This is a genomic window from Atopobiaceae bacterium, from assembly GCA_022483015.1.
GTDB lineage: Bacteria > Actinomycetota > Coriobacteriia > Coriobacteriales > Atopobiaceae > JALCUE01.
Window position 1 is genome coordinate 2,071,030 of sequence record JAKVOB010000001.1, and the last position, 57,671, is coordinate 2,128,700.

The 57,671-nt window shown below is 61.8% G+C and carries 42 protein-coding genes and 1 pseudogene (2 of these 43 only partly in view); 13 read left to right on the forward strand and 30 right to left on the reverse strand.

Annotation, left to right across the window (positions count from 1 at the left end):
• The 10 genes from uvrB to rpsA all read right to left on the reverse strand — a co-directional run.
• A protein-coding gene (gene uvrB, locus LKE50_08950) for an excinuclease ABC subunit UvrB (protein ID MCH3968715.1) crosses the window boundary here: on the reverse strand, window positions 1–1,852 show its 5' portion. The gene continues 284 nt to the left of window position 1, outside the view; only the first 1,852 of its 2,136 coding nucleotides appear in the window; it begins with the start codon at window positions 1,850–1,852; its stop codon lies off the left edge, out of view.
• 202 nt (window positions 1,853–2,054) lie between these two features.
• Window positions 2,055–2,651, reverse strand: a complete 597-nt coding sequence (locus LKE50_08955) for a lytic transglycosylase domain-containing protein (GenBank protein MCH3968716.1) — start codon at window positions 2,649–2,651, stop codon at window positions 2,055–2,057.
• Window positions 2,648–3,286: a dephospho-CoA kinase gene (gene coaE, locus LKE50_08960; protein ID MCH3968717.1), complete on the reverse strand. Its 639-nt coding sequence runs from the start codon at window positions 3,284–3,286 to the stop codon at window positions 2,648–2,650. Before coaE ends, LKE50_08955 begins: the two co-directional genes overlap by 4 nt.
• 209 nt (window positions 3,287–3,495) lie before the next feature.
• On the reverse strand, window positions 3,496–4,821 hold the full coding sequence (gene celB, locus LKE50_08965) for a PTS cellobiose transporter subunit IIC (protein ID MCH3968718.1): 1,326 nt from the start codon (window positions 4,819–4,821) through the stop codon (window positions 3,496–3,498).
• A gap of 40 nt (window positions 4,822–4,861) precedes the next feature.
• On the reverse strand, window positions 4,862–5,389 hold the full coding sequence (locus LKE50_08970) for a hypothetical protein (GenBank protein ID MCH3968719.1): 528 nt from the start codon (window positions 5,387–5,389) through the stop codon (window positions 4,862–4,864).
• Window positions 5,390–5,418: 29 nt separating this feature from the next.
• Window positions 5,419–5,718 (reverse strand): PTS sugar transporter subunit IIB, encoded by a 300-nt coding sequence (locus LKE50_08975; GenBank protein MCH3968720.1) that lies wholly within the window; start codon window positions 5,716–5,718, stop codon window positions 5,419–5,421.
• A 71-nt stretch (window positions 5,719–5,789) separates the two neighbouring features.
• Window positions 5,790–6,134 carry a PTS lactose/cellobiose transporter subunit IIA gene (locus LKE50_08980; protein ID MCH3968721.1) on the reverse strand — a complete coding sequence of 115 codons (345 nt, stop codon included), beginning with the start codon at window positions 6,132–6,134 and terminating at the stop codon, window positions 5,790–5,792.
• A gap of 5 nt (window positions 6,135–6,139) precedes the next feature.
• Complete coding sequence (locus LKE50_08985; protein ID MCH3968722.1) at window positions 6,140–8,128, reverse strand: BglG family transcription antiterminator; 1,989 nt, start codon at window positions 8,126–8,128, stop codon at window positions 6,140–6,142.
• 298 nt (window positions 8,129–8,426) lie between these two features.
• The gene (locus LKE50_08990) at window positions 8,427–8,837 is read right to left on the reverse strand and encodes a transcription elongation factor 1 family protein (protein ID MCH3968723.1); all 411 of its coding nucleotides are present in this window, start codon (window positions 8,835–8,837) and stop codon (window positions 8,427–8,429) included.
• A 156-nt stretch (window positions 8,838–8,993) separates the two neighbouring features.
• Entirely contained in the window at window positions 8,994–10,238 is a 1,245-nt protein-coding gene (gene rpsA / locus LKE50_08995; protein MCH3968724.1) for a 30S ribosomal protein S1, read from the reverse strand.
• Between the two features lie 299 nt (window positions 10,239–10,537).
• On the opposite strand from rpsA, the gene LKE50_09000 reads away from it, so the two are divergent.
• Window positions 10,538–11,278, forward strand: coding sequence for an HAD family hydrolase (locus tag LKE50_09000; protein MCH3968725.1), 741 nt, complete (start codon window positions 10,538–10,540; stop codon window positions 11,276–11,278).
• A 4-nt stretch (window positions 11,279–11,282) separates the two neighbouring features.
• On the opposite strand, the gene rnhA is transcribed toward LKE50_09000, so the two are convergent.
• From rnhA to LKE50_09025, 5 genes are all read right to left on the reverse strand, one after another.
• Window positions 11,283–11,774, reverse strand: coding sequence for a ribonuclease HI (rnhA, locus tag LKE50_09005; protein MCH3968726.1), 492 nt, complete (start codon window positions 11,772–11,774; stop codon window positions 11,283–11,285).
• Between the two features lie 12 nt (window positions 11,775–11,786).
• On the reverse strand, window positions 11,787–14,444 hold the full coding sequence (polA, locus tag LKE50_09010; GenBank protein MCH3968727.1) for a DNA polymerase I: 2,658 nt from the start codon (window positions 14,442–14,444) through the stop codon (window positions 11,787–11,789).
• A gap of 118 nt (window positions 14,445–14,562) precedes the next feature.
• Entirely contained in the window at window positions 14,563–15,975 is a 1,413-nt protein-coding gene (locus tag LKE50_09015) for an MFS transporter (protein MCH3968728.1), read from the reverse strand.
• Between the two features lie 200 nt (window positions 15,976–16,175).
• Window positions 16,176–16,496, reverse strand: a complete 321-nt coding sequence (locus LKE50_09020) for a barstar family protein (protein ID MCH3968729.1) — start codon at window positions 16,494–16,496, stop codon at window positions 16,176–16,178.
• Between the two features lie 11 nt (window positions 16,497–16,507).
• Entirely contained in the window at window positions 16,508–16,939 is a 432-nt protein-coding gene (locus LKE50_09025) for a hypothetical protein (GenBank protein MCH3968730.1), read from the reverse strand.
• Between the two features lie 255 nt (window positions 16,940–17,194).
• On the opposite strand from LKE50_09025, the gene LKE50_09030 reads away from it, so the two are divergent.
• Window positions 17,195–19,285, forward strand: a complete 2,091-nt coding sequence (locus LKE50_09030) for a glutamine synthetase III (GenBank protein MCH3968731.1) — start codon at window positions 17,195–17,197, stop codon at window positions 19,283–19,285.
• Window positions 19,286–19,396: 111 nt separating this feature from the next.
• On the opposite strand, the gene LKE50_09035 is transcribed toward LKE50_09030, so the two are convergent.
• Entirely contained in the window at window positions 19,397–19,948 is a 552-nt protein-coding gene (locus tag LKE50_09035; protein MCH3968732.1) for a DUF308 domain-containing protein, read from the reverse strand.
• Window positions 19,949–20,249: 301 nt separating this feature from the next.
• Between LKE50_09035 and LKE50_09040 the strand changes: the two genes are divergently transcribed.
• From LKE50_09040 to LKE50_09050, 3 genes are all read left to right on the forward strand, one after another.
• The gene (locus tag LKE50_09040; protein MCH3968733.1) at window positions 20,250–24,458 is read left to right on the forward strand and encodes an isopeptide-forming domain-containing fimbrial protein; all 4,209 of its coding nucleotides are present in this window, start codon (window positions 20,250–20,252) and stop codon (window positions 24,456–24,458) included.
• A complete protein-coding gene (locus LKE50_09045) occupies window positions 24,455–25,264 on the forward strand; it encodes a hypothetical protein (protein MCH3968734.1) in 810 nt (269 codons plus the stop codon). Before LKE50_09040 ends, LKE50_09045 begins: the two co-directional genes overlap by 4 nt.
• Before the next feature lie 172 nt (window positions 25,265–25,436).
• Window positions 25,437–26,978, forward strand: coding sequence for an L-lactate permease (locus LKE50_09050; protein ID MCH3968735.1), 1,542 nt, complete (start codon window positions 25,437–25,439; stop codon window positions 26,976–26,978).
• 212 nt (window positions 26,979–27,190) lie between these two features.
• Here the strand turns inward: LKE50_09050 and LKE50_09055 are convergent, their stop codons facing one another.
• Complete coding sequence (locus LKE50_09055; GenBank protein ID MCH3968736.1) at window positions 27,191–27,763, reverse strand: manganese efflux pump MntP family protein; 573 nt, start codon at window positions 27,761–27,763, stop codon at window positions 27,191–27,193.
• A gap of 160 nt (window positions 27,764–27,923) precedes the next feature.
• Between LKE50_09055 and LKE50_09060 the strand changes: the two genes are divergently transcribed.
• From LKE50_09060 to LKE50_09070, 3 genes are all read left to right on the forward strand, one after another.
• Window positions 27,924–28,871, forward strand: a complete 948-nt coding sequence (locus LKE50_09060; protein ID MCH3968737.1) for a zinc dependent phospholipase C family protein — start codon at window positions 27,924–27,926, stop codon at window positions 28,869–28,871.
• 140 nt (window positions 28,872–29,011) lie between these two features.
• Window positions 29,012–31,300, forward strand: coding sequence for a bifunctional 23S rRNA (guanine(2069)-N(7))-methyltransferase RlmK/23S rRNA (guanine(2445)-N(2))-methyltransferase RlmL (gene rlmKL / locus LKE50_09065; protein ID MCH3968738.1), 2,289 nt, complete (start codon window positions 29,012–29,014; stop codon window positions 31,298–31,300).
• Window positions 31,301–31,491: 191 nt separating this feature from the next.
• Window positions 31,492–33,639, forward strand: a complete 2,148-nt coding sequence (locus LKE50_09070) for a KUP/HAK/KT family potassium transporter (GenBank protein ID MCH3968739.1) — start codon at window positions 31,492–31,494, stop codon at window positions 33,637–33,639.
• A gap of 172 nt (window positions 33,640–33,811) precedes the next feature.
• On the opposite strand, the gene LKE50_09075 is transcribed toward LKE50_09070, so the two are convergent.
• The 7 genes from LKE50_09075 to LKE50_09105 form a co-directional block, all read right to left on the reverse strand.
• Window positions 33,812–35,707, reverse strand: coding sequence for a DUF4012 domain-containing protein (locus LKE50_09075; protein ID MCH3968740.1), 1,896 nt, complete (start codon window positions 35,705–35,707; stop codon window positions 33,812–33,814).
• 71 nt (window positions 35,708–35,778) lie between these two features.
• Window positions 35,779–36,537, reverse strand: a complete 759-nt coding sequence (locus tag LKE50_09080; protein MCH3968741.1) for a phosphoesterase — start codon at window positions 36,535–36,537, stop codon at window positions 35,779–35,781.
• An 8-nt stretch (window positions 36,538–36,545) separates the two neighbouring features.
• Complete coding sequence (locus LKE50_09085; GenBank protein MCH3968742.1) at window positions 36,546–37,529, reverse strand: CpsD/CapB family tyrosine-protein kinase; 984 nt, start codon at window positions 37,527–37,529, stop codon at window positions 36,546–36,548.
• A gap of 2 nt (window positions 37,530–37,531) precedes the next feature.
• A complete protein-coding gene (locus LKE50_09090) occupies window positions 37,532–38,191 on the reverse strand; it encodes a Wzz/FepE/Etk N-terminal domain-containing protein (protein ID MCH3968743.1) in 660 nt (219 codons plus the stop codon).
• 162 nt (window positions 38,192–38,353) lie between these two features.
• A complete protein-coding gene (locus tag LKE50_09095) occupies window positions 38,354–39,628 on the reverse strand; it encodes a hypothetical protein (GenBank protein MCH3968744.1) in 1,275 nt (424 codons plus the stop codon).
• Window positions 39,629–39,911: 283 nt separating this feature from the next.
• Entirely contained in the window at window positions 39,912–40,901 is a 990-nt protein-coding gene (locus tag LKE50_09100) for a glycosyltransferase family 4 protein (protein ID MCH3968745.1), read from the reverse strand.
• A 374-nt stretch (window positions 40,902–41,275) separates the two neighbouring features.
• Window positions 41,276–42,073 carry a WecB/TagA/CpsF family glycosyltransferase gene (locus tag LKE50_09105; GenBank protein MCH3968746.1) on the reverse strand — a complete coding sequence of 266 codons (798 nt, stop codon included), beginning with the start codon at window positions 42,071–42,073 and terminating at the stop codon, window positions 41,276–41,278.
• Window positions 42,074–42,211: 138 nt separating this feature from the next.
• Between LKE50_09105 and LKE50_09110 the strand changes: the two genes are divergently transcribed.
• On the forward strand, window positions 42,212–43,648 hold the full coding sequence (locus LKE50_09110; GenBank protein MCH3968747.1) for a sugar transferase: 1,437 nt from the start codon (window positions 42,212–42,214) through the stop codon (window positions 43,646–43,648).
• Window positions 43,649–44,339: 691 nt separating this feature from the next.
• The gene (gene wecB / locus LKE50_09115; GenBank protein MCH3968748.1) at window positions 44,340–45,434 is read left to right on the forward strand and encodes a UDP-N-acetylglucosamine 2-epimerase (non-hydrolyzing); all 1,095 of its coding nucleotides are present in this window, start codon (window positions 44,340–44,342) and stop codon (window positions 45,432–45,434) included.
• A 551-nt stretch (window positions 45,435–45,985) separates the two neighbouring features.
• Here the strand turns inward: wecB and LKE50_09120 are convergent.
• Window positions 45,986–47,191, reverse strand: coding sequence for an oligosaccharide flippase family protein (locus LKE50_09120; GenBank protein MCH3968749.1), 1,206 nt, complete (start codon window positions 47,189–47,191; stop codon window positions 45,986–45,988).
• 246 nt (window positions 47,192–47,437) lie between these two features.
• On the opposite strand from LKE50_09120, the gene LKE50_09125 reads away from it, so the two are divergent.
• Window positions 47,438–48,238 (forward strand): LicD family protein, encoded by an 801-nt coding sequence (locus tag LKE50_09125; protein MCH3968750.1) that lies wholly within the window; start codon window positions 47,438–47,440, stop codon window positions 48,236–48,238.
• Here LKE50_09125 and LKE50_09130 read toward each other — a convergent pair whose 3' ends face one another.
• Window positions 48,239–49,897 (reverse strand): phosphotransferase, encoded by a 1,659-nt coding sequence (locus tag LKE50_09130; GenBank protein ID MCH3968751.1) that lies wholly within the window; start codon window positions 49,895–49,897, stop codon window positions 48,239–48,241.
• Complete coding sequence (locus LKE50_09135; protein MCH3968752.1) at window positions 49,866–50,585, reverse strand: 2-C-methyl-D-erythritol 4-phosphate cytidylyltransferase; 720 nt, start codon at window positions 50,583–50,585, stop codon at window positions 49,866–49,868. Before LKE50_09135 ends, LKE50_09130 begins: the two co-directional genes overlap by 32 nt.
• 308 nt (window positions 50,586–50,893) lie before the next feature.
• Between LKE50_09135 and LKE50_09140 the strand changes: the two are divergent.
• A pseudogene (locus LKE50_09140) lies at window positions 50,894–53,060 on the forward strand (EAL domain-containing protein).
• Between the two features lie 262 nt (window positions 53,061–53,322).
• Here LKE50_09140 and LKE50_09145 read toward each other — a convergent pair.
• The 3 genes from LKE50_09145 to LKE50_09155 form a co-directional block, all read right to left on the reverse strand.
• Complete coding sequence (locus tag LKE50_09145) at window positions 53,323–54,525, reverse strand: ATP-binding protein (GenBank protein MCH3968753.1); 1,203 nt, start codon at window positions 54,523–54,525, stop codon at window positions 53,323–53,325.
• Window positions 54,526–54,888: 363 nt separating this feature from the next.
• Entirely contained in the window at window positions 54,889–55,563 is a 675-nt protein-coding gene (locus LKE50_09150; GenBank protein ID MCH3968754.1) for an RloB family protein, read from the reverse strand.
• The gene (locus tag LKE50_09155) at window positions 55,556–57,010 is read right to left on the reverse strand and encodes an AAA family ATPase (protein ID MCH3968755.1); all 1,455 of its coding nucleotides are present in this window, start codon (window positions 57,008–57,010) and stop codon (window positions 55,556–55,558) included. The genes LKE50_09150 and LKE50_09155 overlap by 8 nt, the downstream gene beginning before the upstream one ends.
• Before the next feature lie 224 nt (window positions 57,011–57,234).
• Here LKE50_09155 and LKE50_09160 point away from each other — a divergent pair, with 224 nt between their 5' ends.
• On the forward strand, window positions 57,235–57,671 hold the 5' portion of the coding sequence (locus LKE50_09160) for a hypothetical protein (protein ID MCH3968756.1). Its footprint extends 634 nt past the window's final position; 437 of the gene's 1,071 nt are visible here — the first part of the coding sequence; the start codon lies at window positions 57,235–57,237; its stop codon lies off the right edge, out of view.

Here is a 57,671-nt window from a genome sequence, read left to right on the forward strand (position 1 = left end):
ACTCGCCGTTCACGCGGTCGCGCTTGTCCACGTTGGCCGACGCCTCCGAGATGAACCCCGAGATGTCGTTGATCGCCTTGCGCACCGTGCGCGGCTCTATGCCGTGCTCGGTGTTGTAGGCCTCCTGGATCGCGCGTCGACGACGGGTCTCGTCGATGGCGACGCGCATGGAGTCCGTGACGTCATCCGCATACATGATGACCTCGCCCGAGACGTTACGCGCGGCGCGTCCCATCGTCTGGATGAGGCTCCGCCGGTTGCGCAGGAACCCCTCCTTGTCGGCATCGAGGATCGCCACGAGCGAGACCTCGGGGATGTCGAGGCCCTCGCGCAGCAGGTTGATGCCCACCAGGCAGTCGATCTTCCCCTGGCGCAGGTCCCTGATGATGTCCACGCGGTCGAGGGTCTTGGTGTCGGAGTGCATGTAGTTGACCTTGATGCCCTCGTCGAGCAGGTGGTCGGTGAGGTCCTCGGCCATCCGCTTGGTGAGCGTGGTCACGAGCACGCGCTCGTGCCGGGCAGCGCGGGCCCGGATCTCGTCCACGAGGTCGTCGACCTGCCCGCGAACGGGGCGCACGTCGATCCTTGGGTCGAGGAGCCCCGTGGGACGGATGAGCTGCTCGACCGTCTGCTGGCTCACGGACTCCTCGTAGTCGCCGGGCGTGGCCGAGACATAGAGGAACTGGGGGATGCGGCTCTCGAACTCATCGAAGCGCAGGGGCCTGTTGTCGAGCGCCGAGGGAAGCCTGAACCCGTGTTCCACGAGCGTGACCTTGCGCGAGCGGTCGCCCTCGTGCATGCCACGGATCTGCGGGATCGTGACGTGGCTCTCGTCGATGATGCAGAGCATGTCCTTGGGGAAGTAGTCGATGAGGGTGTATGGGGGCTCGCCGGGCTTCCTGCCGTCGAGGTGGCGCGAGTAGTTCTCGATGCCGTTGCAGTAGCCCATGTTCTCGAGCATCTCGAGGTCGTAGGCGGTGCGTTCCTTCAGACGCTGGGCCTCGAGCAGCTTGCCCTCGCCCTTGAGCTGTGCCAGGCGGCTAGTGAGCTCGTCGTTGATGGTCTCCAGGGCATGGTTCACCTTGGGTCGCTCGGTCACGTAGTGCGAGGCAGGCCAGATGGGGATGGCGTCGTACTCGCGCAGGACCTCACCCGTGACCTCGTCGACGTCGGCGATGAGCTCGACCTCGTCGCCGAAGAACGAGACGCGCAGGGGATGCTCCGCATAGGGAGGGAAGACGTCGATGACGTCCCCGCGCACGCGGAAGGTCCCGCGCGAGAGGTCGAAGTCGTTGCGGTCGTACTGGATGTCGATGAGGTTGCGGATGAGCTCGTCGCGCTCGAGCGGGACCTCCTTGTCGACGTTTGGGGCGAGCCCCGCGTAGTCCTGGGGGCTGCCGATGCCATAGATGCACGAGACGGAGGCCACGCACACCACGTCGCGCCGCGAGAGCAGGCTCGAGGTGGCCTGGTGCCTGAGCTTCTCGACCTCCTCGTTGATGGAGGCGTCCTTCTCGATGTAGGTGTCCGACTGCGGGACGTAGGCCTCGGGCTGGTAGTAGTCGTAGTACGAGACGAAGTAGACCACGGCGTTGTGGGGGAACAGGTCGCGCATCTCGCCGGCCACCTGGGCGGCGAGCGTCTTGTTGGGCTCGATGATGAGCGTGGGCTTGTTCACGGCCTCGATGGTCTTCGCCATCGAGAAGGTCTTGCCGCTGCCCGTGACCCCCATGAGGGTCTGGTAGCGCAGGCCGTCGTCTACGCCCCTTGCCAGCTTGGCGATGGCCTGCGGCTGGTCGCCGGAGGGCTCGTAGGGAGCCACCACCTCGAGGGGTACGCCCCCCTGCTCCATCCCGAAGCGCTTGAGCTCGCCGCCGAAGCGCTCCGGCGCGGCAGACGTGCCGCTCGCACCAGGATGTGCCAGCGAGAGGTCACGCGCGATGTCCTCGTCTTCCGTGCTGTCCATGGCCCCTCCCCTGCCCGACTCGTGGCTCCAGTGTAGCGTGTCATGGCAGGGGCGTACAGACGTTCGGTGCCGTCCGCCCCGGGACGACCTAGGCCGCGAGAAGCCCGTCCGGATAGCAGCGCCGGTAGGATGCGTACGCATCGTTCACCCGCGTGAGGTAGGCACGGGTCTCGGCATAGGTGATGGAGCCTGCGAAGTCGCTCCCCTGGGACCTCCAGACCGACACGTTGCCCAGGCCGGCGTTGTACGCCGCGACGACCTCGTCGGAGGTGTCGAGGTTGTCTTGCAGGTATCCGAGGTACGCACACCCGTACTCGATGTTCGTGGCCGGGTCGGTGAGGTCGGCCGGATCGTAGGCGTTCCCGTCCACCAGGCCCATGTCGGCGACCTCCTGGGCCGTCTCGGGCATGAGCTGCATGAGGCCGACGGCGCCGGCAGCCGAGGAGGCGTCGTCGTCCCAGCCTGACTCGCACTTGATGATGGCGCAGGCGAAGAGCGGGTCGATGCCGTGCCTGGTCGCGGACTCCTCCACGAGGTCGGCATGGCTCACCGGGCAGAGCACCTGACGCGTGAGGCCGATGGGACCGTAGGTGAGCCCCACCGAGACAACGGCGAGCACGAGCATGGCCACGAGGGGGACCGTTCGGAACCAACGCCAGAAGCGTGGCTTGGAATGCCTGCTCATGACAACATGCCCCCTGGGACGGACTTCCAGCCACCCTTGGCGCGGGACCGCCACCATGCGTCCACCGCCAAGACGAGCGCCGACTCGGTACCCGTGTTGTCGATGATGGTATCGGCGTGCTCGCAGAGGTAGGCGTCGCTCGGCTGGGCCGACACGCGCCGGTCGAAGTCGGCCGCGTCCATGCCGCGCCCCTGCGCACGGACGCGCCTCGCGCGGAGCGGGCAGGTCACGGCCATGACCTCGTCAGCCAGGGGAATCAGGTCGATGACGCGGTCGAGCAGGGGTATCTCGACCACGCAGACGTCAGGTCTGGTGGCACAGCACGGCACGTCGGTGAGCTGGCGGGTCAGCTCGGCCTTGATGGCCGGCATCTCGATCCCCTCGAGGAGGCGTCGCGAGTCATCGCTCACGAAGGCGCGTGCGGCGAGAAGGGCACGGTCGAGCTCGCCCGTCTCGGGGTCGACGAGGTCGTCGCCGAAGGCCTCGGCAAGGTCTCCCTCGATGTCTCCCCCAGGTCGGCAGACGTCGCGCGAGACCTGGTCGAGGTCGATCCTCATGGCACCGTGGCCCTCGATGAGGCGGGCGACGGTCGACTTGCCTGAGGCGATCCCCCCGGCAAGGAAGACGGTATACACGGGTGAGACCTCCTCGGGTGCGTTTTGGGTGTGGGCCCATCATGACACGTGAGGCCCACGGGTGGTGCCTCGTCAGCAATCCCCCGTCATTCTACGCAACGCCCAATCGGGCAACCACCCGGTCCCGACCCCTCCAGAACGGAGGGTGCCCTCCCCGGTCGGGAAGGGCACCCTATGATGCGGAGCATGGGTGGAGAAGGAATCGTTGCCTATGCCGCGGCAGGGGCAGCCTCGATCCCCTCCTCCTTCTCGTCCTCCTGGACCTTGAGCTTCTTGTCGTAGGCCTTGAAGAACGGGAAGTAGATGGCACTGGCCACGACGAAGTTCACGAGGGCCAGCGCAGCGCCGCGCCAGTCGGCTCCCACGGCAAGGAAGCCGCCGATGCCAATGGGGGTAGGCCACGGCTGTTGGACGATGATGGGAGGGACGATGCCCAGGGCGATTGCCCAATAGGCAATGGAGGCGCAGGCCATGGGGGCAAGGATGAACGGGATGGCCATGTTGGGGTTGTACACGATGGGCAGACCGAAGATGATCGGCTCGTTGATGTTGAACAAGCCTGGTACGATGGCGGCGCGTCCCAGATACTTGAGCTGGTCGGACTTGGCCAGGAAGCACATCATGAGACAGAGGCCCAAGGTGGAGCCAGAGCCGCCCATGAACACGAAGGCATTGTAGAACTCGCCTGCGAACGGGATGGACGTGGTGCCAGCGACGTTGGTGGCAAGGTTGGCGAGCGCAATCGGAGAGATGAGCGATGACACGATCGTGGCGCCATGGATACCCACGAGCCACAGGGCCGAGATGAGGAAGAAGATGACCAGGATGCCGCCCCAGGAGTTGGTCAGGTTGGTGACGAAGCCGAAGGGGATGGAGATGAGCTTGTAGATGTCCGTGCCCGCGAGGGCAAGCAGACCCTCGACGACCATGGCACCTAGGGCGAGGAACGCCGCGGGGATGAGAGCCGTGAACGAACGGGCGACGCCATCGGGAACGCTGTCAGGCATGCTGACGACGATATGCTTGGTGACGCAGAACACGTAGCACCGCACGGTGAGGTACGAGGCGATGATGGCTGTGAAGATTCCCGTGGCAGCCAGACGCGAGACGCCGGTGCTTGCCATCGTGAACCCGTAGTAGGTGATCGACGAGTCGGTGGTGGCATTGGCAAGCGAAAGCTTGCCGTCGGCGCACACGAACTCCGGGATGAGCATGAAGAGGAGGAAGCAGGCCATGAGGACCGCGTTCAGCGGGTTGATGTCGACGTCATCCTCCTCGGCGATGATCTTGGCGTACTCATAGGTGGTGGCCACCAGGAAGTAGACCGAGATGATGCCCATCGAGGCGTTGTAGGCCACGAGGTAGAGGTCCTTGAAGTTGTCGAACGAAGCCGCCCAGACACCCGCGAGCACAGGGAACGCCTGAGGGATGACACTGATGACCAGGAACATGGAGCCCACGATCGTGAAGGAGATCGACGCCATGCCCGCAGCCGTGATGGCACGGACCATGCGGAACTGGGAGATCTTGGTCATCGGCCCCATGAGATACTTCTGCAAGAATTCAAACATGTACCTATCTCACCATCCTGTCGTTGTTGAGGAGAGCTTGGTAGCGGTCGAATCCCCTATCGAGGTGATCGTGGATTCGGCCGATCTTGAAGATGATTGCCGCCTTGACGACCAGGGCCACGGCGAGCGCCGCGCATGCCGGGCCCACGGAGGAGAAGAATGGGAAGAGCAGGCTCGTCCCAGCAGAGAGGGTCACCACGAGGGTGACGCCTGAGAGGAACGACGAGCCGACCATGAGGTCCCTCGTCAGCGGCAGGTCCTCTCGCGCCGAGACCAGGACCGCATAGTGCTCCCACATGCAGATGCCGCAGATGGTCATCCCCACGGTCGGGAGTACAGCGGCAATGCCCAGGTGTCCCGTGAACCCCAGGAGCAGCACCCAATAGAAGTCGAGGAAGAAGAGGACGGCCACGCCATAGCGAACCAAGGCATAGCGGCTGTTCTTCGCACTTCTCAGCTGCGTCCTGCGTGCGGTCTCGTCATAGCCCTGGTCATGGACGACCGCCCTCCCGGCATGTCCCTTCCTTGCCATGTGCCACTCCCCTTCCGTGAGGTCCGGTGTTACCTGCCAGCCAGCGTCGAGTCGATGAGGGCAAAGATGTGCTCACAGTTGCCCAGTCCGTAGTCCTGCATCTCGATGACGGCCATCGGCTTGTCGCCGATCTTCTTGCGCACGGCGTCCTTCTGGTAGCTGATCTGGGGTCCTAGAAGCACGACGTCATAGGCAGAGACGTCGCGGAGCTGGCCCACGCCCAGAGCGGCGACCTCGAGGTCGATTCCCTTCGAATCGGCATACTTCTCCATCTTCTTCATGAGGACGGAGGTGGACATTCCACCTGCGCAAACAAGTAATACTTTCATAGTTGATTCACCTTCCGACAGATTCATCCTCTTCGGTTGAGACTAGATCTTTCAGTGGATGCTAGCCGATTCTAACTTCGAGGCTCGGCAAGCCTCTTGTAGAGCCCCACCATCTCGGTGACGAGCTCACGTGCCAACATCGCGCACATCAGGTGGTCCTGGGCATGGACGAGCATCACGTCGACGGGCGTATGGTCCCCGTTCGCTTCTTTCACGAGCAGCTGCGTCTGTGCGTCGTGCGCCTGGAGATCTGACTTCTCCGCCTCCCCGAGGAGCTCGTCGGCCTTGTCGAAGTCCCCCTCCTTCGCAGCGGCAAGCGCTGCATAGGACTTGCTGCGTGCATCACCAGCCGCAGCGATGATGCCGAAGGAGGTCATCTGGCTCTCTTCGAGGGCCTCCTGCTCCTCCTTGGTCATGGTTGTCATTTTCTATCACCCCCCTTGCGACAGGTCGGCGCGCCGTTCGTATCTGAATCGCCCGTTCCGCCATAGAGGCCGATGAGCTTCGTCATGGTTGTCCAGTCCTGTGCACAGGTCAGCTCTTGGATGGAATCGGAGCTGCTCAACAGGTTTGCGAGACGGTCGAAGAAGGGCTGCTGACCCTCGTCGACGTCAGAGATGGAGACGAGGAAGACCGCGCTCACGGCATTGCCGCCCCAATCGATGGGGCGGTCGAGCAGCCCTACGCACACGAAGGCCCTCTCACTCGTGGCCTCGAGCGGATGCGGCATGGCGATGTCGTTTCCGAAGGAGGTAGGGACGCTGAGCTCACGCTTCCAGACGAGCTCCGAGAAGTCCTCTCGCACCAGGCGTTCGTGTGACACCTGTTCGCAAAGGTAGTTGAGAACATCATGCTTCGTCGAGAAGGACAGGTGCGGGAAGAAGAGGGCCTGGTCGAAGCGTGTCGAGAAGTCACAGGCCTCCGAGCGGTCACGAAAGAACTTCCGGGTGTCCTCGACATCGCTCGACTCGAGGAAGAGCTTGACCTCGCGAACGGGAACGGGCAGCTCATGCGCGAGCGGTACCGTAGTGAAGACGTAGTCAATTCCCGAGAAGTCGTAATCGTCCACATGGTTCACGTCGCACATGAAGATGTCGCCGATGTAGTCACCAAACTCGCGCCTGTAGATATGCTCGAGGAGGCGGGCGCTGCCCATCCCCGTGGCGCAGACCATGAGGATGCTCTTCTTGGGAAGGGACGTCCTCTGACGCTCGAGGGCCAACGCGAAGGCGAGGGCGATGTAGCCGGTCTCCCCCGCCGACAGGGGAGCCCCGTAGTGCTCCACGAGTAGGGAGCCTGAGTCCTGGGCCATCGAGTAGGCCAAGGGGAAGCGTGAGCGGATGTCTGGGAGGAGTGGGTTCTCGACCCGCATGTTGTAGCGAAGCCGATAGGACAGCGGCACGACATGCCGCGCCAGGTTCATATGGAGCTCGAGGTCTCCCCTGAAGTCATAGTGGAAGGTCTTCCAGACGAGCTCGAGCATGGATGAGACGAGGTCCCAGACCTCATCGGAGATGACGATGCCCCGTTCGTCGTCCTCGTCGGCAAACGTCTGGAGCGTCTCCTTGCCGGCAAGGTGGATGGCGACGTAGCCAACCTCGTCCACGGGGAACCTCATGTCAAACTCATGCTCGATGGACTGCGCGATCTTCTCGGCCACCGCATACTCAGGCGTGCCCGAGAGCCGCTTGAGCCCATCTTGGTCGAGGGCGATCGAGAAGCCTTGGTCACACCTCATGTAGGCGACCATGATGTGCACGACGAGGTTGCGGAAGACGAGCGAGTTGACGTGCAGAGTCTTGTCATCCGCCATGACCCCCTGCACGCAGGCCTCGATACGAGAGAAGGTCCTGCGTTGCTCGTCAGGCGACATGCTCGGAGCGGTCAGGCCCTCGGCGCAGCCGTCTGCCGTCGCAATGGAGTTTGCGAGGCAGATCCTACGGGCGAACTCGCCGCCCTTGACCCGGATGCCGTAGCACGGGCGCCGTTCGATGACGAGCCCATACTCCTCGAATCGCGCCTCGACGACCTTGAGGTCGTTCGAGACGGTCGCCCGCGAGATGCAGAGCATCCCAGCGAGTTCATCAAGGGTCACCCATTCCTGACGCGTGAGGAGGTTGTCAAGGATGAAACGGGAACGATCTGCCGGGGTGGTCGGGAGACGACGCTCACAGACGGGCTCCTCGGACGAGAGGAGCGAGGCGAGCGTCTCCTCGTTCGTGACGAGGAAGGAATACCCCTTGCCACGATGAAGCGTCACCGACGCGCAGCCGTCGAGGGCCGTGTTGGTCTGCTTGACGCGATTGCGGAGCGTACGCTCGGACACGCCGAGACGGCTCGAGAGCTCCTCGGGCGTGATCCCAGAGTTACCCCGCACGCACGCTATGATCTCTCGGCTGTTCGCATCCATGCAAGGCCTCCTCTCCGGCTACAAAGAGGGTACCTTGGATGTACCAGGCGCTCCACGAAATGTTGTTCCGAGCCAAGCGGAAGCCAACTTAACAAGACTGCCTAACATGCATTTACATCATTGTTCCTGTAAATCTTCTAATCTGGTTCAGGTGTGTGCCAGCAAATGGCGCCTCCATGTCATACCACTCACGAAAGAACCCCGACCGTTCGCATATGATGCGGGACGGGCAGGAGACCCTTGGGAGTGGACGCCAAGGAGCATCGGCAAGAGCCATCGATACCTCCGCGCAGGCGCCCTAGGCCTTGCCCTCGAAGGAGGTGCCGCACTTGGAGCAGGTGATGCGGACCTTGCCCTTGCCACGAGGCACGCGCACCTTCTGATGGCAGTTGGGGCACTTGAAGTGCTTGTAGGCACGGGCCTCCGTGAAGGCGGCCTTGGGGGTCGCGACCCACGGACGCAGGGGGCCGAGGGCCTCCATGAAGCGCTCGCTCTCGCGGGCACGGGCGGCGACGTTCTTCGAGAGCATCCGCCAGTCGCTGTAGACGATGAGCGCCAGCGCGACCCAGGTCGCCCAGAGCCATCCCGAGAAGAGCGCCACGATGACGAGGATGACGGCCAGCGTGCTGGTCACCCTTGCCAGGTCGTCCGCGCCGTTACGGCCCTGCATCCACGCCGCGAAGCTGCGTGTGAAATCACCCTTTGCCATACCATCCTGCTTTCCATCGTTGACGTGAGCTCTTCGTACCCGTTTGGTGGGCCGAGTTCCCCACACCCGTGCACGTGCACATGGTCTACGCACGCAATCATAAGAAAGGGGGGCCGTCCACAGGGACGACCCCCCTCGTCAGATCGGAGGAACGGACTACTCGGCGGCGGGCTCGTCAGCCTTCTCGGGCTCGGCTGCGGGCTCTGCGGCCTCGGGAGCGGTCTCAGGCTCGGCGTCCTTCTCGGGCTCGGAGGCATCCTCGGGCTCGTCCATGGGGGCGACCTCGACCTCGAAGCCGAGGGTCTCTGCCGCGGCCTTCATCGAGAGGGAGATACGACGACGATCCAGGTCGATCTCCATGACCTTGACCTGCACCTTGTCGCCGACCTTGCAGACCTGCGCGGGGGCGTCGACATGGCTCTTGGCCATCTCGGAGATATGGACCAGGCCCTCGATGCCGTCGCCGAGGTCGACGAAGGCGCCGAACGGGACGAGCTTGGTGACGGTGCCCTCGACGATGGCGCTGACGGGGTACTTCTTGACGAGCGTGCGCCAAGGATCCTCGGTGGTCTGCTTGAGGCCCAGCGAGATGCGCTCGCGGTTGAGGTCGACGTCGAGCACCTCGACCTCGATCTCCTGGCCGACCTTGACGACCTCGGAGGGGTGGTTGACGTGGTTCCAGGAGAGCTCGGAGATGTGGACCAGGCCGTCGATGCCGCCGAGGTCGACGAAGGCGCCGAAGTCGACGATCGAGGACACGGTGCCCTTGAGGCGCATGCCCTTCTTGAGCTTGGAGAGGATCTCGGAGCGCTCGGCCTTGCGAGCCTCCTCGAGGACGACACGACGGGAGAGGACGACGTTGTTGCGGTTGCGGTCCATCTCGATGACGCGGGCCTCGATGCGGGTGCCCATGTAGGCGTTGAGGTCCTTCACGCGGCGAAGGTCGACGAGCGAGGCGGGAAGGAAGCCGCGAAGGCCGATGTCGAGGATGAGGCCGCCCTTGACGACCTCGATGACCTCGCCCTCGACGTTCTCGCCGGCGTTGAACTTCTCCTCGATGCGGTTCCAGGAGCGCTCGTACTCGGCACGCTTCTTGGACAGGATGAGTCGACCGTCCTTGTCCTCCTTCTGGAGCACGAGGGCCTCGATGGTGTCACCGATGGAGACGATGTCCTCGGGATTGGCATCCTTGCGGATGGAGAGCTCGCGAAGGGGAATGACACCCTCGGACTTGAAGCCGATGTCGAGAAGGACCTCGTCGTGCTCGATCTTGACGATCTTGCCAGTAACCAGGTCTCCCTCATCGAAATCGGTGATGGTGCCGTCGATGAGCTTGTTCATCTCTTCGTCTGAGACGGAATCATCTAGCGAGAAGACGGACGTGTTCTGAATCTCACTCAAAGGTGGACCCCTTTCAAAGCGGGGCCCCGACCATCATGATCATCGCCTGCAGCGCCCGGGACATGACACCCGCGCGCCGACCTGGAATACACATGCTCGGGGGCCGACAGATACGTGTGTGTAGGCATCTTGCCCACACGATGGATAGAGTACCGAAACCACACGGTCAATTTCAAGCTTGAAGAGCAAATAATACGTGACCGGACCGATTCTTCTCGTTCTGGTGACAAATATGGGAGGCGAGCCTCCCATGAACAACGTTAGAATGGGGCTTCGGCTTTCCCTCGGAAGGACTCTCTATGATCAAGGCCGTCCTGTTCGACATGGACGACACGCTCCTGAGCATCAACCTCACCGCGTTCGTGGCGGTCCATGCCGCGAAGCTCACCAGCATGCTCTCACGCATCTCCCGCACGTCGGCGGCACCCCTGGGGATCGCCTATACCAGAGCCTACCTCGCCATCTCCGCAGAGGGCCGCACGGACTCGCTCACCAACGACGAGCTGTTCTGCCAGACCTTCCAGAGGCTCACCCACATCCCCTTGGACGACCCGGCCATCGCCGACGCCCTCGACACCTTCGAGCGCACGGTCACGCCGCGGCTCTCGGGCGGACCCGTGCAGGCACGGCCTCGACCTGGCGCACGCAAGGCCGTGACCTCGGCACTTGACCTCGGCCTCGACGTGGCCCTCGCCACCAACCCGAGCTTCTCGGCATCCTGCGTGCGCACGCGCATGGAGTGGGCGGACGTCGCCGACATCGACTTCGTCCGCGTCTCCTCCATGGAGAACTCCACCCGCGTGAAGCCCTTCGCCCGCTACTACCAGGAGTTCGCAGGCGCCATGGGACTCACCTGCGACGAGTGCCTCATGGTGGGCAACGACGCCTCGCGCGACTTCCCCCGCCCCGACTGCGGCCTCGCCACCGCCTATGTGGGACATGGCTGGCCCAAGCGCGCGGTCTGGAGGGGCGACCCCGAGCGGCTCGCCCGGGACCTCCCCTTCCTGGTCGATGACCTCAACCGGAGGGCCGACGCCTAGGGTGTCAGCCCTCGAACCCCTCGTCCTTGATGAGGGCACCCCCGTCGGCCGCGCTCGTGGCAAGCTCGTCGCACCGCTCGTTGAGGTCGTGGCCGGCATGGCCCTTGACCCAGACGTAGGTCATCTCGTGCGATGACGTCGCCTTCACGAGGCGCTTCCAGAGGTCGGGGTTCTTGACCGGCTTCTTGGCTGCCGTCTTCCAGCCGTTGCGCTGCCAGCCGAGGACCCAGCGCTTGTTGAAGGCGTCTATCACGTAGCGGGAGTCGGAGTGGAGCTCGACGGCGCAGGGCCTCGTGAGCGCCTCGAGCGCGGCTATGGGCCCCATGAGCTCCATGCGGTTGTTGGTCGTGCGGGCATAGCCCTGCGACAGCTCACGGACGTGCGGCGTGCCGGCGGAGTCCACGAAGCGCATGACCGCCCCGTAGCCCCCATGACCGGGGTTGCCGCGGCTCGAGCCGTCCGTGTAGATGACGACCTTGGGAAGGGTGCTCGTCACTGGTCTCTCCCCCTACTTCGCGTCGGCCCAGGTCTCGCCATACGAGACCTCGGCGAGGAGAGGGACCTTGAGCTCGGTGACGCCTTCCATGGTCGAGCGTACGAGCTCCGAGACCTCCTCGATCTCTGCCTGGGGGACCTCGAGGTCCAACTCGTCGTGGATCTGGAGGATGAGACGGCTCGAGAGCCCCTCGTCGTCGAGGGCTCGCTCGACCTCGGCCATGGCGACCTTGATGATGTCTGCTGCCGTGCCCTGCATGGGATGGTTCATGGCGGTGCGCTCGCCGAAGGAGCGCACGGCGGCGTTCCTCGCATGGATGTCAGGCACGTGGCGCTTGCGCCCGTACATGGTGGTCGCATAGCCGGTCGCCTTGGCGTCGGCGACCGTGCGGTCCAGGTACGTGCGGACGCCGGGATAGGCCTCGAAGTAGCGGTCGATCATCTGCTGGGCCTCGCCCATCGGGATGTGGAGCGACTGCGAGAGCCCATAGGCCTGCTGGCCATAGACGATGCCGAAGTTCACGGCCTTCGCCCGGCTGCGGAGGGCCGGGGTGACCTCGGCCACCGGGATCCCGAAGACGCGGGCGGCCGTCGCCGCATGGAAGTCCGCCCCCTCGCAGAAGGCCGCGATGAGATGCTCGTCCCCCGACAGGTGCGCGAGAAGCCTGAGCTCGATCTGGGAGTAGTCGCAGGCCAGGAAGACGCAGCCGTCGGGCACCGTGAAGGCGGCACGCACGCGACGACCGAGGTCGCTCCTCACGGGAATGTTCTGCAGATTGGGGTTCGAGCTCGAGAGCCTGCCGGTGGCGGCGACCGTCTGGTTGAACGAGGTGTGGACCCGACCGTCGGCGGCGATGAGGTTGGGCAGGGCGTCGAGGTAGGTCGACTTGATCTTGGTCTTCTCGCGGTAGTCGAGCACGGACGCGACGACGGGGCTCGTCTGCGCGAGCTCCGAGAGGACCTTGGCATTGGTCGAGTAGAAGCCCTTCTTGGTCTTCTTGAGGCCAGCCGTGGGCAGGCCCAGCACGTCGAAGAGGACGTGCGAGAGCTGCTGGGGCGAGTCGATGTTGAAGTCCTCGCCCGCCGCCTCGTGGATGGCCGCGGCGCTCGTGGCGACGTCTGCCCCCAGCTCGGCAGACTGCGACGCGAGGATGGATGGGTCCACGTACATGCCCAGGCGCTCCATCCGTGCGAGCACGGGAACGAGGGGCATCTCGATGTCGCGGAAGCAGGCGAGCGAGCCGTCAGAGTCGAGCAGCCCGGCAAGCTGGGCACGGACCAGGCGCGCGCAGGCCGCCGAGAGCGCAGCGGCCGGGAGCTCGTCGGACGCGGCGGGGAGAAGGGCCCCGTAGCGCTCGGCCACGGCCTCGGCCGTGTAGTCGCCGTTGGACGAGTCGAGCAGGTAGGCCGCCACCGCCACGTCGAACAGGCGCTCGGGGGCGACGTCAGCCAGGTCAAGGGCGGCGTCGACGGCGGAGTCGACGGGGTAGACCGCATGGATCAGGGCCTTCGCGTCGACCGCGGCGACGTTGCCATGGGCAAGCAGGTCGACGAGGGCCTTGTCGGCGTCATCGCCCGACAGGTGCGCGAGGCCTCCCTCGCAGGAGACCCAGAGCTCGTGGCCCAGGCCGAAGAGGGTGCCGGCCTCGGCCCCGTCGTCCGCCGCGCAGCCCACCCACTCGCCTTCCGAGACCGCCTTCGCGACCATCGTGGCCGCCGCCTCGCCCACGAGCGGATCGCCGAGGTCGACGGTCGCGGCCGCCACGGCAGCCCCCGCCCCCTCGCCGCCCGCGAGCGCGAGCACGCGTGCCGTGAGCGAGGTGAAGCCCAGGTCCGAGAAGGCCGCGCGGACCGTGTCGGCGTCGAACGTGGGGAACTCCGCGGTCGCGAGGTCCACGTCGATGGGGGCGTCGCACCTGATGGTCGCGACCTTGCGCGAGAGCAGCGCGTCGTCCACATGGGCACGGAGGTTCTCGCCCATCTTGCCCTTGACCTCGTCGGCATGGGCGATCACCTCGTCGAGGCTTCCGTACTCGCCGATGAGCGCGGCCGCCTTCTTGGGACCGATGCCCGGCACGCCGGGGATGTTGTCGGACGAGTCGCCCTTGAGGCCGTAGAAGTCGGGGACCAGGGCGGGCGTGATGCCGTGATAGAGGTCCTCCACGCTCGCCGGGTCCATGACGGCGACGTCGGAGAGGCCCTTGCGGGTGCCGATGACCTTGACGTGGTCGGTCGAGAGCTGGTACATGTCGCGGTCGCCCGTCACGAGGAGCATGTCATAGCCCGCCTCCTCGCCCTGCCGGGCGAGCGTGCCCAGGAGGTCGTCGCCCTCCCATCCCTCGAGCTCGACCACGGGCACGTCCATGGCCCGGAGCAGGTCCTTCACCATGGGGAACTGCTCGTGCAGCACCGGGTCCATGGGAGGGCGCTGGGCCTTGTACTGGGGAAGCATCTCCATGCGCACCCGGGGCTTGCCCTTGTCGAAGCAGCAGATCACGCCGTCGGGCGAGAGGCTCTCGACCATCTTGACGAACATCGACGTGAACCCGAACAGGGCGTTGGTGGCGCGACCGTCAGGTGCCGTCATGGTGGGCGGGATGGCATGGAAGGCGCGGTGCATGAGGGAGTTGCCGTCCACGATGGCGATGGTTCTCTGCGGGGCTTGGGCCATGGAGAAATGCCTCTCGTTGTGGTGTGGTGCGTCTGCCCCATTGTAGCGATGGCGCCGCCTGCGCCCGAAGGCGGAGGCGGCGCCATCGAAGAAGCGCGAGGCGAAGGTGGACCGAAGGCTATGCGTCGTCCACGACGACCCTCGAGGCCTCGACCTGCCGCTTCGAGATGAGGCCGTAGGCGAACGCGAGGACCATGCCGCACGCACCGATGACCGCAGCCACGATGATCGCCGACGTGAAGCCGCTCGCCTCGGCAGAGGCGGCACCCATGCCCGTCGCCGCCGCCGTCGCGGCCGAGGCCGACAGCACGCCGACGAACAGCGAGGGCCCGATGGAGGCCGACACCTGGATGAACGTCGCCTGGATGCTGACCCCGAACGAGTTGAGCTCCTTGGAGAGCGCGCTCAGCCCCGAGGTCTGGACGGTGCTCATGGACAGCCCGACGCCGAAGTAGCACACGAGGGCGCCCACCTCGACGAGGACGAGGGAGAGGAGCGACGAGACCGACGCACATACGCACAGCCCCACGAAGATCACCGCGAAGCCGATCGGGATGAGCGGCCAGTCACCATGCGCATCGAACGTGCGCCCGCCGATGAGGGCACCGACGGCCTGGCCGAGCACCGGCACGAGCACGAGCACGCCTGCCATGAGGACGCTGGTACCAAGCGCGACCTCGAAGTAGAGGGGCAGCAGGACGCTCATCGAGAACGTCATCATCATGCAGACGGCCGTGAGCAGGCAGGAGGCCGAGAAGCGACGGCTGCGCATCGGCTCGAGGTTCATCACCGGGTTGGCGACACGGCCCTGCCGGACGACGAACACGGCACCGATCGCGACGCCGACGACCATGAGGACGATGCCAGGCACGGTCGCCGTCGAGACCTCGGAGACGCCGTAGCAGAACGCCGTGAGCGCGAGGGCCGAGAGCACCAGGCTCGCGACGTCGAAGCTCGCCTTGGCCTGCGTGCCGATATCCTTCACGAAGAAGGCACCGAAAATCGCGATGATGACCATGGCCACCAGCGGTACCACGAACATGCCGCGCCATCCCAGGAACGTGATCATGAGACCGGAGACGACCGGGCCGAACGCCGGACCGAACGTGATGCAGCAGCTTGCGATCGACATGTAGGTGCCGACCTTCTCACGCGGTGCCACGACCAAGACGGTGTTGAGCACCGTCGGCACGAAGATACCCGTGCCGATGGCCTGGAGCAGGCGGAAGCAGAGCAAGATGGGGAACGTCGGGGCCAGGATGGCACCGGCGGAACCCACGATCAGCACGGCCGCGCCCGCAAAGAAGATCTGTCGGAGCCTGAAGCGCTTGAGGAGGAACCCGACGATGGTGACGACGACGGCGGAGACGATCATGTAGCCCGTGACGAGCCAGTTCGCCGTCACCGTGCTGATCGAGAATCCCTCCGCGACGGACGAGAGGCCGACGTTGATGATGTTCTCGTTGAGCGCCGAGACGAACGCGACGCAGAACAGGACCATCAGCATCGGTGTGCTGCTTTTCTTACCCATATGGAATTGACCCTTCCTGATGATGACGACGCGACGTTGTCATGGAGGGGCCAGATGGCCAGGCCGCCTCCCGCAACACGAGGTAGGTCCCCCGCGCCCGTCCGCCGTCCGTACGAACTCCCTTGGGGAGGTCGCACAAGGGATCATTCTATGCGAAAGCCAGACATATGGGCACGACACATTAGAAGAACGGATATGGGTCAGAGGGAGCTGCCCCCGCGACGTCCCGGGGAGCGGACGACCCTTACCGAGAGGAACGGGTTCTCGCGTGCCGCCCGCCTCATGACCGGCACCATCCGCTCGAGCGCCTCGGCTGCGGCACCTGCCGTGGGCCCCGTGAGGTCGACCACGAGGCACGTCGGGACACAGACGTCTCCCAGGCAGTCGGCGAGCGCCGCCAGGTTGTGCCCATAGTAGCTGGGGAATCCCAGCTCTCGGGCAAGGTGGTCATGGACGTCGCGCGCACCGGTGAGCCCGGCAGCAACGAGACGTACCTCTCGCACGCCCTTGTCCCGCCCCATGACGCCTCCCCTCAGTAGAGCTGCTCGAACGTCTGGTAGTGGTCGTCGGTGTAGAAGACAAGCCCGTCGTTGGAGAAGATCTCGCGCTCGGAGCCCCGATAGCCCCCGTGGTAGTCGATGTCGCACTCCGTCCACGTGCGCCCATCGGCGTCGGGCAGGTCCCCGTCATCGTCGTAGTAGGTGCTGCCGCCGATGCTCCTGCCTGGCAGGACCTCGTCGAGGTTGCCCTCCGACGAGACCCAGCCGGCCGCCCGGGCCTTGGTCTTCGAGACGAAGTTGGACGGGAGGTGGCCATAGGTATGTATGTAGAGGGCGACCTCGTCCTTGCTCGTATAGGTGCCGTCCTCGGTGACGCCTGCCTGCGAGGCCGCGGCGGACGTCGTGGGCGTGGCCGACGCGGCCCCTGCACCCGAGGCCGAGCAGCCGAGGAGGCCCGGTGCCACTGCCAGCACCAGTGCGAGCCCGAGGGCAACCATGCGTTCGATATGTGAACGTCGACATCCCATGCGTCCACTATAGCGACCGGAAGGCCGCTGGTGAGGGCATGCAAGACCGCCGAATGCGCAACGTGTGCACATCGAGAGGGCAACCAACCAGTAATGCCCGCGAAACAGAAGCTCGGTAGAGTGTTCAACTGTTTACGGGCCCATGGGGCCAAGGCAAGAGGCACGGACATCTCGAAGAGAAAGCGAGCCAGCATGCCGAACAAGGTCAGGGAGGAATACGGGAGCCTCGTATTCAACGACGCCGTGATGCAGGAGCGGCTCCCCAAGCCCACCTATAAGGAACTCTCCCATGTCATCAAGGAGGGCAAGGCCCTCGACCTCGACATCGCCAACGAGGTCGCACACGCGATGAAGGAGTGGGCCCTCGAGAAGGGTGCCACGCACTTCACGCACTGGTTCCAGCCCCTCACCGGCATCACGTCCGAGAAGCACGACGGCTTCATCACCCCCAAGACAGACGGCACCACGCTCCTGACCTTCTCGGGCAAGGAGCTCATCCAGGGCGAGCCCGACGCGTCGAGCTTCCCCTCGGGCGGCCTACGTCCCACCTTCGAGGCCCGTGGCTACACCGCCTGGGACCCCACGAGCCCGGCCTTCATCAAGGATGAGGTCCTCTGCATCCCCACGGCCTTCATCTCGTACAACGGCGAGGCGCTCGACAAGAAGACGCCGCTGCTGCGCTCCATGGTGGCCCTCGAGAAGCAGACCAAGCGCGTGCTCGCGCTCTTCGGCAAGACCGACATCACCAAGGTCACCTGCACCATCGGCCCCGAGCAGGAGTACTTCCTCATCAAGGAGGAGGACTTCGCGGCACGCCCCGACCTCATCCTCTCGGGCCGCACCCTCTTCGGCTGCGAGCCCGCCAAGGGCCAGGAGCTCGAGGAGCACTACTTCGGCGCCATCAGGCCCACGGTCAACGAGTTCATGAAGGAGCTCGACGACGAGCTCTGGAAGCTCGGCGTGCCCGCCAAGACCAAGCACAACGAGGTCGCCCCCTGCCAGCACGAGCTCGCCCCCATCTATGAGCCGGCCTCGGTCGCCATCGACAACAACCTCCTCACCATGGAGAAGATGAAGCTCATCGCGAGCCACCACGGCCTCACCTGCCTCGAGCACGAGAAGCCCTTCGACTACGTCAACGGCTCGGGCAAGCATGACAACTGGTCCATCTCGGCAGACGGCAAGAACCTGCTCGACCCGTCCGACACCCCCGAGGAGAACCTCCAGTTCCTGGTCTTCCTCACCTGCGTCATCGCCGCGGTCGACAACCACCAGGACCTCATGAGGGCGAGCGTCGCCTCCGCCGGCAACGACCACCGTCTGGGTGCCAACGAGGCCCCTCCCGCGATCATCTCGATCTTCCTCGGCGACGACCTGGCCGGCGTGGTGGATGCCCTCATCAACGACCGTCCGTATGCCAGCCACGCGCGCGAGGTCATGGACCTCGGCGTCCCCCAGCTTGCCGACGTCCGCAAGGACAGCACCGACCGCAACCGCACGAGCCCCTTCGCCTTCACGGGCAACAAGTTCGAGTTCCGCATGTGCGGCAGCCAGCAGAACCTGTCCGACCCCAACACGGTGCTGAACGTCGCCGTGTCCGAGATGCTCGACGAGTTCTCCACCAAGATGGAGACCGTCTCCGAGGCCGACTTCGTGGCGGAGTCCCTCGCCTGGATCAAGGCCACCCTGACCGCCCACCAGCGCATCATCTTCAACGGCAACGGCTACTCGGAGGAGTGGCCGGAAGAGGCCGAGAAGCGTGGCCTGCTCAACATGCGCACCACGCCTGACTGCCTCCCCTGCATCGTGAAGAACTCCAACATCGCGCTCTTCGCGAAGTATGGGGTCCTCTCGGAGCCCGAGGTCCGCGCCCGCTACGTCTCGAAGGCCGAGCAGTACGCCAAGCTCCTGAACATCGAGGCCGGCACCATGGTCTACATGACGCACCACATGTACCTGCCGGCCCTGTTCGAGTACTCGGGTGACATCGCCACGACCGTGGCGACCAAGGCCGAGCTCGGCATCGAGGCCAAGTCCGAGAAGGCCCTCGTCGAGAGGCTCACGGCCGGCATCGACACCATCTCCGCCGCCGTGGCCGACCTCGAGGCCAAGAACGACGAGGCGAAGGCCATCACCGACTGCAAGGAGCAGGACGACACCTACCGCGACTCCGTCATCCCGGCCATGGACCACCTCCGTGAGGCCGTCGACGCCATGGAGAAGGTCTGCGGCCACGACTACTGGCCCGTGCCCTCCTACAACAAGATGCTCTTCTACGTGTAGGGACGCATCCAAGCAAGGAACGAGGACCCCCGCCGCTCGATACGAGCCGCGGGGGTCCTTCCTTTGGTCGTGCATGCTGGATGGAGACGTCCAGGGAAGCTCGTCCCGGCCCTAGACGAGGTCCTTGGGCATGCGGATGCCCACGATGACGTCGGTCACGCCGTCGAAGATGAGCGAGATGCCCGTCACGACCATGACCGCCCAGGCCATGGTGAAGGGGGCCACGATGACGAAGAGGCCGAGGACGATGGTGATGATGGCGAAGGCGAGCGTCCATCCCCAGCTCATGCCCATCCCCCAGGTGGTGTTGGCGCGCTTCTCGGCGAAGGCCAGGCTCACGTCCTCGAAGCCCGAGACGAGGATGAGGATGCCCAGCAGCGTGTAGACGAAGGCCACGAAGACGCCGGGCCACACGAGGACGCAGATGCCGAAGATGATGGCGATGATCGAGATCAGGAAGTCCCCCTGGCCCATCACCGGCAGCGGGGAGCGGATGCAGCCGACGAGTGCCACCACGCCCACGATGATGAGCAGCCACGCGAGCATGAGCGTGAGGAGCTCGAGCGAGGTCCCCGGGCTCACGAGGAACGCGATGCCGAGGACGGCGAGCGCGATGCCCGCGAGGATGACCGACCACTTGGTGTGCTTCATGAACCGTTCCATAGGGTCCCCCTTAGGATCGACGGCCTGATGCCGCTTTGGGTCTTGATACCCAACGCACGCACGTCCAACGCCCCGAGGCACGCAGAAATCGGCACAAGGGCCCCCTGGGCGGTTGATGTGCTTCCTGTGGAGGCATCGCGGACCCCGCCGATGCGGTTCCGACCCGAATGGGCCCTCCGACCCCGTCGCTGACAGCTCCTGTCAGCTCCTTGCCAGCCAAGACCGATTCCCTGTCAGGTCCCGTCCCTAGGATGGGCGCCCCAGGGGGCTGACGTGCCCCTCCCAGACGGAAGGAGCGGACATGGAACGACACGCCCACATCGCGGCGGAGGCAGGCGGACGCCGGGCCGAAGGCACGTCGCACGACGGGAGGGGCCTCGGCCATGGCGTCCGAGGCCCGAGGACGCCGCTGCTTGCCCTGATGCTCCTCGTGGTCCTGGTCGGCCTCGCCAGCCATGCGACCCCGTCGCACGCCAAGGTCAACCCCTACCAGGACGTCACGGTCGACCAGAGCTGGATGGGCCAGTCCTCTGGGCTCTCGTTCGACCAGAACGCCGCCAGGCTCGACGAGTCACGGTCGTGGGCGAGCTTCCCCAATGCCGACGAGGAGCTCCACATCGGCAGGGACATATGGGGCGGCGAGGCAGAGGGGCAGTACACGGTCAGGCTCCCCGTCCCGCTGGGTCGCCGCAACGACCCGACCACGGTCACCTCGAACGCCATCGGCCAGCACATGCTCGACGGCGGCGAGATCATGGTCGTCTATGCGCTCGAGGGCACCACCTACCACGGCCATCCCATAGACATGACGGTGCACGTCACCAACCTGAGGGACTGCTACTACCTGCAGCGGAGCAACAACAACCCGTACCTGTTCAACAAGGCGGCCGTGGTCTGGGACGACCCCGACCACGGCATCGGCTACGTCTTCTCCTTCACGCCGTTCTCCACCTCGAGCTCCCGCCTGGAAGGAATCCAGTCAGCCGACATCGAGGTCACCTTCGCCTACTCCGACGGCCATAGCGACACCGCGTCTGACGGCTCCGTCGTCCCCGACCACATGGTCGACATGGACGACGCGGACCACCTCTGGTGCACTGCGGGCCAGCTCGACCAGGACTACCTCGGCGTCGAGGGCGTCCAGATTCTCGACAACGCCTGGCAGGGGTACTTCTCGACCACCACGTCCATGCTGAGGGGAGACGTCACGAGCGCCTCCGGCTACCAGCTCAACACCGCACGTGACCTTCGTGACGACGGCCGCACCTGGTCGCCGACGCTGCTCGGCGCCCCCTACTCCGACACCCCGGCGACGCCCACCTACTACGGGACCACGCCCGACATGCGCATCCAGCCGGCCGACCGAGGCGTGCTCGACGGCTACATAGGTGACACGAGCAGGGTCGAGGGTGCGCCCTTCGAGAGCTACCGCAGGGCGATGGTCGCCGCGGGCTATTCCACGTGGATCGACGCGGGCGTGTCCTGGAGCACCGAGCCAGGCTCCTGGGCACGGACCAAGTTCACGGTCCTGGACCAGGTCGGGTCGATCGGCTGGCCCATGAGCTTCGCCCCCATCACGGCCGAGGAGCCGACCGCCCCCACCAAGACCGTCGACAAGGACGAGGCATGGCAGGGAGACGTCCTCACGTACGAGGTCACGCAGAGGATCAACCAGGCCGGCGTCGACTGCGCGAACAACTACCACTACACCTCCTGGGTCTTCTCGGACACGCTCCCCGTCGGGGCGACGCCCACGGCCCTCAGGGTCGAGTGGGAGGACGCAGAGGGCACGCGCCATGATGCCACGGCCGAGCAGGGCACCACCAGCATCGAAGGCCAGACCGTGACCTACACCTTCGACGCGGCCGCCCTGGGCAGGATGGTCCTCAACGGGAGCGACTACCACTTCGTCATCTCGGCCGTCGTAGACGCCAGCACCCCCGGGGGAAGCGTGCTCACCAACACGGCGAGCAACACGTTCAACTCCCGCTACACCATCGAGACGAACCCCGTCTCGACCACCGTCATCCCCACCTATGGCGTCTCGGTCACGAAGCGGGACGACGCCGGCGGCACGACGGCGCAGGGGGACGCCACCCTCGAGGGGGTCACGTTCGACGTCATCAACAGCTCGGGCAGGGCGGTCACGACCAGGGGTGGCACCACCTATGCCGACGGGGCCATCATCACCAGCGTCACGACGGATGGGTCGGGCCTGGCCGCGACCGCACCGACGCTCCTCCCGTCAGGCACCTACACGCTCAGGGAGTCGGGGGCCAACCCCTCGCTGCTCGTCGGCAGGGACGTCTCGAGGACGGTCGAGGTCCTACCGGGCACCGCGGACGGCACCGTGGTCGCGGCCGAGGCATCCGTGTGCGACCCCGTGGTCCGCGGTGGCATCTCCGTGCGGAAGGTCGACGTCGAGACGGGCGAGGCCCGGCCGCTCGGGGACGCCACGCTGTCGGGCGCGGAGTTCACGCTCACCAACTCGAGCCAAGGGCCCGTCGTGGTGGATAGCACCACCCATGGGGCGGGCGAGGTCGTCTGCGTCCTCGTCACCGACGAGGACGGCCTCTGCCAGACCGGACCGACGGACCTCCCCTATGGGACCTACACCGTCACGGAGACCAAGGCACCGACCGGCTACGAGCTCGCCCCCACCTGGGAACAGGTCGTCCAGGTGCGGGACCAGGGCGTCGTGGTCCCCTGCCAGGCCGACTGCGCCGACCAGGTCTTCCGCGATGACATGGCCTTCTCGAAGGTCCTCCTGGACAAGGCCGCCGGCACCCAGGAGCCCCTGAGGGGTGGCACCTTCCTGGTGACCAGCAGGACCACCGGCGAGTCGCACGCGATCGTCCTCGACGAGAACGGCACGTACGACTCGAGCGAGCACCCCCACAGCGAACGCACCAATGCCAACGACGACGCCGTGAGCGTGGGCGACGACGGCATCCGACGGGTGGACGAGTCCAAGCTCGACCCAGGCGCGGGGACCTGGTTCTTCGGCCACACCCTCGAAGGCCGTCCCGGAGCAGGCTCCACGCCGGGCGACGAGGTCGGGGCCCTCCCCTACGACACCTACGAGATACGGGAGCTCCGTACCTCCGGCAACGCCGGGTACCAGCTCGTCAGCTTCACGTTCGAGTGCCACAAGGACCGTGCCCTGACCGACCTCGGCACCAAGGTCGACCTCAGGCAGGCCGCACCCGGCAAGGCCTACGACACCAACAACACGCTCGGCGTGGACGACCCCGTGACCGACGCATCGGCCGTGGGCATCGGCGACCGGGTCTGCTACCGGCTCTGCGCCACCAACACCACGGACGAGGCCGCCTCGATGACCTTCACGGACACGCTCTCGAGGGGGCTTGCCTATGACGGGAACGCCGTGGCATACGACGCCGACGGCAAGGAGCGCACCATCGACTCGCTGGATGCCAGCACGCACGACGACGGGACCACGACGCTGACCATCCGCCTCGACGAGGTCGCCGCCAACGGCGTCGCGAGCGTCCACTACACCGCCACCGTCGGTGCCGACGCGACCGACCAGGTCGAAAACGACGCGTCCGTGGGCATAGGGGCCGAGACGGACGTCCGGCTCGACAGGCTCACGAACCCCGTCGCGGCGCCACGGGTGCGCATCGACAAGCACCTCGCCTCCGTCGACCTCGACGGGGGCACCGCCTCCTACGACATCACCGTCACCGCCGAGGGCGCAGACGTCGCGGCCGGCTACCGCGTCGCGGACACGTTCGACAACCTCGAGGTCGCCGGCTTCACGGCCACCGACACGGACGGCACCGACATCACGGCCGACGTCTCCTTGGATGACGGCACCTTCACGATGCCTGGGTTGGCCGCCGACAGCCCTGTGACGCTGCACGTCAGCTTCGCCATCACCGACACGGCCATACGGTTCCAGAACCACGTGCGCCCCAAGGACCCCGACCAGTCCTACGAGCTCGACAAGGTCCGTTGCGACGAGGACGGCACCGCCTTGGCGACCGACCAGGCACCGGCGGCCGTCGGCGACACCGTCCACTACCTCGTGAGCGTCACCAACACGGGCACGGAGGCGCTCCCCTCCCTCACCGTGGAGGACGTGGCCTCGAAGAACATGACGCTCGTCGCGGCCTCGGCAGGCAAGCTCGCGGACGGCGCCCTCACCTGGGACACGGGCGAGCTCGAGCCCGGCGCGACGGCCAGCGTCATCGTGGACGCGACGGTCGACTCGACAGGGGACGGCACCTACACCAACACCGCCAGCACGCCCGACCACGCGGTCGTCGTGACCGACCCGTTGGCAGGACCTACCGCCGACACGTCCCCGACCCCTGGCGATGCGGGGCCCTCCGATGCCCCGGGCGGCGGGACCATGCCAGGAACGGGCCTTGGCACCGCGGCCTATGCGCTCGCGATCGGGGGCGCGGCGGTCATCGGCGCAAGCGTCGTCGGGCTCCTCCGCCACAGGAGGCGGGCGGACGCCCGAGGGCACGAGATCGGATGAGCGCACGCGTCGCCAGAGGGGACCGGAGGGCCGACCACCGCCTCGGCAGGAGACACCCGACCAGGCACGGCAGGCTCGTCACGGCCTGCCTCTGGTCGGGGGTCGCGCTCGGCCTCCTCCTCATAGGCCTCGCGGCCCCGCGCCTCGTGCAGGACGCACGGTCCCGCACGGCCTCCGAGGAGCTCTCGGAGGCGGCGGGGCCCGCCTCCCGGGAGGCCTCCGACCACCAGGGCACGGGACCCGACTGGGCCACGCTGAGGCAGGTCAACCCCGACGTCATCGCATGGATGAGGATAGAGGGGACCACCATCGACCATCCGGTCGTCCGCTCAGAGGCGTCCCGTCCCACGTGGTACCTCTCGCATGCGTTCGACGGGAGCGATGACGTCTGCGGGAGCCCCTACGCCGACGTCGGGTGCGAGGCCGACGACGCGGCCGTCGTCGTCTTCGGGCATAACTGCTGGCCACGGACCGACCTGGTGTTCTCGCCCCTGCGGGACACCTACGAGCAGGGGCGCTTCCTGGGGCTCGGCGAGCTCGGCTGGTGGACGCCCGGCCGTGGCCTCGTCCGTCTCAGGCCGCTTCTCGCCCTGCTGCTGCCCGAAGGGACCCTGACGTCACGCCTCCGACCCGAGGCCCAGACGCCCGCGGGCGTCCGCACGCTCCTTGCGGGGCTGCTCGCAGACGCCACGGCGACCTCGCCCACGGCGGCACAGGACCTCGCGGAGGCACGGCGCTACGTCCTGCTCTCGACCTGCTCGCCCCAGGGCGGCGAGCGCAGCGTCGTCGTCTTCGTGGCCGCATGAGACGATTCGCTTTGCACGAGATGCCACGCATGCAAGGCTTCGTTCGGCAAACGGTAGAATCCGAGACACGAACGGCCTCATACGGGCGTAAAATGCCGTTGGCGCGTAGCGCCACGCGACCGGGCAGGACCCGACCGTGCCGCCGTCTTTCCTAGGAGTCACCGTGTTAGAGATGCTCGGAATGTTCCTGCTCGCGCTTCTGCCCATCGTCTGGCTGGTCATCGCCCTGTGCGTGCTCCACATGGAGGCCTACAAGGCCTGCATTGGTGCCGCGCTCGTCGCGCTCGTCTGCGCCCTGTTCGGCTGGCAGATGACCCCCATCAACGCCGCGACCGCCGCGCTCGAGGGCTTCGAGATGGCCCTCTGGCCCATCGGCATCGTCATCATCGCCGCCGTCTTCACCTACAACCTCACGGTCCACACCGGTGCCATGGACACCATCAAGCAGATGATCGTGTCGGTGAGCTCGGACAAGCGCGTCCTGGTGCTGCTCATCGGCTGGTGCTTCGGTGGCTTCCTCGAGGGCATGGCCGGCTTCGGCACCGCCGTCGCCATCCCCGCGAGCATGCTCGTGGGCCTTGGCTTCAACCCCGTGAACGCCATCCTCGTGTGCCTGCTGGCCAACGGCACGCCCACCATGTTCGGCTCCATCGGCATCCCCACGACCACGCTCGCAGGCATCACGGGGCTCTCGTCGAGCTCGCTTGCCCTCACGCAGTCGCTCCAGGTGCTGCCCTTCGTCATCATCTGCCCGTTCCTCATGGTCATGGTGGTCGGCGGAGGCGTGAAGGGCCTCAAGGGCATGGTCCCCACCATCCTCGTGTCAGGCCTCTCGTTCGCCATCCCCGAGGTCCTCACGGCCGCCTTCATCGGCGCCGACCTCCCCGTCATCGTGGGTTCGGTCTGCTCGCTCGTCTGCACCTTCCTCTTCGCGCTCAAGAACCATGACAAGGCCGTGCCCGAGGAGTACCACATGGAGGCCGTCTCGACCGAGCATGCCCACCTGCATGCCGCCGAGGCCCTGAGGGCCTGGTCGCCGTTCATCCTGATCTTCGTGGTCCTGCTGCTCACGAGCAAGCTCTTCCCGCTCATCCATGACCCTCTGGCGAGCATCGCCAGCAAGGTCAACGTCTATGCGGGTGACCCCAGCACAAGCCTCACCTTCACCTGGATCGACACGCCCGGCGTCCTCATCATGCTGTGCGGCATCGTGGGCGGCTGCATCCAGCACTGCAAGCCTCGCGAGATGCTCCAGGTGCTGGGCCAGACCTGCAAGCAGATGTCCAAGACCATCGTCACCATGCTGGGCGTGCTCGCCTGCGCCAAGATCATGGGCTACTCGGGCATGATCGCGAGCATCGCCACGTTCTTCGTGGGCACGCTCGGCAGCTACTACCCGCTCGTCGCCCCGCTGCTGGGCGCGGTGGGCACCTTCGTGACCGGGTCGGGCACCTCCAGCGAGGTCCTCTTCGGCAACGTGCAGGTGCAGGCCGCCCAGTCCATCGGCGTCGACCCGACCTGGCTCGCCGCCGCCAACTCGCTCGGCACGAGCGCAGGCAAGATGCTCGCGCCGCAGTCCATCGCCATCGGCACCTCCGCCTGCGGGATGAACGGCAAGGACGGCGAGGTCCTGGGGCGCGTCTTCCCGTATGCCGTCGGCTTCGTCGTCGTGATGGCCGTGATCGTGTTCGCCGGTACCGTCCTCGGCCTCTAGGGCCCACGACACATAATCCCATCCCCGTGCGGCGAGACGGGTCAGGTGGCCGGCCAGGAGCATGCTCCTGGCCGGCCCCGTGCATTTCTGGAGGAGTCAGAAGGGGCCGACGTATGAGCTCGGGGCGAGTTCCGCAGTGCTCGGCGCCCTGTGCCGAGCGGGACGAGGACTGCTCGAGCCCAGGGCTCATACGTCAGCCCCAAAGAACAGCCTTACGAGAGAAACGCCTTGAGCCCGATGGCCACGAGCACGACGCCGCCGGCCACCTCGGCACGGTCTCCCAGGAGATGGCCCAGCTTGCGGCCTACGACCAGGGCGACCACACAGCAGGCGGCCGTGGTGAGGGCTATGATCGCGGCCGCAAGGACGATGTCGACCGTCTGCGCACGCAGGCTCACGCCCACAGCGAAGGCGTCGATGGCCGTGGCGACCGCCTGGAACAGGAGTGCGGGTATGGTGAGCCGCGAGGTGACGCAGGAGTCGGCCTGCTCGGCCCTATCGGGATGACGGAGCGCCCCCACGCCCTCGCGGATCATGTTGCCCCCGATGATGCCCAGGATGACGAGCGTCACGATGCCGGCGTACTCCTCGATGAGCTGGGCCGCGAGGCCTCCCAGCACGTAGCCCAGAAGGGGCATGAGGCCCTGGAAGAGGCCGAAGAGGATGGGCATGAGGGCGAGGCGGGCGCGCGTCTCATGGCAGTAGACGAACGTGTTCGAGATCGTGACGGCAAAGGCATCGCAGGCGAGGGCCACGCCCAGCACGACCAGCTCTATGACGCTCAAGGCGCTCCCCCTTCAGTCTTGGCACACGTAGGTTCGCTATCATAGCGCGCATACCCAGCCGATGCCATTTGGTCTAGGCTACGCTACGTATCCCACGGGCGCCCGCTGCCCGTCCGTCACAAGACCCGACGCGGCACTGCCGCTGCACCCAGGAGCATCCATGCCAGCACTCATCACCCATCACCTGTTCGGGGAGCGCGCCGCGCGCACGCTTCCCGACGACGTCCTCTCGACCCAGGAGGACCTTCTCGCCTTCCTTCTCGGGAACCAGGGACCCGACCCCTTCTATGCGCGCTTCTCGGCCACGCCCGAGAAGGTCGAGCAGGCGCACCGGCTCGCCGAGCGCGCACATGGCGAGCGCATGTGCGACGTCTTCGCCAGCCTCGGCGACGGCATAGGCCGCCTGCCCGCCTGCGACACGGACATCGGGCGCGCCTTCGGCCTGGGCATGCTCGCCCACTACGCGCTCGACCGCTCTGCCCATCCCCTGGTCCTCGCCGAGCAGGCCGCCACCATCGCCGCCAACCACGACCTCGACGGTGCGGACGATGCGGTGCACGCCCTCATAGAGAGCGACATCGACGTCTGGATGCTCTGGAGGTGCCGCCACACCACCGTCCTCGAGAACCTCCCCGCCACGTGGCTCTGCCACACCCCGCGCATCGCCCGCGTGGCCGGCGCCCTCACCAGCCAGGTCGCACACACCGTCTGGGGCATGGACCTGGGCGCCGACGAGTACGCCGCCACGCTCGCCAACATGCAGTTCGTCTATCGCGCCATCGAGCCCGCAGGCTCGGTGCGCTCCAGGGCCCTGGGCGGCATCGAGCGCTCCTTCGAGGACCACTCGCTGCTGCAGGCCCTCGCCCACCGCGTGAGCCGATCTGACACCTGCGAGTTCACGAACGACGACCACAGGCGCTGGCAGGACCCCTTCACCGGCGACTGGTCGCGAGGGTCCTTCTCGGATGCCATGGACCAGGCCCTCGACGACTGGAAGGCGCTCGCCCAGGCCTTCCTCGCCCACGACGACCTCTCCGGCCTGGTCGCCCACGTCAACTACCTCGGCATGGCCATCGGCCCTGACGAGCGTTGGGAGCGCCTGGGCTGACCGCCCGGCGCTGACGCCATGGCCTGCGGGCCACAACGTATCTCCGCAGAGGGACACGGACGGGCGCACGAGGCCGTCGACCATCTATACTTGCTGCAAGACCAGCGCTTCGGCGCATGACGGGCGAAAGGTGTCCCGATATGGAATTCTTCGCAACGTGCCCCAAGGGGTTCGAGCAGCTCCTCGCTGCCGAGCTCACCCATCTTGGCATGGACCAGGTCCGCGCCCTCGCAGGCCAGGTCTCGTTCGCAGGCGACGTGGCCGACGCCGAGCGCGCCGTCCTCTGGAGCCGCCTCGCCAGCCGCGTGGTGGCGGTGTTGGCCCGACGCGTCCCCGCACACGACAGCGACGCGCTCTATGAGGGGCTCTCGGCCATCCCCTGGGAGGACCACCTCAGGCCCACCTCCACCCTCGAGATCGACGCCCACGGCACCAACCAGGAGCTCAGGAACACGCGCTTCGTGGCACTCCGCACCAAGGACGCGGTCTCGGACCGGCTCCTCGCCCGCACCGGCGCCCGTCCCGAGACGGACACCCGCAACCCCGACCTCCGCGTGGTCGTGCGCCTGCGCAACGACGCCGCCACCGTGGGCATCGACCTCTCTGGCGACGCGCTCTTCAAGCGTGGCGTCACGAGGCCCACGCGCAGCCTCGCCTGCGCACCCCTACGCGCCGACTACGCCGCGGCACTCCTGGCCGCCGGCGACTGGTTCCGTGACGCCCGCCATGGCTCCCAGGCGCTCATGGCCCTCTACGCAGGCACCGGCACCATCGCCTGCGAGGCCGCCGAGCAGGTCTGCGACCGCGCCCCGGGGCTCCTCCGCACGCGGTGGGGCCACGAGGGCTGGCTCGGCGCCGACCGCAACGCCTGGCAGGCCCTCCTCGACGAGGCGGACAACCGTGCCGAGAATGGCGCCGGGCGCCTCGAGGGCCTCTCGATCCTCGTGGCCGACCCACGCCCCGGCACGGCCGATGCCTGCAGGCAGGCCCTGAGGTCGGCAGGCCTCGCCGTCACGCCCACCATCGTCGAGACGACGCCGGCCGCCTGCAGGGAGGCCCTCGCGCAGGCGGGGACGGCCCTCGTGACGGCCGACCTCTCGTGGTTCAAGCCGGACGACTACGCACAGGAGGCGAGCGTGACCTCGCTCGTCTCGTCCGCCTCGCAGGCCGCATCGCAGGGCTCGCGACTCTGCTCGCTGGGCCGTGCGGGCCTCGCCGCGTCCGCCCTGGGCATCGAGCCCGCCGGCTCGTATGCGGTCATCACGGGCAGCGACGCCGCCGCCATCGACCGCTTCGAGGGACTGCCCACGGCCGCCACCCCCACCATCACGCTGAAGGACGGCACGACCGTGCCGGTGCTCGTGGGTGCCTCCGACCAGTTCGCCGCACGGCTCGCCAAGGTGGCACGCCTCCGCGCCAAGTGGGCACGCCGCGAGGACGTGAGCTGCTACCGCGTCTATGACGCCGACCTGCCCGACTATGCGGTCGCCATCGACCTCTACCAGGGCACGGAGGCCACCCCCGGACGTTGGCTCGTCATCGCCGAGTACGCCGCCCCCAAGGAGATCGACCCCGAGCTCGCCCACCGCCGCCTGCTCGACGTCCTCGCCATCGCGCCGCGCGTCCTCGGCGTCGCCCCCGCAGACGTCTCGCTCAAGGTGCGCGAGCGGGCGCGCGGCGGCTCGCAGTATGCCGACGGCGGGCAGCACGACGCCCGCCCCACGCACGTCGGGCGCGACCACCACCGCGGTTCGCTGCGCCTGGCGCCCGGCTCCCACCTGGTCGACGAGGGCGGCCTCACCTTCGAGGTCGACCTCAGGGGCCGCCTCGACACCGGCCTGTTCCTCGACCACCGCCTGGTGCGCTCCGAGGTCCGCGAGATGGCCAAGCAGACCAAGGGCTCGAAGCGCTTCCTCAACCTCTTCGCCTACACCGGCACCGCCACGGTCTACGCCGCCGACGGCAGCGCCACGCACACCACGACGGTCGACATGTCGGCACCCTACCTGGAGTGGGCACGCCGCAACATGGCGCGCAACGGCTTCACGGGCGAGGACCATGAGTTCGTCCAGGCCGACGTCATCGCCTGGGTCTCCGAGCAGCGCCACACCGCCAACCGCTGGGACCTCATCTTCTGCGACCCGCCGACCTTCTCGAACTCCAGCCGCATGCGCGATGCCTCCTTCGACATCCAGCGCGACCACGCCGAGCTGCTCATCGGCGTGTCCCGCCTGCTCACGCGCAACGGCACCTGCCTCTTCTCGTGCAACCTCAGGGGCTTCGAGCCCGATGTGGAGAAGCTCGGGCGGGCAGGCGTCGGCATAGAGGACGTCACCGCGGGCACCATCCCCGAGGACTTCTCGAGGAACGCCCGCATCCACCATTGCTACCTGGTGCGGCGCATTCCCCCGCGGGTTGTGGCACCATAGGACGATGATGTATTGGGAGGTCGGCACGACCGACCGAGGGGCCCGAGGCCGCAAGCCGGTCTCGGGCAGACACGTTGGGAGCGCTGGTGTCTCTCTTGAGGAGAAAGTCCGCGACGGAAGCGGGTACGGCAGTGGCTGGAGCCACCAAGGGGGCTGACCGCCGCAACGGGGCCATCCCCTTCTCTGTGGGTATGGTCCTCGTGACCTTGGGCGTCGTCTACGGCGACATCGGCACGAGCCCGATGTACGTCATGAAGGCCATCGTCAACGGCAACGGTGGCCTCTCCAGCGTCTCGGAGGACGTCATCCTGGGTGCGCTCTCGCTCATCATCTGGACGCTCACCCTCATCACCACCGTGAAGTACGTGGTCATAGCCATGAAGGCCGACAACCACAACGAGGGTGGCATCTTCGCCCTCTACAGCCTCGTGCGCAAGTGCGGCAAGTGGCTCATCATCCCGGCCATGGTGGGTGGCGCGGCGCTGCTCGCCGACGGCATCCTCACCCCCGCCGTCACCGTGACCACGGCGATCGAGGGCCTGCGCACCACCGACTTCGGGGCCGCCTTCCTGGGCGAGACCCCCACCAAGGTCATCATCATCACCATCGCCATCCTGGCCGTGCTCTTCCTCGTGCAGCGAGCTGGCACGTCGAGCATCGGTCGCGCCTTCGGCCCCATCATGATGCTGTGGTTCCTCTTCCTGGGCGCCACCGGCATCTGGGGCATGAGCGGCAATCTCGGCGTGCTGAGGGCGCTCAACCCCGTGCGCGGCGTGATGTTCCTCTTCAGCCCCACCAACCACGCCGGCCTCATGGTCCTGGGCTACGTCTTCCTCGCCACGACCGGTGCCGAGGCGCTCTACTCCGACATGGGCCACGTGGGCAAGTCGAACATCTACGCCTCCTGGCCCTTCGTCAAGGTCTGCCTCATCCTGAACTACCTCGGCCAGGGCGCCTGGCTCATCGCCAACGCCAACAACGCCACCCTGGACGCCATCCCCGACATGAACCCGTTCTTCCAGATGCTGCCCGAGCAGATGCGTACCTTCGCGGTCATCCTCTCCACCGTGGCGGCCATCATCGCCAGCCAGGCCCTCATCACGGGCTCGTACACGCTCGTCTCTGAGGCCACGCGCCTCGACCTGATGCCCCACCTGCAGATCCACTACCCCTCCGAGACCAAGGGCCAGCTCTACATCCCGCTCGTCAACACCATCATGTGGGTCGGCTGCACGGGCGTGGTGCTGCTCTTCCAGACCTCGAGCCACATGGAGGCCGCCTACGGCCTGGCCATCACGCTCACGATGCTCATGACCACGCTGCTGCTCACGGTCTACCTCGGGCGCGTGCGGCACAACCCGGCCGGGGCCGTCGTGTTCTGCTGCTTCTTCGTCGTGCTCGAGGCCGCGTTCTTCTTCTCGAGCCTCACCAAGTTCGCCCACGGCGGCTACGTCACGATCCTCATGGCGGCCGTGCTCTTCGCCCTCATGGTGATCTGGCGCCGTGGCACCGCCGTCGAGCACACCCAGACGGTGTACCTGCCCGTCGAGCGCTACGTGGACCAGCTCCGCCACCTCCGCGACGACGCGAGCTACCCGCTCCTGGCCGACAACCTCGTCTTCCTCACCAACGACTCCTCGCTCGAGATGCTCGACCGCGACATCCTCTACTCGATCCTCGACAAGCACCCCAAGCGTGCCAAGGCCTACTGGTTCCTGAACGTCACGGTGACCGACGAGCCCTACACGCACTCCTACGTGGTCAACTCGTTCGGGACCGACTTCATCTTCAAGGTCCAGCTCCAGCTGGGCTTCAAGGTGAACCAGCGCGTGAACGCGTACCTGCGCCAGGTCGTGGCCGACCTCATGACCACGAGCGAGCTGGCGCCCCAGCACCACGAGTACTCGATCTACAAGCATCCCGGCAGCGTCGGCGACTTCCGCTTCTGCATGATCCGCAAGGTCCTCGCCCCCGAGACGGACATCACGCACCAGGACCGTGCCGTCATGACGGCCAAGTACTTCATCCGCCGCGTCTGCGGCAGCGCCGCCCAGTGGTACGGCCTCCAGAGCTCGGCCATCATCTTCGAGTACGTGCCCCTCTTCGGGCGCGAGCGCTCGGTGGACCGCCTCGAGCGACTGCCGCTCGCCGGCGTCATCATGGCGCACGACTCTGAGGCCGACGAGGAGGACATCTTCACCGACTCCATGGCAGCGGCCCGTGCCGCCAACGCCGAGGAGACCTACGAGCAGGTCATCGGCGGCGAGGAGACGGGCTCCTTCCCCGCCATGCCCACCGACGACGACTACTCCGACGGCAACGACTCCAACGACGCGTAGGGTCGGCCCCACAGCACAAGCTCACGCAGACGGCCCCCACGCCCGGACGGACGTGGGGGCCGTCCCTTGATGCGACCGGCCACGACCGGGGCACACATACCAGAGGAGGCGCGGCACCCGAGCGGATGCCGCGCCTCCCTCATGACGTTCCTGCAGGAGCGAGCCTAATGCCCTACCAGCCGGCCTCGCAGTCGGGGGTGGTGCGGACGCTCAGGGTCTGCGTGGCCTGCGTCGACGTGGTGACGCTGTAGCTCACCGTGGTCGACTCCCCGCCCTCGGTCTGCACGATGCCCGACCAGACGTCGAATCCCGTGATGGACCCCTCGGCCAGGTTCCACCCGCCGCTCACCTGAACGTCGGTGATGGAGCCACCGGCAGGCGCATAGAGGTACAGGTGTGTGATCATGTCCGTCTTCGAGCGCTTGAGAGGCGAATACCCATAGACATATTCGGGCGCGCTTGCCGCAATGTCCTTCGTGAACGAGTTCGAGAGCGTGGTCGTGACCTTATAGGTGTACGACCCGTCGGCATTGTGCACGGAGGAGCCGACCTTGGTGTCGATGCCCAGGTACCAGCACATCTTGGCCCAGGTGTCGTCGTTCACGTAGACGCCGACCACCGGCGTGGTCTCGTCGGTCGAGAGCGCGCCCGACATGCCCATAGCATCGATCGCGGACTCCTCGGAGGCGTCCCTCATCCAGACCTGCAGACGGTGGTCCGAGGCGGAGTCGCTAATCAGGGAGGCCAGGGAGGTGAGCTTGACCTTGCCGATGTTCGAGAAGAACTGCGAGAACGCCGAGTCGGCGACCGAGGCGAAGTAGGCGTCCTGGTCGGCCACCGGGATGTCCCAGTAGACGGTGGAGAGCAGCACCTTGGCTGCGTTCGTGCCGTCGACCGTGGTGCCGTCAGGGGCGGTGACGCCGCCCACGAGGCCCAGCATGCTCTGGAGGAAGACGGGGTCGATCGCGATGATGCCGTCGACCTGCTGGCCCTTCTCGGTCTGCCAGAACTCGCTCATGATCTCGGCCGAGCGGGGGAAGTCGGGGTTGAAGTTGGCGCTGCCGGGGCTCTGCTGGGTGCCCACGCCGAAGAGGCTGACCTCCTCGTCGGTGAGCGAGGGCTGGTCGGCCGTATCGGGGCGGGCGCCGGCGATGGTCGTGAAGTCGCCCAGGGTGATGTGGCCGTCGGAGACCGTCATCGTCCCCCAGGAGCCGGGGAACCCGCCGGTCGCACGGATCTCGGAGTTACCCTGCGCGATGATGAGGTAGGTACGGTCCTGCCCGTCACCGCCGAGCATCGACGAGAGGTAGGGGGCTATCTGGTTGGCCTTCTCGGCCGCGGAGGAGGCCGTGGAGAAGGCGCTCTTCACCTTCGAGACGATCGAGGTGATCTGCGAGACATGGGTCTCGGGGAGGGCGTCCACCGCAGCCGAGTCACGCGTCAGGACGGGCGAGACGTCGCTCAGCACCGTCGCCAGGCTCTGGAGGGTGGCGACGTCGATGGAGCCATCATCGCCTATGAGCTTCGAGAGTGACAGGCCGGGCAGCTGCTCGGAGACGGGAAGGAGCGCGTTCTGCGCGACGTCGTCGAGGACGTCCACGAGGTCGCAGGTGGCGGACACGTCGGAGCCGTAGACCGGGACGTAGCTGGCGGCCTTCCACAGGGGGCTCGAGGTCTCCTGCTTCATGTCGGCGGCCTTGGTGCTGATGGTATTGGCTGCCGTCGCGGCCGAGGCGGAGTCCCCCGAGACCGCCGCCGTCTCGAACGTGGACAGGTTGCTCATGACCGCCGTGGCATCGGACTTCACCGTGGTGGCGGAGCGATAGAGCAGGTAGCCGCAGGCACCGAGGGCGACCACGAGGGCGACCAGCACGCAGGCCACGACCTTGGCGACCACATGCCTATGCCGACGGCCGTGGTGGTTGGAGCTGTGGCGACGCTGGTGGGACCTCATCGCACGCTTCTGGGAGTTCGACCCGGTGAAGGTGTACGCGTGCCCGTAAGGCACCCAATCAGACCCGTTGGCCGCATGCGACGGTGCCGCAGCGTGACTTCCGTGCTTGCTCATCAAACGCTCCCCTGCTCGTCTGTACCCTACCTGATTGCGATACCAGCATAAGCCACCTGACCACCCCGCGGTCATCGGGCGAAGTGCTTGCCCCTATAACCCGGGGTCTTGCCGTCCCCCTGCACGGGGTCGCCTGACCCGGACGGCCCGGCCGCTGCGTCGAGCCCGGCGAACAGGTCGTCGGGCTCGTCCATGGCTGGCACATGGTAGCGCCTGCAGACCTTCTCGAGATAGTGGTAGTGCCTCACCATGTGCGCATCGCTCGCCACGAAGGTATAGAGCCCCTCGTCGAGCATGGCCTTGGCGGGGGCCTTCTCGCGTCCGAACCGGCCACCGGCGATGAAGTCCGTGGAGGCCTGAAGCCTGCATCCCATGCGCACGAGCTCCCGCGCGACCTCGATGTCATCCTGGACGGCCACATAGCGCTCCGGGTGGGCGATGATCACGTCGTAGCCCATGCCCTGAAGCTCGAAGATGGTGCGCTCGTAGACCTCGAAGCGCGAGGGCGACGCCCCCACCGAGAGCTCGAGCAGGAAGTCGTTGCTGCCGTCCACATGGAGCCGCTCGGCCCATCCCATCCCGAGCTCCATGAGCTTGCGATGGTTTACCTCGAAGCCCATGCGCAGGGGGAACCCTCCCGCCGCCGCCTTGAAGGCGTCGAAGGCGCCCCACATGGCGTCATAGTCGAAGTAGGGGTCGCGGCAGTGCGGCGTGCACACCATGCTCGTGACGCCAGCGGCCTTGGCCGCGTCGAGCATGGCGAGCGAGTCGGCCATGGTGCGGGCGCCGTCGTCGACGCCAGGCAGGATATGGCAGTGGATGTCACGCACGGCTGCCCCTACAGGTCCTCGTCATCCGATGACGAGAGGTAGGGGTTCCTCGCGGAGGGCGCATAGCCGCCCTTCGGCCGGGCGTACGGGGCTGCCAAGGGAGCCGCGGCAGGTTGGGGTGCCGGGTCCTGGGAGGTGCGGACCCGGGGCGTCGAGGCCATCGCGGCCTTGTGCGCCGTGTTGGCCTCGAGCACGTACTCTGCCGTCGAGTCTGCTGCAGGTACCGCGCGACGCGGCGCAGGGGCCGGTCGCGAGTAGCTCCGTGCGGGCTGGGGGGCAGGCTGCTCCTGCGGCATGGCGATGGGCGAGACGTCCCTCTTGGATCCGTCGGAATCGTTGTAGTACTCGTAGTAGTACTCGGAGCCCCTGCTCTCGCAGGCGTTCATGACCACACCGGCGAGGTTGCCGCCAGCCTTCACCAGCTGCTCGGCAGAGGCGGCGATATCAGGCTTCTTGGTATAGTCCTCGCGCACCACCAGGAACGTCGCGTCGCACATGTGCGAGAGCACGGCGGCATCAACGAAGGTGCCTACCGGGGGCGTATCAAAGACCACGTACTCATAGGAGTCCAAGGCCTCCTGGAGGAGCTCCGCGAAGCGCTTGGACGAGAGGATGTCGGGCGGGTTGGGGATGTGAGGCTCGGCGTCGAGGAAGAAGAAGTTCTTCTGCGGCGTCCTCACGACCGCACTCTCCAGGCTGCTCTGGCCCGAGAGCACGGAGTAGATCCCGGACTTGGGGTGCACGCCCATGCTGTTGGCACAGGAACGCCTGCGCATGTCGCCCTCGACCAGCAGGACCGTCTTGCCCGACGTCGCGATGGCCTGGACCAGGTTGACCGTGACGAAGGTCTTGCCCTCGTTGGGAACGGAGCTCGTCATGACGATGGAACGGACCGGCTTGTCGACGCTCATGAAGCGGATGTTGGCCAGGAGGGTCTTGGCTGCGTTCTGGACCTCAAGGGCCTGGTCCTGGGCCTTCTTCATCTTTGCCATGACTATCTCCCATCCACGAGCGGGAAGTGGCCGACCACGGGGACACCGAGGAGCTCCTCGACCTCGTGGCCGCTGCGGGCACGCGTGTCGAGCATGTCGCGGAGCACCACATATGCCACGGCGACGAGCAGGCCGGCGACGAAGCCCACGAGCACGTACATCAGGCGGTTGGGGCCGCTCGCCGAACTGGGAGCCTGGGCCGCATCGATGGTGTTGATGGCCTCGACGCCCATCGCGGACTTCGCGACGTCGGAGGCAGCACTCACGTAGGCATTGGCCACGTCAGCCGCGACCTGGGCGTCAGGGCCCGTGACCGAGAGCGAGACGACGCGCGTGGTGGTGGAGCTCGTGACCGAGAGCGTGTACGAGCTGAGGTTGCTGATGCCCAGCGAATCCGCGACGGCCTTCTTCACGTTGGAGCTCTTGATGATGGTGACCACGTCGTTGCTCAGCATCTGGCTGGCCGAGAGATCGGTGTACGTGCTGTTGGACGAGCTGCTGGACGACGAGGAGTTCGAAAGCACGTACACCGTGGTGGATGCCGTGTACTGGTTGGGCAGAAACACGCTCACGATCCCTACGACCACGGCAGCACCCACCGCAAGGGTCACAATGAAGCTCAGGTGCTTCCGAAGCAGATGGAAGAGCTCTAGAAGGGTCACGCCTAATCCTTTCACAGAGGGCAACAAACGTGAAAATTATAACGCACCTGCACAGCGTCAGGCAGCGCAGCCTTACCAACCAAGCACTGTCAAAGCCCGTTCACTTTCCATTGCTCTAGTCGTTTGCGACGTCTGAAACCGAACGGCACGATTCGAGATTAGTCATACGTCTTCCACATCATCAGCATGCAGCCTATAACTCACCGTAATCATCAAGCATATGGCAAGATAAACTGACATCGGAGCAAAGAATGCCGAGGACGCGAGGCTGGAAATGAACAGGTACGCAAACGTGATCAGCATAGCTAGGAAGGGCCCCACATCGCCGGAAGCATTGCATAGGGACGCCTTCGCATAGATTGCTTTCAGGAGCAGGAAGATCGAGCCCGCATATAGCAAGGTTCCAGCCCATCCGAACTGACCCAGTAAAATCGGCCAGAAGGTATCCGAGATGAAGCTTGAGGACAAAACAGATAGTCCATATACCGTAGATAGGCCCAAGGACTCATACAAAGGCGAATAGAACTCAGCCTGCGCAGTGATCGCAGAACCGTACGTCGCGAACCCGGTGCCTAATGGAAAGTACCTATTTGCCAGCAGCAACCCACCATTCAGGAGCTGATTTCTGGCTTGGGCATCGTTCTCATAATAATTCGTAATCTGGCTCCAGGCGACTACCAGAATCACAAGAACCAGCAAGGCAACGACGAGTTTCCAGGATCTACGAAAACTTGGAATGCCAAGAATGAGAATTGAAGCGAGGATGGCGAATCCTATTGCCTTGGTTCTCAACGTGAGGACCATTGGTAACAGAGCAAGAAGCATCCAAAAGCGATTTCGCCTGTAGCTCGAACATAGTATCGCAATCAGCCCAACCATCAGAAGGTTGACTACCTCAGGATGGCTGAATATGAACTCAAAGCTCTTCAGACCAAAACGAACCTCATTGGTATTCATCCCTATATCGATGGACAAGCTGATGCAGCCACATAAAGCCGCAACAGCAATAATCAGCTTCGCCTCTGCTTGAAGCATGTTCACAAACGCGTCAGTCAGGTGGATGCTACCTAGAATCAGGAACAGGGCCACAACCGTAACAATGAACTTCGAACAAGTAACGACATCTATTGCAATTGCATAGGTCGAAAGCTGAATCTGGTTCACTACTGTTCCGACCAGCCCATCAACGACCAAAAGAGCCAATAGGATGAGAGAGCCCCTTACAGCCGATTCGATACCGCCTCTGTACTTTAAGCAAGCTACCGCGAGAAGGATACAGGCTGCTTCATCAATATACGAAAACGCCCCTCCATAGGCATCCTGGAAATACAACTGGAATGCGAGCAGATTAATAACAATAAGGCAGCCAAGCTCGGAGACCCGCATATTATAGAGTTGAGAGTTGTTGTCGCTTTCGTGTATCGATATTCGAGTCATCACCTATGCCGTGGGCCAAATAGCCATGACCGACGCCCTCCTCCCAGACGAATAGCTGGAAGGCACGATACGCTGCATCAAAGCTACCTCCCGAACATGGTCCCCAACAATGGTGTTACGTTCCTTCTTGAAGCTCTTGCTAAACAATGCCCAGATTTTCCGTGCTATCTCAGGTCGAACCAAGTCGAGTGGATAGAATGGAACGCCCCGTCGGATCTGCTCCATACTAGCCGCACGAAGGCACCGGCGTGCGGCTGCGCTCCTTCTGCTCATGACACCCGTTTCAAACGAGATCATCATATATGCTAACCAAGCGAGCAACGGCTTTGTCTATTGAAAAGTCCTCTGCAATCCTCTGTCGACCAGAAGAACCGATCTTGGCCCGTTTCTCAGGCGAACCAAGCAAGTCTGCGAGTAACGAGCTGAGCCTCAATTCGTCTCCTGGCTCTATAAGATAGCCATTTTTGCCGTCATCGATGATCTGCGGGATTCCTCCGACGCTCGTTGCGATAGAAGGGATGCCACACGCCATCGATTCAAGCAAACTCATAGGCATTCCCTCATGTCTTGAAGGCAAACAGAAAATGGCGGCGCGCTCAAGTAAGTGGTCTTTCTCCTTGCCAGATACCCATCCGCAGAACCTGCATCTATCAGCGATGCCCAACCTCTTGGCCAAGGCCTCATACTCCTCAGCAGACCCATCGCCCCCAAAAACGAGGCTGGTATTTGGGTTCATTTCTAGCGCTTGCCTTGAGGCGCGTATAAGCATGTCAGGGCTCTTCCTCGCCCCGAGCCGACCAAGAAATAGAATATCCTGGTTCTCACTTGAGAAACATGCCACCGGCGGTACTTTGACCGCATTATGCAGGACAATTAGTTTGTTATCATCGCAAATATTGTCGGCAAAATAGTCCCTCCATTCCTCTGAAAGCACTACTACCCTATCTGCAATTGCAAACGTCCCACGTACGTCTTCGCGATACGCATTGGTGCCTGCTTCGAAATCATCTTTGAACTCACCACTATGCTCATGGAGGATGACTCTCTTCCCATGAGAGCGGGCTATCCTGGCCATCATTGATTTTCGTCTATATGATCCGTGGATGCTCAGATGCAGATGAACGATATCGTAGTTGTCGACAACCGCCTTGTAATGCCGTAGAGCCCTTGCGAACGACAGGCTCTTCTGAAGTAAGTTGCTACCAACCCCCGTGCCAACAAATGCAAGCTGGCAATAATCTCCTAGTCCTGCATCGATATAGCCATTGACCACGCTTACAATTCCACCTTGAAGCGACCTATCAGGTCCGACCATTAGGACCTTAGGACCAGCATGATTAGTCATAATTCGTACCACCCCATGAATCAACCTAGAATTAAGGGTCAATCAACATTGCATGTAACGGCCGAAGATATCAACTCGAACCAAACGGCGCCTTAGTTCCCGATCTTCCACGTCGCTTATGTACTATCTACAAGCCATACGTTCGGTGTTTCACCTATGGTTCCTAACGACTGACTGAACGTTCTTTGATAGGACGATACTCCAGGCAGCAGTACTGAGCTTCTCCAAACGCGACTTCGAACAATTCCCCAATCACGTTCTAGGTAGTCGTCAAAAGCGACAATGGGAACACCGACTTCGCCTTATCCGTTGTTCCTCTTCATCTTCAGCTCTTTGCGGAGGATTCCGTAAAATCGCAAATTACCTACTACGTAACGCTTCAGAAGTCGTCCGGGCTCCTGAATTAACCGAAATAGCCATTCAAGGCCAGCGTCTTGCATCCACTTCGGAGCACGCGAGACATTGCCAGAAATCACATCGAACGAGCCCCCGACACCAACAAAAGCACCAGCAGCGCCAGCCTTACGGAATTCCTCAATCATCAGCTCCTTCTTGGGGGAAGTGATTCCAACGAATACTATTAACGGTTTGACACTTTCAACCTCGGCAACCACCGCATCGAACTCATCGTCCGTAAAATACCCGTCACGCATGCCGGCAAGCTGTAAGGCCGGAAACTGCTTCTGAAGTGCCTTTGCCGCTTCGTGAACAACGGAGTCCTTTGCTCCAAGCAGATAGATGGGATAGCCCTTGGCCTCGGCCAAGGCGCACAGCGCCATCATGAGATCAATCCCGGCGACACGCTCAGGAACGTGAACTCCAAGCTTATTTGACGCCATTACCATTGAGGCGCCATCCGCATTGACTATTTCACAGTGTCGAACGATGGAGTCCATTTCCAGGCTGTCTCGCATCTGAAGTACCTTATCGGCATTCACACCAATGAGATGTGCAAAATGCCCAGTCTTTATATACCAATCCGTTGCATCTACCGTTTGGGTCATCGTCCATGGATCTATAGGTACGTCGAGCACATCAACCCGCAGTGGAAGACCCGTACTCTCATAGAACAACGAAGGGACAGCTTCATCCGTTGACACAAAAAACTCCATTCTCGGAATTGCTCGTCATCGACAAACCAATGAAACCCAAAGTTCCTACTCATTACCACCTGCTGTGCACACCTCATGGTATGCTACATCAGAGTTTTATTCTAGAGAGGATGGTCATTGACTTTCATGAACGCAGCCGAGTCAATATATACAAGACTTAGTCATTATCTGGGAAATCACCTCTGGGTTGTGACCTTCGTATGCGATGCTGTCGCATCAGTGTTGGCTAATACGATTGCCTTTGGTGCCCTGGGTTTGTTTTACATAGAATCCTGCGGTTTGCCTATCTTCCATCTCCTTGCGGTCTCTGCTGTACTCATCACATTTGTCGTCTTTCTCGCCTGCGGTCTCTATGCCTCGCGCAGGTATAGACCATTCTCATTCGAAGTCGGCCGTCTTCTCTTAGCCAACTCCATCGTGTATTTGCTCGAAATTTCTGCCCTGTACTTCTTTCATCTTAACGACATGTCGCGCCTTGCCCTTCTTCTGGCGTTCGGGTTTACCAATTTGCTCGATATCGCAGAACGCTTCATGTGGCGCCGTATCGTTGCATCATGCTACAGAGGAGGTGTCGGTCTTCATAAACTGCTAATTATTGGCAGTAGCAATGTAGCAGAGCAGTTCTATAACGAAGCCGTAAAGACCGGTAGATCGTCTGCATATGGATTTGAGTATGTCGGTTATATCGCTCACAAGAGGAACAGTAATCTATCAACCTATCTTGGAGACATAGACTCGCTCGATTCCTTACTGCGCAGCCAGCAGGTGACTGAAATCATTATTGCCAGTGAATTGCCAAACAACGATACATGTGGCCAAGTCATTGCAGCATCAAGCGTATTCGGAATTCGAGTTTCCGTGATCCCAGAAATAGGAGACTTTTTCCCTCATAATTCGAGCGACGAGACAGTTGGCACTCTCAAGTTATTCACGTTGCAATCAAGTGCCGACTCGAATCCCGGATGGGGCATTAGCAAGCGCTGTCTTGACATCCTCGGAGGCGTCTTGGGGCTTGTATTATCGAGCCCTCTCATGCTCCTGGGAGCTATCTTAATCAAGACAGCCTCACCAGAAGGTCCAGTGATATTCAAACAACAACGCCTTGGCAAAAATGGCAAGCCGTTCACGATGTATAAGCTCCGCACGATGGTTCCCGACGCAGAGAAGCTTCGTAAGGACCTCGACGAGGCCAACGAAGTGGATGGGCCCGTATTTAAAATGAGCAGTGATCCCCGGGTGATCAAGCATGGGGCCTTTCTTCGAAAAAGTAGCATCGATGAGCTGCCTCAGCTTCTGAACGTTATCCAAGGATCCATGAGCCTTGTAGGACCACGACCACCTCTTCCGGATGAGGTCGAAAGATATGATAGCTGGGAACGAGTGAGGCTTGCCGTTAAGCCGGGTCTCACCTGTTATTGGCAGGTAAGCGGCAGAAGCAACCTCAGCTTCGATGAATGGATGGAGCTCGATCTCCGATATGTCGAGACTCAGAGCTTTATGACGGATATTATGCTGATTCTCAAGACGTTTGGCGAAGTATTCAGCAGAGACGGCGCATATTGATCAGGTATTGGCAATTTGAAAATGCAAGAGATTGGTTCTGCTAGAAGTACCCCTAGCACTGGAAGAAATCAAAGCTAGGCTGATTCATGTTTTGGTTGCACAAACCATCAGGACCTCGTTCAATGCCTCGGTTGGGATTCTCCATCAGCGGGTCTTGCTTCGTCACCTTGTCGTCAGTCACCTTGTCGAACTGCGCCCCCCTGGGGAAACGACAGACAATCAAGTTGTTGTTCTAGTTTCTGCCTTACTAGATTGTGTCGCGAAAGTTGGTGTAGGCACATCCCCCTACTAGGCCTCCCGCCCAAGGGGAACGGCCGTCGCCCTAGAATCTCAAACGCCGAGTACTGAGACCAGAAACGGCGATGACCACTATGGCGATCATTTGATCCAAGATTACCGTCACAGCCCTGGTGGCTCAGAAATGCTTGACGAAACACAGCGCTGCCCCGACATACATGCTTCCTTCCTCGCGGGCCCGGACGGACCCGCGAGGAAGGGATTCCCATACCCAGCAGGACGCGTACGGTTGGGTATGGAATCGTGGGTGGGGTGCACAGCTCAACTTGCGAATCAACTAAATGCAGCCGCTTCATGATGAAATGGCGGCAAATTGTCGAACTTTCTTTGAGGGAATCGACCTTGATGCTAATGTAGTAAGTATTCTTGCACAATCAGCGTCCATGGAGGATTTTTGAAGAGGATTCTATTGGTGTTCGGGACTCGTCCTGAGGCCATTAAGATGTGCCCCCTTGTGAACGAGCTGAAAACGCGTGCCGATATTGATGTACAGGTGTGCGTGACGGGGCAGCATCGCGAGATGCTCGACCAAGTCTTGGAAGCATTCGGGGTGGTTCCTGACTACGATTTGTCCATCATGAAGAAGGGACAAACGCTCTTCGACATCACCACGGGTGTTCTCGATGGAATTAAGGGCGTGCTTGAGTCCACGGAGCCTGACATCGTGCTGGTTCATGGCGATACGAGTACTACGTTTGCCACTGCGCTCGCATGTTTCTACCTCCACATCCCAGTAGGGCATGTTGAGGCAGGGCTTAGGACCTACAACATCGAGTCGCCGTGGCCTGAGGAGTTCAACCGTCAAGCTGTTAGCATCGTTGCTCGCTATAACTTTGCTCCTACTGAGCTGTCGCGTCAGAACCTTCTTCGTGAGGGGAAAAACTCCTCTTCCATTTATGTCACGGGCAATACCGCTATCGATGCGCTTAAAATTACCGTACGTCCTGACTATCACCACGAGGAGCTCGATTGGGCGGCGGGTAGCAAGCTCATCCTCATCACGGCCCATAGGCGGGAAAACCTCGGTGAGCCGATGCATCACATGTTTCGTGCTATCAGGCGGATTATTGATGAGCATCCTGACGTTAAGGCAATTTATCCCATTCATATGAACCCGATAGTGAGACAAGAGGCCGACGAGGAGCTGGCAGGGGACGATCGTATTAAGATTATCGAGCCCCTGGGGGTCCTTGATTTTCATAACTTCATGGCCAGAAGTTACCTTATCCTCACGGACTCCGGTGGCATTCAGGAGGAGGCTCCGTCACTTGGCAAACCTGTCCTCGTGATGAGGAACACCACTGAGAGGCCCGAGGGCATTGAGGCAGGCACGCTCAAGTTGGTAGGGACCTCTGAGGAGACCATTTACTATGAGTTTGCGAAGCTCCTAGATGATGATGCTGCCTACGGGGCCATGGCGCATGCATCTAATCCATATGGTGACGGGCATGCCTGCAAGCGGATTGCTGACATCCTCGAGGCCGAATGATAGTTAGGTCAGACTCTCAACAGTATGTGGACGCATTGGAGTGGATATGCGCATAGGGATCTATGACACTCGGCGGTGTATATATCACTTATAACTTTGGCTGCAAGACCATTGTACGCGGCACCTATCAAGGTATTATGCGGATGGAGTCCATGCCAGGACGAGGCGCTGGGGCGCCCTAGTGTTGTTCAACGCAAGGGCGCCCCAGCGCCTCGTCCTGGCAAACAAGCAGCAGTTCTACTCGAGGACGATGTAACGTTGCCAGACAATGGTGCCATCGGAGAGGCCTTGTTGAACAGCACTAGAAACTGCCCCGTTTGGTCATCGTGATCGAAGCGACGTGGTCACGAGAAACCGAGTAGTCCCTTCTGCTCAGATTCTCTTGACAGGACACAGGCTGGTGAAGGCGGACGGAGTTGACCCGAGGAGGAGAGCGGCATAGGATGCGTTAGGAGAAAGCTGGTTCACGAGCGAAGGCACCGCTTACACCAACTTTTGAGACACTACCAACACATGACCTGGCCCAACTTAATACCTGCACTCCCGAATCGTTAACTGCTCCGCAACTCAGCACGTAACTTTTTGCACTGGTCAAGCCGGAGGAAGCACATCACGGCTTCCGTAAGATCTCGAATAAGGGCTATGACGGTTACAGACTCGATGCCGATTGCAACGGATACCAGCAACAAGGCAATATTCAATAGCGCCGAATATAGCGTCGATAGGGTGATTTCCTTCACTTTGTCCGCTGCACCGAGTATTGGCCATCCAAAGAACATGCCATAAAATGAAAAGAAAACGACCGGTGCCACAAGTCTGATTACGTATGATCCAGCAAGGTAGTCTTCCCCACCGAGTATGCTCATAAGCGGATCAGCCCATGCCGCAAAGAGGGCTGTTCCGATTGCTATAAATGGAAGTGCGGTCAACCCGAGCTTCTTTGCATAGTGAAAATCCCTGTTTGTCACCATATGAGGGTACAGGCTGTTAACTATTGGAGAATACAGGGCTTGAACCGCTGATAGACAAGTCATAGCGAGTGACCAATAGGAAATTTGGCTCTTATCAGTTATCACAATCCCAATCAGAAGCGTCGAGAAGCCAGAGAACGCAGTCGAGGAAACATTCGAGATGCAGTAAATACCGGACACTTTCAGCTCATCAAACGTGTCCTTGAAGGATGCTCGTGCCCAAGACAATCCCCACCGCTTGTACATCGCCGCAAAGGACCAGACAAGTGCGATCATTCCAGAGATGATATCGAGCACGGGAATCCATAACAAGTCAGCTACAGTGTGAATGAACACGAACGTAAGTGCCGCAGCGGTTCCCTTTGATATGAGATACCTCGACGTTATGGGGCCCATCTGCTCCTTGCCTTGGAAGACAAAATCTGGTGCAAGAGCCTTTAAGCTGACACCAATATAGGCAAGAAACACATAGAAGAGATTCTCGCGAAGTATGGGAATAAACTGACTAATGACCAATACGGCAATTCCAAGAGCAAAGCAGAGCATCAGCCTTGCCTGCATGATTGCCCCGGTGACTCGATTGATTTCGTCGCTCGACGAAGCGGATGCAACCTTCTTCGTGCCAGATAAGTTGAAACCAAAATCGGCAATCACCTGTACGAATGTCATAAATGACAAAACGTACGCGTAGACAGCATACCCTTCGGTCCCAAGCACGCGAGTCAGATAAGGAAGAGTAATAAAGGGGAGTATATATTTCACTATTTGTAGACCATATTGCCACATCATATTGTGATAGAAAGACTTATGTGAGGTCATTATTACAATCCGCTCAGATATCAAAAACACCTACAGGACTAACGGAGGATTATAGATGTGTGTAGGATTTTCTTTCAAACATCCATGCATCAGCCATCTTTTGGCGCACCAAGCGTATATATGCATAGTTTCGCAGTGCATCTAGCCTAGATAATGGATACGTCTACAATTAAATGATACTCGAAGGATATACGCAAAGAGAGGGCTTACTACATGCAAATAATGCAGCTGCAAGATATTCAATCTGAAGAGGCTTCGCTTCTTTCTTCTTTCGACGGCTTTTGCACCTACCATGATATTACTTACTATTTAGCATATGGCTCTTTACTAGGTGCAGTCCGAAATCAATCCCCCATTCCTTGGGATGATGACACCGATGTTCTCGTTCCCAGAACTGACTATGAGCGTCTAAGGACCTTGATTTCGAAGGCGCCCGCAGGAACTTCCCTTCTAACTCCAGACACGGTCTCTTACCCTTGGCCGTGGATGAAGCTCATCAGTACTCGGACATATTTCGACGAGCCCGTGCTCCGTTGTAATCCTTCTTATTACGGCGTATTTATAGATATTTTTCCGCTCGATAACATTCTGAACAAAGCTGATACGAAGCGATATAACAAGGTGCATCTCACCAGGCGCATCTACGATTACTCGTACGTTGTTAATCATAGACTACCTCAGCTCAGCGACGCCAAGGAACCTCTCCGCAGAGTCATTGGAGCAGCTGGGCATATCCATTCGCGTGACTATTACCTTCAGAAAATGGATTCACTCGCAACAGAACGCTCCTCTTGCAAAAGTGAGTTTGTCGCCAACTTCTACTCTCCCTACTCTTTTGATAAAGAGTGCATAGAGGCTGCTGACTGCGAGGGCTATTCGTTTGTTGACTATTCCGGTCACCGAATCAGAACCTTTAAAGATCCCGTAAAATACCTGGAGCGCGTCTACGGACCAACATGGAGAACGCCCATCAAACGAGAAGCAGAAAACCATGGCACGGCCTATTGGAGATAACTACTCGCTGAGTGTCACGTCAATGCCAGGATTGAGATAATCGTTAATGGTACTTTCGTAGTACTTCTCGGCATTGTTATAGGCATTCAGCATAAAGTGCCCGGAGTCCTCGCCTATGCTGTCCTTGAAGAGGCTCCAGCAGAAAAAGTAGTAGCCAGTTAGCGCGACAAAGCCATAATAGTGCCGGCGTTCAAAGGTCGTCGGCCGCCTCCCAAAGTATGTCTCGAGCAACCAGGCGACTTCCTCATCCTCGAAGTGCTCCCTGGACACAATCCCACCAAAGTCATTTGCAGGGTCCCCCATAGCGGAGAATTCCCAATCAATCAGATAGGTCACTTCTCCGTTGACGAGGAAATTCGGAGCATAGCAGTCGTTGTGACATAGAACCTTTGGTACCTCATCGCTCTCTATGAAATGGTAAAGCCTGACCATCTTGTTTCGAAGGGGCTTGAACTGTTGAAATAGGTCTCCCTTAGTGTTGCAAGCCAACCTCATTAATTTGTCTGACTCTCTAAGAACATCGAACTCATAGGGAGTCTTTGCTGTCGAGGTGTGCAGCTTACGGAGCATCTGCAAAATCTGCGTGCACTCAATCTTGTTCTTATACGTGAAATCATGCGCACCACTGACGAACCTTGAAATCTTCCAGCCGTGATCCTTATCGACATAGATACATGTCTCATCGAGTCCAAGGGCTTTTGCATGCTGTTCAGAGAGCTTCTCACTCGCGCGGTTAGCGAAGTTGTCGGAACTCCCGCCCGGATGACGATATACATAACGAGTGCCTCTCACAGTGAATAGAAAGAGGACATTTGATAGGCCCTTGTTCAGTATCTCGATGTCTTCGATTTCGGACCGCTTGCACTCAAGCAGTTCCGTAATATTCTCGACGATCTGGCTGTCTATACTATCAAGAAAGCTCTTGTCAAACCGCGCTATCTCTTCAAGGCTGTCAAACTCACGAAACGAGTCTGCATCGATAATCTTGGCCGCCAGCGGGAGATCGCTGCTATGACGAAGCCAGAACTCCTCCCAGAACATCCTACGAACACCGAAGTTGTCAATTTCTGCATTGGCGTAATCAATGAATGCTCTTGAGAAGTCCGGCGAGAAATAGGCCTCGCCCACCATGCAATACGAGTCACTCCCACCCATATTAATTGTGTCAATTAGGCCATCGGCACCAATTGTCGCTGAGAACTCACTGAACTCTCCAGTGCGATACTCGCAGGCACGATAGGCACAGGACATGTCATGACTAGTTGAGAAGGGATTGGTCTGAAAATAGTGATCGGCACAGCACACATATGTCGATTCGAGATAGTCTTTCGCCAGGAGAAGTGAGACGAGGTTCCCATTGTTATCAAACCCATTATTGAAGATGATGTCGACTCCGTACTTCTTCTGAAGATAGAAGAACTTCTCCTTCATAAAGCCGACAACGATATGAATATCCTCAATACCAGCATCATGGAGCTGCTCTATCTGGCGTTCAACCAATGGCTTCCCATTGACCTCGAATAGGCCTTTGGGCTTCTCATACGAAAATGGAGCGAAAGCCTGTGAGCGTCCTGCAGCCAGAATGATTGCATTGGGTTTTGTCATAGTGTTACCTCTCATAAGGTGCTTATTCTGCCTGTTCGTCCCCTTTGAGAGCAAGCAGGTAACCCTTGAAAATTAGCAGGTCTTCCTTCGTCGTAATCTTAATATTCAGATGGTTGTCCTTAGAGAAGTACACGGGTTCCCCCATAGCGAACATAAGTGGCGCTGTATGAGGATCAACAGCATCCAGAAGCCCACGCTTCTGAGCCTCCTCATATAGCCAGCACGCATAACCGAATTTGAACGCCTGGGGGGTATTAAGACACATTATCTTATCTCTATCAAGCCACTTGCGACCCTCTGTTCCGTCGATGCTGTCAGTAGCCAAATAGACGAGCGAAGCCGCGGGAGAGGCGTTGCCCTTATCCTTGCAAACTCGTATCGCATCGCTAATCACGTCAGGAGCAGTAAGTGGAGAGGCACCGTAGTGGACGAGAATCACATCATCATCCGACAGAGCCCCCTTGAGTGCATTGATCCCGTTGATCACCGAGTCCTGGAAGGTCGCTCCGCCTGACGTAATCCAACGGACTTTGTCAAAATGGCCATCCTCGAGTATTTTATCGAGCGCATCGCGATAACTCTCAAGACACACGACCTCAACTGCATCGACTTCGGGATGACACTGAAAAATCTGAAGTGTGTAATAAAGGACTGGCTTCCCAAGCACAGGAATGAACTGCTTAGGAATGTCAGCACCCACCCGCTTTCCCACACCACCAGCAAGTACTATTGCAGCGTTCAAAAGGACCCCTCATATTGGCGTACATTGCAAATCTTTTGTAATGATAGCAGCCTGTATTAGCAATCGGCTCTTGAGAGCATTGCCCGAGAATCACCACGACCAATATCAATGGCTCGTCTCGCCCGAAAAGGGCACAATCTCATGTTTCTTTCGAACACCTCGAGCGATCGTATAGGAGCCAGACCACCTGCCGGCTTCTATACTTTACATATTTTGTTATACCTTTATCGCTGTAGCCAATCACCTGCCCTGGCACTGCCGGCTGGACACTTGACTCGCGTTAGCTCATTCACCTTAAGTTTTGTTGAATGGGCACAATAATCGTGCTCCGACCTCGCACGAGAGCAGAGCTACCGTTCGCCGTTAGCGTGCCTTCTAAGGATTCTCAGCCATTACAATCTGTTCGCTCGAACATTCCAAGTGCCCCTACTGGGCATTCCTGGTCTCCAGACCAATGCGCTCCTCGTAACTTGCGCCACCCACACCAGCAGCCGAACCACACCAGAATCGATGGAGGTACCTTGCCCGCCTATCAGTGCCAGTACGATGTGGCCTCTCTCTTCTTCCTTCTGATCGTCATCGTCAGGTACTTCTCGACAAGGCGGTTCCTAAGCAAGCTCAACACCCTCTTCGGCATCATGATCGTCGCGGTGCTCGTCGACGTGCTGCTGGAGGTCGTGATCGCCCACACCGCCATGGCCCCCTTCCTCTTCCCTGCCTGGGCCATCTACCTCTCCAACATCATGTTCTTCTCGCTCCAGTTCATCATCCCCGTGCTCATGCTGCTCTACCTTGCCTATTCCGCTGGCATCGACCCATGGAAGGACCTCCCGTTCAAGGTCCTCATCGTCCTCGCCGCGCTCATCGTCTGCGTCATAGTGACGGACCCCCTCAACGGGTGGACCTTCTACCTCACCGGATCGGGCTCCTCCCTCACCTACCACACGGGGCCGCTCTACACGGTCTGCTATGCCACCTGCATCTTCTATCTGCCTGCCACGATCGCCCTGACCATCAGGAGCAGGGACTGGCTGACGCGCAGGCAGTTCTGGGCCATCGTCCTGTTCGTGCTTCTTGTCATGGTGGCCGCGGCATGGCAGCTCACCCACCCTGGTATCCTCGTCACGGGCATGTCCTTGGTGGGGTCGATCCTCCTGATGTACTTCAACATCCAGAACCCCGATGACATGCTCGACCCCATATCGGTCACCTTCAACTACTCCACGATGGTCTCGTTCATGGAGGAGCAGATCCGCCGCAAGAGCCAGGTCGCGCTCATAGCGGTCGACCTCAGCGGCTTCCGTCGCATCAACACCGTCTATGGGGTCCACGCCGGCAACGCCGTCCTCCAGCAGGTCGGTACCTTCCTCATGGGCCTCGGCAAGGGATGCTGGGCCTTCAGGATGATCGGCACGCGGTTCCTGGTCATGTGCCCCATCGACGACGTGACGGACATGACCGTGCAGACCATCCAGAAGCGCTTCAAGGGCACGTGGGATGCTTCCGGGCACCCCGTAGGCGTGAAGGCCTCGATACGCCGCTTCAACGACGACCAGGGGCTCTGCAAGAGCGCGGAGGACATGGTGAACCTCGTGGACATGTCCCTCCTCGACAAGTCACCGGACGACGAGGACGACACGCGCATCGTCAGCGGTGACATCCTCGAGACCGTCGACCGGCGCCTGGCCGTCGAGGATGCCCTGAGGGCCGCCCTGGACGGGGAGCAGGAGCACGGCAGCGAGGCGAGCCCGAACGGCTTCAAGATCTTCCTCCAACCGGTCTTCCGCCCCAACGTCGGGCGCTGCCTCGACGCCGAGGTGCTCCTGAGGTTCTCTGACGCGAGGCTGGGACAGGTCTCCCCTGCCGAGTTCATCCCGGTCGCCGAGCAGAGCGGCCTCATCTTCCGCATAGACAGGATGGTGGTCGAGAAGGCCTGCCGCTTCATCGAGGCCAACGACGACCTCCTCAGGCAGCACGGCTTCGACCGGATCAGCATCAACCTCTCGGCCCCTGGAAGACTACTCCGAGACGGAGGCATGGGTGGACGAGGCCCTTGCCAGGCATTCGGTCTCACCCGAGCGCGTGACGTTAGAGATCACGGAGACCGCGGCCGCCACCAGCAACGGGACCCTCAACGACTTCATGGTCTCCATGAACCGGCGGGGCTACCGCTTCGCGCTTGACGACTTCGGGACCGGCTATGCCAACCTGGCCCAGATCCTCGTCCTGCCCTTCTCGGCCGTCAAGCTCGACAGGGAGCTCCTCATATCACGGGACTCCAGGATGCGGAAGCTGTTCCGCGACTTCCTGGCCATGTTCGGCAACGTGGCGTTCACGACCGTCGTGGAGGGCGTCGAGACCGAGGACCAGGCGGCGTTGGCCATCGATGCCGGCGCGACGAGGATCCAGGGGTTCTACTACGCCCGGCCCATGTGCGAGGACGACTTCGTCGGCTTCCTGACGGCCCAGGCGTAGGGCCTGGGAGCCGGGATGTGCGCGGCACGAGGAACGCTGGAACTTATGCGTACGCATAAGTCGCGACTCCCGGGGCCTTGATTTATGCGTACGCATAAGTACCTGAGACACCGAGCGGCCTACAGGCTTATCTATCGCCTCAGGATGTCGATGTTTCGGAAGGGTCTTCTTGTAGAAGGGACTCCACCAGCCTATAGAAGGTGGTCACACCCTCAGGAGGCACCTCATCTGGCTTGCCCCTGTCGAGCCTACGGGCATGGTCTCACTCCTCGCCAGCGAACATGGGAATCCCGCCGAAGCGGCCGGCGAGGTAGCTCCTGACCAGGTCCCTGTCATAGCGCAGGCCCTCGAACTCATTAAGACCCGTGAGCTGCGACCGGCCCGTCCTGTCCCTCTCGATGATGTACATCTCGTCACGCCTCAAGAGCGATTGGTCCATCAGGAGCAGGTCGTGCGTGGTGAAGATGAGCTGCTTCCTGGTCTTCGCGTTGCAGGTGTCGAGGAAGGTCTCGATGATGTGCTTAGACAGCATGCTGTGCAAGCAGCGGTCGAGCTCGTCGACCAGATAGACCTTCTCGCAGCTGGCCGCCTCGTCGCCCGAGCAGAAGTCGTACATCATCGGCAGCAACGAGATGAGCCGCTTGGTTCCGGCAGACTCACGGTTGAGGTCGAACGCCACCTCACGTCCGCCAGTCGCCTTGTGGATGGACCTGAGCTTGCGAACCGTGGGATGGTCGTCTGTGACCGTTGCGGTGTAAACCTCGAAGTCATAGTCCCCGGGATTCTTCTCGAAGATCATGACCAGCTGCGTATCGGGTTGCATCGACTCGATCTGGTGCTCGATATCGGTTGGCATGCCGATGGAGTGGTAGTCCACGTCGACGCCCTCGAGCCGCTCGATACCAGTGTCAAGGACATGCAGCTGGTGAGATGCGAAGTCGAGGAAGCCGTTCCTCATGAAGTACGCGCCAAATGGGCGCGGCCCTGCATTGGCCCCCAGCACCACGAGGCAGTCCCTGAACCAGAGGTAGGCCTCTCGCAGCTCATCGACGTTCTGCGAGATCGCGTTATGGAGGAAGAGCTGGTTGTCGCGAGTGCCCTCGAAGACGAACCGCACACGGTCAGGGGCATCGAAGCAGCCCTCACCGATCGCGAACGGCGTCTCGTCAGACGGGTCACGGCGATAGAGCTCCTTGAACCCCCCGTTGTCCTTGACCTGGCCGAGCGACTCGAAGCAGACCCTCTCGCGCGTGAGCCCGACGGTCAGCTGATAGACCGTCTCTCCCTTGAGGAAGGTGACATCGAGCACCACCGGGTCCTCCTGCGAGGCCGACCCGAGGAGGAAGGGATCAACGGGGATCGGCATGTCCGGGGCGACGCCTTTCACCACCAGCTGTCGCAGGAAGCCGAGTGCCTCCAGAAGGCTCGTCTTCCCTGAGGCGTTCCCGCCATAGACCGAAATCACCGGGAGCGCCTTGAGCGAACGGAAGCCAGGGACCTCGGAAAGGGTCTCTCTATGCTGACGCTCCCTGGAAGGAGTCAGCACCAGGGACGTCTCTTTCTCGAACGACTTCCAGTTCCTTATGGTCAGGTTGAGAAGCATGGTCCCCACCATTCACGAGAGAGTTGTTGAACGTCTAAAGAGATATTATCACGTTGGGTGTCATACACTTGCGAGGCAACGGACACGACGGAACGTACGCACGAGCGCCTGATATGACGACGGGCCGCCGGCATCGCTGCCGACGGCCCGTCTGCTTGGTTGTTCTCCCCGCCTTACAGGCCCTGCAGGGCCACCACGTCGAGGTCGCCCTCACGGGCGGTACGACTACCCGACGCGTACGTCAGGGAGGACCGCGTCGACCACGATGGGCATGTCCGTCCACGGGGCGAAGCCCGTCGTATCGAGCTGGTAGCGCAGGCGCTCATGTTCCTGCGTGCGATGGCTGGCGACGTTCTTGCACGCGGCATTGATATGCGGCTCCAGCTTATCCTTGACGATTTCCTTGTTGTTGCGCCCCGTGGTCAACCCGAGATTATGTGCCTGCCTTTCGCATTCCTTTGTACTCGTCCATGAGGATGAGCACGTGCGCTCATGATCGATAAGCCAGACCTCGAAGCAGGGGTTCGAGATTATGAGCCTCATGCCCTCAGCCTTACAAGTCCTCTCGGCCGACCTCAACTTATCGCTGCTGAATTCGTCCACGTCCGTCAATACGAAGGTAGCACTGTAGCTCTCATAAGGCCCGCCATCCTTGCTGCACGACGCCTTGTCTTCGCTTCGCTTGGCCTTCATTGCCGCGATGGCAAGGTTCGCAGGATCCCTGGGACAGCACTTCCGCGTCACCGTGGCTGTGGTGCTGACATCATCAAGCATCTTAAGGTACTGTTTCTCCGTCACCTCCCCTCCCATCACACAAAGCAACCGCTTCTTCCGTGGGTGCCCCGCTACGGAACGCCCTGCAGAAAGGGTCTTATGACCAGAGGATGCCTTCCTACTCATCCTCGGCCTCCTCTGTGGGCGCATCAGGCTCAGGCTTCTGGTTCAGGAGCTGGATGACATGTGCGAACCGCTCATGGAAGACTGGGTCAGGAATGGCACCGTAGATGCCATGTAGGTAGTTTCTTCCATGGTTCTCGGCCTCGCGAGACTGGACAGAGGTCAAGGGGTACAGCGTCGCCGCTCCATAACAGTCCTTCTCGACAAACCAGATCTGGTCACGTGCCAGCGGTCTCTCGTCATTTCCAGACTTGGTGATGAGCGAGGTGTCGTGGGTCGTGAAGATGAGCTGTGCCTCATTTGGATTGGTGGCAGGGTCCTTGAAGAGCTCCACCAGCTGCTCGACGAGAATCGGATGAAGGCTCGTATCGATCTCGTCCACTATGGCGACCTCACCATTATGGATCGCCCTGAGCGCCATGGAGAAGAATGCGAGCATGGCAAGGGTTCCATTAGACTCCTGAGACCGGTTGAAGACGGCCTTGCAATCCTTACCTTGGTGCGTGAACGCAAGCTTGAGGTTTGGAATCGCCTGGTCGGGATTCACGCGCGCGAGCTTCTTTGCCTTTTGCAGGCGCTCCTCCTTGTCCATGGTAGGATCCTGGACCATCAGGACGCTCGAGAGGTACTCCTCATAGGGGGAATCACCCGCCCCGGCCGTTTCCTGCGATGCATCATAGAGGTCGCTGAGCTGATCGCGCGCCTGAACGGCTCCTATTCCGAAACCAGAGCCAGCGATGAGTTGGGAGAGGGCCTCAGCGCCTCCCTTGTTCTTATAGAGATCCTCCGTGATTCCATAGAGCTCGTCCTCGTACAGGCTGGCGTCATAGAAGCCGACCTGATGCGCGAGGAACTCGAAGGCAGGCATGACGGTCTGGTTGTTCATCGCCGCCATGACGGAGAGCATGGGAGTACCAGGCTTGACCGCATCCTCATATACGCTACGTCGGCCACGGAACAAGTTCCCATATGAGTACCCATAGGTAGCACCCTTGCCCTTACGAGCCTCCCTTTCGAAGAGGCGCGACGAGCATACGCGGGCAGCACCGGGCTCAGAGAAGATTCGAAGGGACTCATAGGTGACGACCCCCTTGGGGCCGTCGAGGTCCAGCTCGTATCTATACCGTCGGCCATCTTGGCCCAGGAAGTCGACGAGGAATGAGGATATGGCCGACGAGCTGCTCTTATCAAGAGCAAATGGATGCAGCTCTTTTGAAAGGTCGAATCCATCGCTAAAACCTCTCGCGACATAATGTGAGACGAACGAGAGGGCCTCGATAAAGCTGCTCTTGCCAGAAGCGTTTCCACCATATATGGCAGCCACGGTGGAGAGCTCGTTATGCGGCCAGTCGTATGGCTCGTTCTTCTGGGCGACACCGGTCCGTTCGAGTGAGAACTGTTGAGGGTCCTTGAAAGACTTGAAATTGGAGAAGCTGAAGTTGATGAGCATATGTCCTCCTCGCGCCATTGGACCTCTAGGCGACTCAAGCTTTGAAAGAATGCGACAACTATACTCGTGAGTTCTGTATATAGCAACTTTTTGCTAGTTTTCGCCATATTTCGTTTTATAAGTAACGTATGTCCCATTCATCGTTTATGATTGCCCCGTCGACCGCCGCCGACGCCGAACTTCATGCGTCACCTGGCGGGCTTCAACGAAGACGAGCATTTCCCTTGCTCAAGTTATTGGGGTACTTGGTGAGGAATGGTGAGGCACGCGAGACTGCCCGGGGCATCAGCAATGACCTCGATGATCTCATTTCACTAGTTGACGGCTTCTATCGCTTGCTCGGACCAAGGAACTGGGTCTTCTCAAATGCACTGAATCTCGAACGTATGAGGAAAGTCGTCGCCATGCCCACTCCCGAAGAGGCGGAGCGAGAGCTCGCCGCATACCTCGGCGAGGACGGAACCCTCCTGCAGATGGTCTCTTGGCTGAACAGGTTTCCAGACATGCGCCCTCGACTCCCACTTCTCAAGAAAGCCGTTCGGGACTACCTCGAGGGACGTTACTACAGCTCGGTGCTTGTGACGGTCTCCACGATGGACGGCTTCGTCAACGATGCCTTTAGGTCTGAGGAAAGAAGAGGTCTGCATGCAAGGCGTCCAGA

What these genes read in the sequence shown, in the direction of transcription:
- LKE50_08955 (MCH3968716.1), bottom strand. Translation starts at nt 2,651, where the DNA reads ATGAGCAGGCATTCCAAGCCACGCTTCTGGCGTTGGTTCCGAACGGTC.
- celB (MCH3968718.1), bottom strand. Translation starts at nt 4,821, where the DNA reads ATGACCAAGATCTCCCAGTTCCGCATGGTCCGTGCCATCACGGCTGCG.
- LKE50_08970 (MCH3968719.1), bottom strand. Translation starts at nt 5,389, where the DNA reads ATGGCAAGGAAGGGACATGCCGGGAGGGCGGTCGTCCATGACCAGGGC.
- LKE50_08975 (MCH3968720.1), bottom strand. Translation starts at nt 5,718, where the DNA reads ATGAAAGTATTACTTGTTTGCGCAGGTGGAATGTCCACCTCCGTCCTC.
- LKE50_08980 (MCH3968721.1), bottom strand. Translation starts at nt 6,134, where the DNA reads ATGACCAAGGAGGAGCAGGAGGCCCTCGAAGAGAGCCAGATGACCTCC.
- LKE50_08985 (MCH3968722.1), bottom strand. Translation starts at nt 8,128, where the DNA reads ATGGATGCGAACAGCCGAGAGATCATAGCGTGCGTGCGGGGTAACTCT.
- LKE50_08990 (MCH3968723.1), bottom strand. Translation starts at nt 8,837, where the DNA reads ATGGCAAAGGGTGATTTCACACGCAGCTTCGCGGCGTGGATGCAGGGC.
- LKE50_09000 (MCH3968725.1), top strand. Translation starts at nt 10,538, where the DNA reads ATGATCAAGGCCGTCCTGTTCGACATGGACGACACGCTCCTGAGCATC.
- polA (MCH3968727.1), bottom strand. Translation starts at nt 14,444, where the DNA reads ATGGCCCAAGCCCCGCAGAGAACCATCGCCATCGTGGACGGCAACTCC.
- LKE50_09015 (MCH3968728.1), bottom strand. Translation starts at nt 15,975, where the DNA reads ATGGGTAAGAAAAGCAGCACACCGATGCTGATGGTCCTGTTCTGCGTC.
- LKE50_09020 (MCH3968729.1), bottom strand. Translation starts at nt 16,496, where the DNA reads ATGGGGCGGGACAAGGGCGTGCGAGAGGTACGTCTCGTTGCTGCCGGG.
- LKE50_09030 (MCH3968731.1), top strand. Translation starts at nt 17,195, where the DNA reads ATGCCGAACAAGGTCAGGGAGGAATACGGGAGCCTCGTATTCAACGAC.
- LKE50_09035 (MCH3968732.1), bottom strand. Translation starts at nt 19,948, where the DNA reads ATGGAACGGTTCATGAAGCACACCAAGTGGTCGGTCATCCTCGCGGGC.
- LKE50_09040 (MCH3968733.1), top strand. Translation starts at nt 20,250, where the DNA reads ATGGAACGACACGCCCACATCGCGGCGGAGGCAGGCGGACGCCGGGCC.
- LKE50_09045 (MCH3968734.1), top strand. Translation starts at nt 24,455, where the DNA reads ATGAGCGCACGCGTCGCCAGAGGGGACCGGAGGGCCGACCACCGCCTC.
- LKE50_09050 (MCH3968735.1), top strand. Translation starts at nt 25,437, where the DNA reads ATGCTCGGAATGTTCCTGCTCGCGCTTCTGCCCATCGTCTGGCTGGTC.
- LKE50_09060 (MCH3968737.1), top strand. Translation starts at nt 27,924, where the DNA reads ATGCCAGCACTCATCACCCATCACCTGTTCGGGGAGCGCGCCGCGCGC.
- rlmKL (MCH3968738.1), top strand. Translation starts at nt 29,012, where the DNA reads ATGGAATTCTTCGCAACGTGCCCCAAGGGGTTCGAGCAGCTCCTCGCT.
- LKE50_09070 (MCH3968739.1), top strand. Translation starts at nt 31,492, where the DNA reads ATGGTCCTCGTGACCTTGGGCGTCGTCTACGGCGACATCGGCACGAGC.
- LKE50_09075 (MCH3968740.1), bottom strand. Translation starts at nt 35,707, where the DNA reads ATGAGCAAGCACGGAAGTCACGCTGCGGCACCGTCGCATGCGGCCAAC.
- LKE50_09085 (MCH3968742.1), bottom strand. Translation starts at nt 37,529, where the DNA reads ATGGCAAAGATGAAGAAGGCCCAGGACCAGGCCCTTGAGGTCCAGAAC.
- LKE50_09095 (MCH3968744.1), bottom strand. Translation starts at nt 39,628, where the DNA reads ATGACTCGAATATCGATACACGAAAGCGACAACAACTCTCAACTCTAT.
- LKE50_09110 (MCH3968747.1), top strand. Translation starts at nt 42,212, where the DNA reads ATGAACGCAGCCGAGTCAATATATACAAGACTTAGTCATTATCTGGGA.
- LKE50_09120 (MCH3968749.1), bottom strand. Translation starts at nt 47,191, where the DNA reads ATGTGGCAATATGGTCTACAAATAGTGAAATATATACTCCCCTTTATT.
- LKE50_09125 (MCH3968750.1), top strand. Translation starts at nt 47,438, where the DNA reads ATGCAAATAATGCAGCTGCAAGATATTCAATCTGAAGAGGCTTCGCTT.
- LKE50_09150 (MCH3968754.1), bottom strand. Translation starts at nt 55,563, where the DNA reads ATGAGTAGGAAGGCATCCTCTGGTCATAAGACCCTTTCTGCAGGGCGT.
- LKE50_09155 (MCH3968755.1), bottom strand. Translation starts at nt 57,010, where the DNA reads ATGCTCATCAACTTCAGCTTCTCCAATTTCAAGTCTTTCAAGGACCCT.